General features: G+C 77.3%; 39 protein-coding genes, 4 tRNA genes and 1 other RNA gene (1 of these 44 only partly in view). 26 read left to right on the top strand and 18 right to left on the bottom strand.

Annotated features, from left to right (window positions below; translation table 11 throughout):
- The first annotated feature begins 233 nt into the window (after window positions 1-233).
- From AB8M62_RS11770 to AB8M62_RS11740, 7 genes are all read left to right on the top strand, one after another.
- On the top strand, window positions 234-2,915 hold the full coding sequence (locus AB8M62_RS11770; RefSeq protein WP_369069667.1) for a SpoIIE family protein phosphatase: 2,682 nt from the start codon (window positions 234-236) through the stop codon (window positions 2,913-2,915).
- Window positions 2,916-3,384: 469 nt separating this feature from the next.
- Window positions 3,385-3,963, top strand: coding sequence for a hypothetical protein (locus AB8M62_RS11765; RefSeq protein ID WP_369052651.1), 579 nt, complete (start codon window positions 3,385-3,387; stop codon window positions 3,961-3,963).
- A 238-nt stretch (window positions 3,964-4,201) separates the two neighbouring features.
- Window positions 4,202-4,429 (top strand): Txe/YoeB family addiction module toxin, encoded by a 228-nt coding sequence (locus tag AB8M62_RS11760; RefSeq protein WP_369069673.1) that lies wholly within the window; start codon window positions 4,202-4,204, stop codon window positions 4,427-4,429.
- Window positions 4,430-4,498: 69 nt separating this feature from the next.
- On the top strand, window positions 4,499-5,269 hold the full coding sequence (locus tag AB8M62_RS11755; protein ID WP_369069666.1) for a YqjF family protein: 771 nt from the start codon (window positions 4,499-4,501) through the stop codon (window positions 5,267-5,269).
- A 236-nt stretch (window positions 5,270-5,505) separates the two neighbouring features.
- Window positions 5,506-6,954: a hemolysin family protein gene (locus tag AB8M62_RS11750; RefSeq protein ID WP_369069665.1), complete on the top strand. Its 1,449-nt coding sequence runs from the start codon at window positions 5,506-5,508 to the stop codon at window positions 6,952-6,954.
- On the top strand, window positions 6,951-8,036 hold the full coding sequence (locus AB8M62_RS11745; protein WP_369052644.1) for a hemolysin family protein: 1,086 nt from the start codon (window positions 6,951-6,953) through the stop codon (window positions 8,034-8,036). Before AB8M62_RS11750 ends, AB8M62_RS11745 begins: the two co-directional genes overlap by 4 nt.
- A 73-nt stretch (window positions 8,037-8,109) precedes the next feature.
- On the top strand, window positions 8,110-9,918 hold the full coding sequence (locus AB8M62_RS11740) for a prolyl oligopeptidase family serine peptidase (RefSeq protein ID WP_369069664.1): 1,809 nt from the start codon (window positions 8,110-8,112) through the stop codon (window positions 9,916-9,918).
- On the opposite strand, the gene AB8M62_RS11735 is transcribed toward AB8M62_RS11740, so the two are convergent.
- From AB8M62_RS11735 to ffs, 11 genes are all read right to left on the bottom strand, one after another.
- On the bottom strand, window positions 9,915-10,412 hold the full coding sequence (locus tag AB8M62_RS11735; RefSeq protein WP_369069663.1) for a GNAT family N-acetyltransferase: 498 nt from the start codon (window positions 10,410-10,412) through the stop codon (window positions 9,915-9,917). The two genes, AB8M62_RS11740 and AB8M62_RS11735, sit on opposite strands and share 4 nt — an antisense overlap.
- Window positions 10,409-11,674: an MFS transporter gene (locus AB8M62_RS11730; protein WP_373694924.1), complete on the bottom strand. Its 1,266-nt coding sequence runs from the start codon at window positions 11,672-11,674 to the stop codon at window positions 10,409-10,411. Before AB8M62_RS11730 ends, AB8M62_RS11735 begins: the two co-directional genes overlap by 4 nt.
- A gap of 173 nt (window positions 11,675-11,847) precedes the next feature.
- A complete protein-coding gene (locus tag AB8M62_RS11725) occupies window positions 11,848-13,404 on the bottom strand; it encodes an alanine/glycine:cation symporter family protein (RefSeq protein WP_369069661.1) in 1,557 nt (518 codons plus the stop codon).
- Between the two features lie 135 nt (window positions 13,405-13,539).
- Window positions 13,540-15,174, bottom strand: coding sequence for an ABC-F family ATP-binding cassette domain-containing protein (locus tag AB8M62_RS11720; protein WP_369069660.1), 1,635 nt, complete (start codon window positions 15,172-15,174; stop codon window positions 13,540-13,542).
- 129 nt (window positions 15,175-15,303) lie between these two features.
- Window positions 15,304-16,656 carry a GntP family permease gene (locus AB8M62_RS11715; RefSeq protein WP_369069672.1) on the bottom strand — a complete coding sequence of 451 codons (1,353 nt, stop codon included), beginning with the start codon at window positions 16,654-16,656 and terminating at the stop codon, window positions 15,304-15,306.
- Between the two features lie 234 nt (window positions 16,657-16,890).
- Complete coding sequence (locus AB8M62_RS11710) at window positions 16,891-17,970, bottom strand: aspartate-semialdehyde dehydrogenase (protein WP_369069659.1); 1,080 nt, start codon at window positions 17,968-17,970, stop codon at window positions 16,891-16,893.
- Window positions 17,967-19,259: an aspartate kinase gene (locus AB8M62_RS11705; protein WP_369069658.1), complete on the bottom strand. Its 1,293-nt coding sequence runs from the start codon at window positions 19,257-19,259 to the stop codon at window positions 17,967-17,969. Before AB8M62_RS11705 ends, AB8M62_RS11710 begins: the two co-directional genes overlap by 4 nt.
- A 70-nt stretch (window positions 19,260-19,329) precedes the next feature.
- A complete protein-coding gene (locus AB8M62_RS11700; protein ID WP_369052635.1) occupies window positions 19,330-19,935 on the bottom strand; it encodes a DUF5063 domain-containing protein in 606 nt (201 codons plus the stop codon).
- Window positions 19,928-20,527 carry a recombination mediator RecR gene (gene recR / locus AB8M62_RS11695; protein WP_369052633.1) on the bottom strand — a complete coding sequence of 200 codons (600 nt, stop codon included), beginning with the start codon at window positions 20,525-20,527 and terminating at the stop codon, window positions 19,928-19,930. The genes AB8M62_RS11700 and recR overlap by 8 nt, the downstream gene beginning before the upstream one ends.
- Before the next feature lie 29 nt (window positions 20,528-20,556).
- A complete protein-coding gene (locus AB8M62_RS11690) occupies window positions 20,557-22,956 on the bottom strand; it encodes a DNA polymerase III subunit gamma and tau (RefSeq protein ID WP_369069657.1) in 2,400 nt (799 codons plus the stop codon).
- 64 nt (window positions 22,957-23,020) lie between these two features.
- An RNA gene (gene ffs / locus AB8M62_RS11685) (signal recognition particle sRNA small type) lies at window positions 23,021-23,117 on the bottom strand.
- Between the two features lie 130 nt (window positions 23,118-23,247).
- Between ffs and AB8M62_RS11680 the strand changes: the two genes are divergently transcribed.
- The 3 genes from AB8M62_RS11680 to AB8M62_RS11670 all read left to right on the top strand — a co-directional run bounded on the left by AB8M62_RS11680 (window position 23,248) and on the right by AB8M62_RS11670 (window position 24,421).
- Window positions 23,248-23,332, top strand: a tRNA-Ser gene (locus tag AB8M62_RS11680).
- Between the two features lie 105 nt (window positions 23,333-23,437).
- Entirely contained in the window at window positions 23,438-23,737 is a 300-nt protein-coding gene (locus tag AB8M62_RS11675) for a type II toxin-antitoxin system VapB family antitoxin (protein ID WP_369052630.1), read from the top strand.
- A gap of 15 nt (window positions 23,738-23,752) precedes the next feature.
- On the top strand, window positions 23,753-24,421 hold the full coding sequence (locus tag AB8M62_RS11670; protein WP_369052629.1) for a LytR C-terminal domain-containing protein: 669 nt from the start codon (window positions 23,753-23,755) through the stop codon (window positions 24,419-24,421).
- A gap of 69 nt (window positions 24,422-24,490) precedes the next feature.
- On the opposite strand, the gene AB8M62_RS11665 is transcribed toward AB8M62_RS11670, so the two are convergent.
- From AB8M62_RS11665 to AB8M62_RS11655, 3 genes are all read right to left on the bottom strand, one after another.
- Window positions 24,491-24,577, bottom strand: a tRNA-Ser gene (locus tag AB8M62_RS11665).
- A 66-nt stretch (window positions 24,578-24,643) separates the two neighbouring features.
- Window positions 24,644-25,078, bottom strand: coding sequence for a deaminase (locus tag AB8M62_RS11660; protein WP_498072121.1), 435 nt, complete (start codon window positions 25,076-25,078; stop codon window positions 24,644-24,646).
- A 35-nt stretch (window positions 25,079-25,113) separates the two neighbouring features.
- The gene (locus AB8M62_RS11655; protein ID WP_369069656.1) at window positions 25,114-25,713 is read right to left on the bottom strand and encodes a tRNA adenosine deaminase-associated protein; all 600 of its coding nucleotides are present in this window, start codon (window positions 25,711-25,713) and stop codon (window positions 25,114-25,116) included.
- A gap of 98 nt (window positions 25,714-25,811) precedes the next feature.
- Here AB8M62_RS11655 and upp point away from each other — a divergent pair, with 98 nt between their 5' ends.
- The 3 genes from upp to AB8M62_RS11640 all read left to right on the top strand — a co-directional run bounded on the left by upp (window position 25,812) and on the right by AB8M62_RS11640 (window position 27,522).
- On the top strand, window positions 25,812-26,447 hold the full coding sequence (upp, locus tag AB8M62_RS11650; protein WP_369052627.1) for a uracil phosphoribosyltransferase: 636 nt from the start codon (window positions 25,812-25,814) through the stop codon (window positions 26,445-26,447).
- A gap of 156 nt (window positions 26,448-26,603) precedes the next feature.
- Window positions 26,604-26,768 (top strand): hypothetical protein, encoded by a 165-nt coding sequence (locus AB8M62_RS11645; RefSeq protein WP_369052625.1) that lies wholly within the window; start codon window positions 26,604-26,606, stop codon window positions 26,766-26,768.
- A 28-nt stretch (window positions 26,769-26,796) separates the two neighbouring features.
- A complete protein-coding gene (locus AB8M62_RS11640; RefSeq protein WP_369069655.1) occupies window positions 26,797-27,522 on the top strand; it encodes a PH domain-containing protein in 726 nt (241 codons plus the stop codon).
- An 89-nt stretch (window positions 27,523-27,611) separates the two neighbouring features.
- Here the strand turns inward: AB8M62_RS11640 and AB8M62_RS11635 are convergent, their stop codons facing one another.
- The 3 genes from AB8M62_RS11635 to AB8M62_RS11625 form a co-directional block, all read right to left on the bottom strand.
- Window positions 27,612-28,253, bottom strand: a complete 642-nt coding sequence (locus tag AB8M62_RS11635) for an Lsr2 family DNA-binding protein (protein ID WP_369052623.1) — start codon at window positions 28,251-28,253, stop codon at window positions 27,612-27,614.
- A gap of 838 nt (window positions 28,254-29,091) precedes the next feature.
- A tRNA-Arg gene (locus AB8M62_RS11630) sits at window positions 29,092-29,164 on the bottom strand.
- A gap of 166 nt (window positions 29,165-29,330) precedes the next feature.
- A tRNA-Ser gene (locus AB8M62_RS11625) sits at window positions 29,331-29,421 on the bottom strand.
- Between the two features lie 207 nt (window positions 29,422-29,628).
- Between AB8M62_RS11625 and AB8M62_RS11620 the strand changes: the two genes are divergently transcribed.
- The 8 genes from AB8M62_RS11620 (at window position 29,629) to AB8M62_RS11585 (ending at window position 37,319) form a co-directional block, all read left to right on the top strand.
- Complete coding sequence (locus AB8M62_RS11620) at window positions 29,629-31,623, top strand: penicillin-binding transpeptidase domain-containing protein (RefSeq protein ID WP_369069654.1); 1,995 nt, start codon at window positions 29,629-29,631, stop codon at window positions 31,621-31,623.
- A 459-nt stretch (window positions 31,624-32,082) separates the two neighbouring features.
- Window positions 32,083-33,228, top strand: a complete 1,146-nt coding sequence (gene ssd, locus AB8M62_RS11615; protein ID WP_369069653.1) for a septum site-determining protein Ssd — start codon at window positions 32,083-32,085, stop codon at window positions 33,226-33,228.
- Entirely contained in the window at window positions 33,225-34,478 is a 1,254-nt protein-coding gene (locus tag AB8M62_RS11610) for a TadA family conjugal transfer-associated ATPase (RefSeq protein ID WP_369069652.1), read from the top strand. Before ssd ends, AB8M62_RS11610 begins: the two co-directional genes overlap by 4 nt.
- The gene (locus AB8M62_RS11605; protein ID WP_369069651.1) at window positions 34,475-35,179 is read left to right on the top strand and encodes a hypothetical protein; all 705 of its coding nucleotides are present in this window, start codon (window positions 34,475-34,477) and stop codon (window positions 35,177-35,179) included. The genes AB8M62_RS11610 and AB8M62_RS11605 overlap by 4 nt, the downstream gene beginning before the upstream one ends.
- Window positions 35,176-35,904, top strand: coding sequence for a type II secretion system F family protein (locus AB8M62_RS11600; protein WP_369069650.1), 729 nt, complete (start codon window positions 35,176-35,178; stop codon window positions 35,902-35,904). Before AB8M62_RS11605 ends, AB8M62_RS11600 begins: the two co-directional genes overlap by 4 nt.
- 155 nt (window positions 35,905-36,059) lie before the next feature.
- A complete protein-coding gene (locus AB8M62_RS11595; protein ID WP_369069649.1) occupies window positions 36,060-36,344 on the top strand; it encodes a DUF4244 domain-containing protein in 285 nt (94 codons plus the stop codon).
- Entirely contained in the window at window positions 36,341-36,859 is a 519-nt protein-coding gene (locus AB8M62_RS11590; RefSeq protein WP_369069648.1) for a TadE family type IV pilus minor pilin, read from the top strand. The genes AB8M62_RS11595 and AB8M62_RS11590 overlap by 4 nt, the downstream gene beginning before the upstream one ends.
- Window positions 36,860-36,866: 7 nt before the next feature.
- Entirely contained in the window at window positions 36,867-37,319 is a 453-nt protein-coding gene (locus tag AB8M62_RS11585; RefSeq protein ID WP_369069647.1) for an Rv3654c family TadE-like protein, read from the top strand.
- On the opposite strand, the gene sftH is transcribed toward AB8M62_RS11585, so the two are convergent.
- On the bottom strand, window positions 37,301-39,847 hold the full coding sequence (gene sftH / locus AB8M62_RS11580; protein ID WP_373694920.1) for a DEAD/DEAH box helicase: 2,547 nt from the start codon (window positions 39,845-39,847) through the stop codon (window positions 37,301-37,303). The genes AB8M62_RS11585 and sftH overlap by 19 nt on opposite strands.
- Window positions 39,848-39,988: 141 nt before the next feature.
- Here sftH and AB8M62_RS11575 point away from each other — a divergent pair, with 141 nt between their 5' ends.
- The 5 genes from AB8M62_RS11575 to topA form a co-directional block, all read left to right on the top strand.
- On the top strand, window positions 39,989-40,357 hold the full coding sequence (locus tag AB8M62_RS11575; protein WP_369052610.1) for an STAS domain-containing protein: 369 nt from the start codon (window positions 39,989-39,991) through the stop codon (window positions 40,355-40,357).
- Between the two features lie 4 nt (window positions 40,358-40,361).
- Window positions 40,362-40,820, top strand: coding sequence for an ATP-binding protein (locus tag AB8M62_RS11570; RefSeq protein WP_369052609.1), 459 nt, complete (start codon window positions 40,362-40,364; stop codon window positions 40,818-40,820).
- Window positions 40,821-40,931: 111 nt separating this feature from the next.
- Window positions 40,932-43,370 carry a sodium-translocating pyrophosphatase gene (locus tag AB8M62_RS11565; RefSeq protein WP_369052608.1) on the top strand — a complete coding sequence of 813 codons (2,439 nt, stop codon included), beginning with the start codon at window positions 40,932-40,934 and terminating at the stop codon, window positions 43,368-43,370.
- 71 nt (window positions 43,371-43,441) lie between these two features.
- Entirely contained in the window at window positions 43,442-44,962 is a 1,521-nt protein-coding gene (locus AB8M62_RS11560; RefSeq protein ID WP_369052607.1) for a DUF7059 domain-containing protein, read from the top strand.
- A 147-nt stretch (window positions 44,963-45,109) separates the two neighbouring features.
- Window positions 45,110-45,505: the beginning of a type I DNA topoisomerase gene (gene topA / locus AB8M62_RS11555; protein ID WP_369052605.1), read on the top strand. Its footprint extends 2,463 nt past the window's final position; only the first 396 of its 2,859 coding nucleotides appear in the window; it begins with the start codon at window positions 45,110-45,112; the stop codon falls past the right edge of the window.

Below are 45,505 nucleotides of genomic sequence, written 5' to 3'. Positions count from 1 at the left end.
GCTCCGGGGTGTGGCGCAGCTTGGTAGCGCGATTGGTTGGGGAGGAAGAGGCCGCAGTTAAAAATCTTGTCACCCCTACCAGCAGGACCACGACCAGGGCCCGGCACCGCGCGCGGGGCCGGGCCCTCGTCGTGCCCGGGGTGCCGCGACCGCCGCACCCCCGCGGTCGCGGCGGTGCCCCCCGGGTGCCGCCGCGTCGCACGTCGGTGCCGGGCAGCGCGGAGGGGCGGGCAGTGGTGGGATCGACGGGTTCGCCGCCGGAGCGCGCCGCGGCCGGGCGGATCGACGACCCGGCCCGGGTGCGGGCCGCGCGCCGCCTCGCGGCCGCCCCGCCGAACCCCGCGCTGCAGCGCCTGGCCGCGCTGGCCGCGCGGCTGCTGGTCGTCCCCGCCGCCCAGGTGTCCCTGCTGACCGACGTGCAGACCGTCAGCGCCGTCGCCGGCCAGGACCCCGCGCTGGTCGGCTCCACCGGCCCGCTGCCGGAGTCGCTGTGCACGGTCGCGGCCGCCGGCGCCGGGGCCCTCGTCGTCGAGGACGCCGCCGCCGACGAGCGCGTCGCGTCCCTGCCGCCGGTCCGCAGCGGCGCGGTCGGCGCCTACCTGGGCGTCCCGCTGGTCGCCGACGACGGCCACGTCGTCGGCGCGCTGTGCGTGTTCGACCCCGCCCCGCGGGCCTGGCGCGACACGGACGTCGAGGTGCTCACCGAGCTGGCCGCCGCGGCCGTCGCCGAGCTGGAGCTGTCCGCGCTGTCGCTGCGCTACGAGAGCGACCGGCTGCGCTGGCAGCTGGCCGTGGCCGCCGGCGGGGTCGGCAGCTTCGACTGGGACCTGCGCACCGGGGACCTGGTGTGGGACGCGCAGATGCTGGCTCTGTTCGGCCTCGACGAGGAGAGCTTCGACGGCCGCATCGAGACCTTCGTGGCCGGTCTGCACCCCGACGACCGGGACCGGGTGGACCGGGCCCTGCGCGAGGCCGTGGACACCTGCGGCGCCTACCAGGCGGAGTACCGCGTCGTCCTGCCCGGCGGCGGCACGCGGTGGGTCGAGGCGCGCGGGGAGGCGCTGGCGGGCGCCGACGGGCGGGCCGCGCGCGTCATCGGCGCGGCGTACGACACGACCGCCGGGCACGAGGGCGAGGCGCGGGTCGCGCGCGTCCTGGAGTCCATGTCGGCGGCCTTCTACGCCCTGGACCGCGAGTGGCGGTTCACCTACGTCAACGCCGAGGCCGAGCGGCTGCTGCAGCGCGGGCGCGAGGAGCTGCTGGGCGGGGTGCTGTGGGAGCTGTTCCCCGGCGCGGCGGCTTCGGAGTTCGAGCGCGAGTACCGGCGCGCGGTCGCCACCGGCGAGCCGGTGACCTTCGAGGCGCACTACGCCGAGCCGCTGGACGGCTGGTTCGAGGTGCGGGCCTGGCCCGCCCCCGACGGGCTGTCGGTGTACTTCCTGGACGTCACCGCCCGCCGCGCCGCGCAGGAGCAGGCCGAGCGCGAGCGCGCCGCGACCGCGCAGGCGCTGCGGGCCGCCGAGGGCTCGCGGCTGCTGGCCGAGGAGGCGCGGCGCACCGCCGAGCGCACCGCCGGCCGCCTGGCGCTGCTGGCCCGGGTCAGCGACGACCTGAGCGCGACCCTGGAGGTCGAGGAGGCCGCCGCCCGGCTGGCCGCGCACCTGGTGCCCGCGCTGGGCGACTGGTGCCTGGTGACCCTCGTGCAGGACAGCGGCGCCCTGCGCGACATCGCCAGCCGGCACGGCGACGAGGCGCGGGTGCCGCTGCTGCACCGCTACGCCGCGCGCCGGCTGGCGGCGCTGGACCCGGTGACCTCGCCGGTGGCGCGCGCGGTCGCCGGCCGCCGCACCGTCGTGGTCCCCGAGCCGGCGGCCGAGGCGTTCGCCGCCGTCCTGCACGACCCGGTGGCCCGCGACCTCGTGCGCGAGCTGGCCCCCGGCACGGCGGTCGTCGTCCCGATGCGGGCGCGGGGGCAGACGATCGGCGTGCTGACGCTGTGCCGGGACGCGGGCCGGCCGCCGCTGGCCGGCGAGGACCTGCTGACGGTCGAGGACGTCGCCGAGCGCGCGGGCCTGGCGCTGGACAACGCCCGCCTGTACGGGCGCCAGCAGCGCATGGCCGAGGCGATGCAGCGCAGCCTGCTGACGGCGCCGGTGCAGCCGGACCACCTGCAGGTGGTGGTCCGCTACCGGGCCGCGGCGCGCGCCGCGCAGGTCGGCGGGGACTGGTACGACGCGTTCCTGCAGCCCGACGGCGCCACCGTCCTGGTCATCGGCGACGTCATGGGCCACGACGTGGACGCCGCCGCCGCGATGAGCCAGGTGCGCTCGCTGCTGCGCGGCATCGCCCACTCCGGCGGCGGCGCCCCCGCCGAGGTCCTGGCCGCGCTGGACGCCACGATGGTGGGGCTGGGCGTGGACACCACCGCGACGGCCGTGGTGGCGCGCCTGGAGCAGACCGGCGACGAGCGCGAGCGCGGGGTCAGCCGGATGCGCTGGTCCAGCGCCGGGCACCCGCCGCCGGTGCTGCTGGCCCCCGACGGCACGGTGAGGACCCTGGCCGCCGAGCGGCACGACCTGCTGCTGGGCATCGCGCCCGACCTGCCCCGCACCGGCGCGGAGACGACCGTCGAGCGCGGCTCGACCGTCCTGCTGTACACCGACGGCCTCGTGGAGCGGCGCGGGCAGGACCTCGACACCGGGCTGGTGGCGCTGCGCGCGGCGGTGGCGGACCTGGCGGGGGAGGACCTGGACGTCCTGTGCGACGGGGTGCTCGACCGCCTGCTGCCCGAGCGTCCCGAGGACGACGTCGCGCTGGTCGCCGTGCGCCTGCACCCGCAGGACCGGCCCCGGCCGCCGGTCGCGGGCCCGAACCGGGTGCCGCCCGCCAGGCCCCTGGAGCCCGGTGGCGCGTGAGGACGCTGGTGCTCGGGAGGGGAATCGTGCCTCTTCCGCACCGCGGTCGACGGAGGACCACCGGCCATCACCGCCAGCGAGGCCTGAGCGCGGCTCCTCGCGCTCGTCAAGCAAGTCGAGGACGACCGAGCCGCCGTGGTAAGCCCAGTCCTCGCTCGGGGTGCTCGAGGGTGCGACTGTGGCGTCCCCGTCAATCACACCGCCGTCGAGCCGTGGCACCGCCCGCCCTCAGGGCCAGCGGTGGAGGGTCCGCGCCACCTCCCGCCCACAGCGAGCCGGCCTCGTCATTGCTGCCGCGCTCGTGCCGGGTGCTGGGGAAGACGGGGGTCGGCAAGAGCATGGCCGGCCACGTGGTCGTCCGAACCGCGAGACGGCTCGTGCGCACGTCGAGGCTTCCAGTCTGAAGAGCGGGGAAGTACCCTGCAGCTCTTGCAGGAGGTGGTTCGCGCTCTCGGCGGAGGCGGTGCCAGTGTTCTACGCCCTGCTCTTCGTACCCTTTGGCTTGGCTTTGCTGCTCGTCCTCGTGGCCCTTATCGGAGCTGCTAAGAAGATTGAGGACGACTCGAGCAGGAGCGGTGGACTCTCAGGCAACCAAAAGTTCAGCTGGAAGCTCAACGAGAAGTGGGGTGCGAATCTCACTGTGTTCGGAGCTCTGGCGGCAGCGGTCCTAGCCGCCTCCCTCCTGCCCGCTGGCGAGGACAGCGAGTACCTCTCGGGGCAGCCGAACAGCACCTACGCCGTCGTGGCTGCGCTCTTCGCGTTCCTCATCCTCTCGTCGCCACTGGCCTTCCAGGTGGTCAGTGCTTCGGATCGGATCGCCAAGAAGTGGCGTTGGCAGATCGTGCTGTTCGCTGCGTCGTCGATCGCACTGCTCTGGGGCGTCCTCGGTCAGATCTTCGTCATCGCCTTGGTCGTCGCTGAGCTGTACCAGCGGGGACTTCCTTGGCCGCTCGCCCTCCTGTTGGGTGGCGCGCTCCTGACCTCGGCGATTGCGGTGCTGATGTTTGCGCACATCGCCTTGAGCGAACAGTTCCGGGCGGAAGGCTAAAGATCGACCAGCGCGAGCTCCGCTGAGAGCTGGAGATTCGGGATCGGTTCGGCGCCTGCGGCCTCAGATCTCATCCGCGTCGAGGCTGGGCCTGTGCGACTGGAGAGCGCATCACCTCAGTACTGGCGAGATCCCCGCTGGAAGCTGTGGTCAAGAAGCGGGCACCATCAGTGTCATCGCGCGAAACCAGGTGATCGCACCTTCGCTGATCTTCAACCACGCCCGCAGAGGTACGGCGATCGCTATCACCTCTTCAGATCGGGACGAGCGCCGCAGTCGGTCGGTGGACCGGAAGACGCTGCAGGAGATCAACCGCATGATCGAGGAGCCGTGGCGCGACGCCGGCCAGGGCATCGGCAAGCCGGGGCGGCTCTCGGGTGACCTCTCCGGGCTGTGGTCGCGGCGGATTACCGTCGAGCACCGCCTCGTGCATGAGGTCGTCGACGGGGCCGTGGTAGTCCACTAGGCGCGCCACCACTGCTGAGCGAGTCCTCTTCGCGGGCGGGACCACGTCCGGCGGCTTAGCCTCGACGCCGTGCTCGAGACCCCCGGGCCCGCGCCCGTGCCCCGCCTGCCCCCGCGCGCGGCGGACCCGCTGCGCGGGCCGGTGATGATGCACCAGCACTGGGACGAGCTGGCGTTCCTGCACTGGGCGGTGGACCCGGCGCTCGCGGCGCCGTTCGTGCCGCCGGGGACGGAACCGGACGTCCTGGACGGCGTCACCTACGTGGGGCTCATCCCGTTCACGCTGCGCGGGGCGGGGATCGGCCGGCTGCCCGCGGTGCCGTGGCTGGGCACGTTCCTGGAGACCAACGTGCGCCTGTACTCGCGGGACGCGGCCGGCCGGCGGGGGGTCGTCTTCCGCAGCCTGGACGCCGACCGCCTGGCCGTCGTCCTCGGCGCCCGCACCGCGTTCGGGCTGCCGTACCGGTTCGCGCGGATGCACCGCGCCCGCCGCGGCGACGAGGTCGGCTGGGCCACCACCCGCCCGGTGCGCAGCCGCGTGGTGGTGCGGGCGCGCCCCGAGCTCGTCGACGACGACGGCCCCGACGACGTCGCCACGTTCGTCACCGCCCGGTACGGGCTGCACACCGTGCGCGCGGGCCGCACGTGGTGGATCGCCAACGAGCACGAGGAGTGGCCGCTGCGCCGCGCCGACGTCCTCGACCTGGACGATGAGCTGCTGGCCGCCGCCGGCTTCCCCGGCCTGGCCTCGCGCCCGCCGGACCACGTGGCCTTCTCCGACCGCGTCACCACCCGCTTCGCGCTGCCCCGCCCGCTGCCCCGGGCCCGCGACGCGGGCTGAGGGACCCCCGTCCGGGGGTTGGGCGCGGAACACGGCAGCGGTTACCGTCGTTCCCACAGCCGCGGGGACCGCCCGCGACCGACACCTGGAAGGACCGCCGCCGCCGTGCGCGACGACAGCCCCGACGACCTCCCGTCAAGTACGTCGACGAGCTCCGGCTCGTCAGCCACTCCCGAGGACCCGCCGTCAAGTAGCCGGCGCTCCCGCTCCCGACGCACCGGGGGAGGGGGCGCGCCGTGACCGAAGTCCTGTACCTGGCCGCGGCCCTCCTGCTGGTCGTCGCCTGCGGCCTGTTCGTCGCCGCCGAGTTCGCCTTCCTCACCGTCGACCGCGCCAGCGTGGAGCGCGCCGCCGCCGACGGCCGCCGCGGCGCGGACGGCACCCGGCGGGCCCTGAAGACCCTCTCGACGCAGCTGTCGGGCGCCCAGCTGGGCATCACCGTCACCAACCTGGCCATCGGGTTCCTCGCCGAGCCGGCGATCGGGCGCCTCGTGCGCCCGCCGCTGGAGTCCGCGGGCCTGCCCGGCGCGCTGGCCGCCACGGCCTCGTACGCGGTGGCGTTCGCCCTGTCCACCGGCCTGACCATGGTCTTCGGCGAGCTGGTGCCCAAGAACCTCGCCATCGCCCGGCCGCTGGAGACCAGCGCCGCCGTGCAGGGGTTCATGCGCGGCTTCACCGCCGCCACCCGCCCGCTGCTGGTGCTCCTCAACGGCAGCGCCAACGCGGTCCTGCGCCGCGTGTTCGGCGTCGAGCCGCAGGAGGAGCTGGCCTCGGCCCGCTCCGCCGACGAGCTGACCTCGCTGGTCGCGCGCTCGGCCGAGCAGGGCACCCTGGAGCGGGAGACCGCCGTCCTCGTGCAGCGCTCGCTGGCCTTCGGCACCCGCCGCGCCGACGACGCGATGACGCCGCGCACGCGGGTCACCACGCTGTCGGCGGACGAGTCCCTGCTGGACCTGCTGGCCGCCGTCCACGCCACGGGCCGCTCGCGCTTCCCCGTCGTGGACGCCGGACCCGACGACGTCGTGGGCGTCGTCCACGCCCGGCAGGTCCTGGACGCCGACCCCGCCGAGCGCGGCACCACGACGCTGGGCGCGGTCGCCGCCCGCCCGCTGCTGGTCCCCGAGACGATGGAGCTGGACGCCCTGCTGGACGCGCTGAAGGGGACGCCGCTGCAGATGGCGGTCGTCGTCGACGAGTTCGGCGGGTTCGCCGGCGTCGTCACGTTCGAGGACCTCGTCGAGGAGATCGTCGGTGAGGTCGTCGACGAGCACGACGCGGAGCGCCCCCCGGCGCACCGCCTCGCCGACGGCGGGTGGCTCGTGTCGGGCCTGCTGCGCCCGGACGAGGCCAGCCGCCACCTGGGCGTGCCGCTGCCCGAGGACGACGACTACGAGACGATCGCCGGCTTGCTCGGCCTGCACCTGGGGCGCCTGCCCGTCACGGGCGACGTCGTGGAGGTGCCCGTGACGGTCCGCTCCGCGTTCGGCGACGAGGACGCCGGCCCGCGCGCGCGGGCCGTGCGGATGGAGGTGGAGGCCCTGGACGGCCTGCGCGTGGACCAGGTCCGCGTCGACGTCCTGCACGAGGACGGGCCCGCGGGCCCGTCCGGTGAGCTCGACGTCCGCGACGACGCCCCCGGGGCCGCCGTCCGCGTCGGCGCCCACGGCCACGGGGGGCGGCGGTGAGCGACTCCGTCGCGATCGTCGTCGCCGTCGTCCTGCTCGCCGGCAACGCGTTCTTCGTGGGCGCGGAGTTCTCCCTCGTCTCCGCCCGCCGCAGCGCGGTGGAGGCCCGGGCCGCGGAGGGCCGGCGCAGCGCGCGCACGACCCTGCGCGCCATGGAGGAGGTCTCGCTGATGATGGCGTGCGCCCAGCTGGGCATCACGCTGTGCTCGCTGGGCCTGGGCGCGATCGGCGAGCCGGCCGTGGCCCACCAGCTGGAACCGGTGTTCGCGGCGGCCGGCCTGCCGGAGGCCGCCGTCCACCCGGTCTCCTTCGCCATCGCCCTGCTGCTCGTGGTGTTCCTGCACGTCGTGCTCGGCGAGATGGTCCCCAAGAACATCGCGCTGGCCGGCCCGGACCGCGTCGCCCTCGTCCTGACCCCGGCGCTCGTGGTGTGCGCGAAGGTCCTGCACCCGGTGATCTGGTCGATGAACCAGGTCGCCAACCTCGTCCTGCGCGCCGTCGGCGTGCAGCCCAAGGACGAGGTGACCAGCGCCTTCACCCGCGACGAGGTCTCCGGGCTGGTGGCCGAGTCGCGTCGGGAGGGGCTGCTCGCCGACGGCGAGGAGGCCCTCGCCCTGGGCGCGCTGACGTTCGCCGACCGCACGGCCGCCGCCGTGGAGCTGCCGATCGCCACCGTGGCGACGGTGCCGGAGGACGTCCGCGTCGCCGACGTGGAGGACGTCGCCCGGCGCACCGGGTTCTCCCGGTTCCCGGTGCGCGCGGCGGACGGGTCGCTGACGGGGTACGTGCACGTCAAGGACGTCCTGACCGCCGACGACGCGGTGCGCGCCGCGCACGTGCCCTCGCGCTACCTGCGGCCGCTGGCCACGGTGCGCCCCGGCGACCCGCTGCGCACGGTGCTGCGGCGCATGCAGGGCACCGGCGCCCACCTGGCCCGCGTGGTCGGCGAGGACGGCGCGCTGCGCGGCATCGTGGCGCTGGAGGACGTCCTGGAGGAGCTGGTGGGCGAGGTCCGCTCGGGCACCGCCGGGTTCGCGGCCGCCCCCGGCAGCCGCGACCTCGTCGGGCGCTCGCGGGCCTGACCGGGCTCGACGCGAGCCGCCGGCCCCCGGGGGAGCTCCCGGGGGCCCGCGGGCGTCCTGGCACGATGCCGCGGTGACGACCGAGCAGACCCTGCCCGCCTGGGAGGCCCGCTTCCGCGCCGGCCGCGTCGGCCTGCCCGACTGGGCCGAGGAGGCGCCGCAGCGCTGCGCCGTGGTGGCCAGCGCGGCGGGCGTCCTGGAGGTGCACTCCTGGGAGGTGGGCGGCGAGCTGGTGCAGCTGACCGACCGCCCCGAGGGCACCTCCAGCGCGACGGTCGACCCGCGCGGGGAGCACGTCTGGTGGTTCGACGACACCGCCGGCGACGAGCACGGCGTGTGGCGGCGCCAGCCGTTCGGCGCGTCCCCCGGCGAGGGCGTCGAGGACCCGCTGGGGCTGCCCGCCGCCTACTCGGCGGGGCTGGCGCTGGGCCGCGGCGGCCTCGTCGTCGTCGGCCTCACCGACGAGGCGTGGGGCACCCGCGTGGAGGTCGTCGAGGACGCCGGCGGCACCCCGCGCGCGCGGCGGCTGTACGAGCACCGCGAGGACGCCTGGGTGGGCGACCTGTCGCCCGACGAGCGGTGGGTGGCCCTGTCGCACTCCGAGCGCGGGGACTCGCGCCACCCCGACCTGCGCGTCCTCGCCGTCGCCGACGGCGCCGTGGTCGACGAGCTGTCCGACGGCCCCGGCAGGGGCGTGCACCCGCTGGCGTTCGCGCCCGTGCCCGGCGACCCGCGGCTGCTGGTCGAGCACGAGCGCGCCGGCCGCGCCGAGCTGCTGGTGCGCGACGTGCTCACCGGCGAGGAGACGCCCGTGGTCCTCGGCGTGCCCGGCGACGTGGCGGGCGCGGAGTGGACGCGCGACGCCCGCGCCCTGCTCGTGCAGGTCGACCACGAGGCCCGCACGCTGCTGCACCGGGTCGACCTGGCCACCGGCGACGTCGAGCGCGTCGGCCCGGACGCCGGGACCGTCGGCTCGGTGACGGCCCGCCCCGACGGCGACGTGTGGACGACGTGGTCCTCGGCGGCCGAGCCGCCGGCGGTGCGCACGCTGTCCGGCGAGGTGCTGCTGCGCGCGCCCGGCCCGGCCGCCCCGCCGTCGGTGCCCGTGGAGGACGTGTGGGCCGACGGTCCCGGCGGGCGGGTGCACGCGCTGCTGCGCCGCCCGGCGGGCGCGGACGGCCCGCTGCCCACGGTCGTGGAGGTCCACGGCGGGCCCACCGCCCACGACACCGACGCCTTCCGGGCGTGGGCGTCGGCGTTCGTGGACCACGGGTACGCCGTCGTGCAGGTCAACTACCGCGGTTCCACCGGGTACGGGTCGGCGTGGCGGGACGCGCTGGAGGAGCGCGTCGGGCACACCGAGCTGGCCGACGTGGCGGCCGTGGCCGACCACCTCGTCGCCACCGGCGTCGCCGACCCGGACCGCCTGGTGCTGGCGGGCGCCTCCTGGGGCGGCTACCTGACGCTGCTGGGGCTGGGCGTGCAGCCGCAGCGCTGGGCCCTGGGCCTGGCCGGGGTGCCGGTCGCCGACTACGTGGCCGCCTACGAGGACGAGATGGAGGGGTTGAAGGCGTTCGACCGCTCCCTGTTCGGCGGGTCCCCCGAGCAGGTGCCGGACAAGTACGCGGACTCCTCGCCGATCACCCACGTCGACGCCGTGCGCGCCCCCGTCCTCGTCCTGGCGGGGGAGAACGACCCGCGCTGCCCGCTGCGCCAGATCGAGAACTACCTGGCGCGGCTGGCCGCGCGCGGCGCCCCGCACGAGGTGTACCGCTACGACGCCGGGCACGGCTCCCTCGTCGACGACGAGCGGGTGCGGCAGGTCAGCGCCGAGCTGGACTTCACCCGCCGCCACCTGCCGGCGGCCCTGGAGCCCGCCTAGAGGTCGCGGGCGTAGCAGACGCTGAGGGGGCTGTCGGCCCACGGCCCGAAGTTCGGCGTGCGCTCGTAGCCGAGCCGCTCGTACAGGGCCACCGCCTCCGGCTGGCGGGTGCCCGTCTCCAGCCGCACGCGCCGGGCGCCGCCGGCGCGGGCGGCGTCCTCGAGGGCGGCGACGAGGGCGCGCGCGACCCCGCGGCCGCGGTGGGCCTCGCGCACGTACACGCGCTTCATCTCCACCAGCTCGCCCGCGGGCTCCTCGTCGACGGGCACGAGCGCGATGCACCCGGCGGGCTCGCCGCCGACGAGGGCGACGAGGTAGCGCGCCGACGGCTTCAGCCCGGCGCCCTCGACCTCCTCGAGGGCGTCGGTGTCCTCCGGGTAGCGGCGGGCCAGCTCGGCGACCGCCTCGGCCAGCAGCGCGTCCAGGTCGGCGTCGCCGACGCGGCGCGCGACCACCTCCAGCTCCTGCTGCCCGCTCCTGGCGGGGCCGCTCACGCGCCGGCCCCCTCGACCACGCGGCGGCGGCGCTGGGCGGGCACGGGCGCGACCGCCGGGTCGACCGGGGCGCGGCCGGTGCGGTCCCAGCGCGTGGCCCACGCCAGCACCGCCAGCCCGGCCGCGGCCAGCGCGGCGGCCACCAGCGCGGGCGCCGCGTAGCCGAACCCGGCGCCGATGACGACGCCGCCGAGGAACGCGCCCAGGGCGTTGCCGGTGTTGAACGCCGCCTGGATCGCGGCCGAGGCCATGCTCGCCCCGCCGCCCGCGGCGACGATCGCGCGCGTCTGGATGGCCGAGCTCATCGAGAAGCCGGTGAAGGCGAACGCGAAGACGCCGGCCGCCGCGGCCGCCGGGTGCTGCGCCAGGGCGAACAGCAGCACGAACACGACGCTGCTGGCCGACAGCCCGAGCGCGAGGGTGCGCGGCACCGACCAGTCCGCCAGCCGCCCGCCCAGCAGGTTGCCCGCGGTGGCGCCCAGGCCGAAGAGGACGAGCACCCACGCCACCGACCCGGCGGCGAAGCCGGCGACGTCGGTGAGCAGGGGCGCGACGTAGCTGAGGACGGTGAAGGTGCTGCCGAAGCCGACGACGGTGACCAGCAGCGTCAGCCACACCTGGGTGCGGCGGAACGCGGCGAGCTCGGCGCGCAGGCCGCCGCTGCGCACCTGCACGGGCGGCACGAGCGCCAGCAGCGCGGCGATCGTGGCCAGCCCGACGACGCCGACGAGGGCGAAGGTGGTGCGCCAGCCGAGCTGCTGGCCGACCCACGTGCCGGCGGGGACGCCGACGACGTTGGCGACCGTGAGCCCGGTGAACACCAGCGCCAGGGCGCGGCCCTGCCGGCCGGCGGGCGCGAGGGCCCGGGCCACGACGGCGGCGGCGCCGAAGAACGCGCCGTGCGCGAGGCCGCTGGCGAAGCGGGCGCCCAGCAGGGCGCCGAAGCCGGGGGCCAGGGCCGTGGCGACGTGCGCGACGACGAACAGGACCATCAGCGCGACCAGCAGCTGCTTGCGCGGCACGGCGTGCGTGAGCGCCGTGATGGTGGGGGCGCCGACGACGACGCCGAGCGCGTAGGCGGTGACGGTCCAGCCGGCCGCGGGCACCGAGACGGCGAAGGCGGCCGCCACGTCGGGCAGCAGCCCCATGGCGACGAACTCGGTGGTGCCGATGCCGAAGGCGCCCAGGGCCAGCGCCAGGACGGCGGGCGGGGTGCGGGTGGTGGCGGGCGTGCTGGTGGGCCTGGGGGCGTGCGCGGGGATGGCGGGGCTCGCTTCCGGGTCGTGCGGGTGGGGGTGTCCGGCAGCGCTCCGTCGCCTGTCGACCCCCCGATCATCGCGCGCCGCGGCCCCGCCCGTCACCACGGGTCCGGCCCGCGACGCGCGACGGCCCCGGCGCGTCGGTGCGCCGGGGCCGTCGGGACGGAGGGGTGGGGTCAGGCGACGGGCTCGCGGGCCTCCTCGGCCAGCTTGCCGCTGCGGCGGTCGCGCAGGTACTCCTGCAGCTCCTTCTTCACCACCGGCGCCAGGATGTACAGGCCGATGATGTTGACGAGGGCGCAGACGAAGAGCATCGCGTCGGCGAGGTTGAGGACCTGCCCGAAGGTCAGCACGGTGCCGATCACGGTGAACACGCAGTAGATGACCCGGAAGGCCAGCACGCTGGCGCGGCTGCGGCCGAAGAAGTGGCACCACGCCTTCTCGGAGTAGTAGCTCCACGTGATGAGGGTCGAGAAGGCGAACAGCACGACGGCGATCGCGAGCACGATCGGGAACCAGGAGATGACGTCGGCGAAGGCGTCGGAGGTCAGGACCACGCCGTCCGCGGAGTTGCTGCCGGTCGCGGCGACCTCGGCGCGGGCGTCCAGCCAGCTCTGCGGGCGGGCGATGACGATGGTCAGCGCCGTCATGGTGCAGATGATGACGGTGTCGATGAAGGGCTCGAGGAGGGCGACGAAGCCCTCGGACACGGGGCGGCGGGTCTTGACCGCGGAGTGGGCGATGGCGGCGGAGCCGACGCCGGCCTCGTTGGAGAAGGCCGCGCGCTGGAAGCCGATGATGAGGGCGCCGAGCACGCCGCCGGCCACGCCCTCGGGCTGGAAGGCGCCGACGACGATCTCCTCGATCGCGCCGGGGATCTGGCCGGCGTTGCCGAGGATGACGATGAGGCAGGCGACGATGTAGATGATCGCCATGGCGGGCACCAGCTTGGACGTCACGCGCCCGATGGAGGAGATGCCGCCGAGGATGACCAGGCCGACGAGCACGGCCAGGACGATGCCGAAGACGAAGGCGGCGGTCGCGCTGCCCAGCGGGCCCTCGGCGCCGCCGGTGACGTTGCGGACCTGGGCGAAGGTCTGGTTGGCCTGGAACATGTTGCCGCCGGCCACGCCGAAGAAGAAGATCGCGACGGCGAAGACGGCGGTGAGCACGGTGCCGATGGCGGAGATCTTGATACGGCCGAAGGCGACCTTGAGGTAGCGGAACGGCCCGCCGGTGACGGTGCCGTCCTCGTGGACCTCGCGGTACTTCACGCCGAGGGTGCACTCGGCGAACTTGGTGCACATGCCGAGCAGGCCGGCGCAGATCATCCAGAAGGTGGCGCCGGGCCCGCCGAGGGTGACGGCGACGGCCACACCGGCGATGTTGCCGAGCCCGACGGTGCCGGACACCGCGCTGGTCAGCGCCTGGAAGTGCGTCACCTCACCCGGGTCGGAGTCCCGGCTGAACTTGCCGCGCACGGTCTCCAGCGCGAGCTTGAAGCCGCGCAGCTGGATGAAGCCGAAGTAGACCGTGAAGATGAGGCCCGCCAGGACGAGCCAGCCGACGATGAGCGGGAACGAGGCCCCGCCGATGCTGACGCTGAAGAAGATCACCGACGAGAGGGCCGAGGTGATCGGCTCGAAGACGCGGTCGATGGCGGACTCGATGCTCGGGAGGGTCCCGCTCCCGGTCGTCGACGCCGCCATGGCGCTGAGGGCTGCGTGTGGCATCCGCGCAGAGAAGCGCTTCCGGGGCGGGGAGTCAACCGCTACCGCACACCTCGGTGCGTGTCGCAACCCAGATGTCACACGCCGACGGGGCGGCGCACCACCGCCCGGGTCCGTCACCACCCGCGCGCAGGTCCCTCACAGCTCGCGCACGGCGCCCGCCTCGACGACCAGCCGGCGGGTCACCGCGACGGCCTCCAGCAGCCGCCGGTCGTGGCTGACGAGCAGCAGCGTGCCCGGGTAGGAGGCCAGCGCCTCCTCCAGCTGCTCGATGGCCGGCAGGTCCAGGTGGTTGGTCGGCTCGTCCAGCACGAGCAGGTTCACCCCCCGCGCCTGCAGCAGCGCCAGCGCGGCGCGCGTGCGCTCGCCCGGCGACAGGCTCGACGAGGGCCGGCCCACGTGCGCGGCGCCCAGGCCGAACTTCGCCAGCAGGGTCCGCACGTCCGCGTCCGGCCACGTCGGCACGGCCGCGCCGAACGCCCGTGCCAGCGGATCCTCGCCCACGAACAGCCCGCGGGCCTGGTCGACCTCGCCGACCTCGACGCCCGAGCCCAGCGAGGCGGCGCCCGCGTCGGGTGCCAGGCGTCCCAGCAGCAGCTGCAGCAGCGTCGTCTTGCCCGCGCCGTTGGGTCCGGTGAGCGCCACCCGGTCCCCGGCGTCGAGCTGCAGGTCCACCGGCCCCAGCGTGAACGCGCCGCGGCGCGCCACAGCCCCCCGCAGCACCGCCACCACCGAGCCGGAGCGCGGCGCGGCGGCGATCGACATCTGCAGCCGCCACTCCTTGCGGGGCTCCTCCACGACCTCCAGGCGCTCGATCATCCGGTCGGTCTGGCGGGCCTTGGCGGCCTGCTTCTCGCTGCCCTCGCGCATCTTCGCCCGGATGTTCTTGTCGGGCTCGCCCTTGCGGACGGCGTTGCGCACGCCCTTGGCCATCCAGTTCCGCTGGGTGCGGGCACGCGCCTCGAGCCCCGCGCGGGTGTCGGCGTACTCCTCGTACTCCTCGCGGGCGTGGCGGCGCTGCACCTCGCGCTCGGCGAGGAAGGCCTCGTAGCCGCCGCCGACGACGCGGACCAGCTGCTGCGCGAGGTCCAGCTCGACGACCCGGTCCACGGTGCGGGCCAGGAACTCGCGGTCGTGGCTGACGACGACGGCGGGGGAGCGCAGCTGGCCGACGAACCGCTCCAGCCGGGCCAGGCCGTCGAGGTCGAGGTCGTTGGTGGGCTCGTCGAGCAGGAAGACGTCGTAGCGCGACAGCAGCAGCGCCGCCAGCCCCGCTCGGGCGGCCTGCCCGCCGGACAGGCTCGTCATCGCCACGTCCGCGTCGACGGCCAGGCCCACGTCGGCGAGGACCTCCTCGCGCCGCTCGTCCAGGTCGGCGCCGCCCAGGGCCAGCCAGCGGTCCAGGGCGTCGGCGTAGCGGTCGTCGGCGCCGGGGACGCCGCCGGCGAGGTCCTGGGCGGCGGCGTCCATCGCGTCCTGCGCTGCGCTCACGCCGGTGCGCCGGCCGAGGAAGGCGGCGACGCTCTCCCCGGCGCGGCGCTCGGGCTCCTGCGGCAGGTACCCGACGGTCGCCGCGGGCGGCGACAGGCTCACCGTCCCCGACCCGGGGGTGCCCAGCCCGGCCAGCAGCCGCAGCAGGGTCGACTTGCCGGCGCCGTTGGCGCCGACGAGCCCGACGACGTCGCCGGGGGCGACGACCAGGTCCAGACCGGAGAACAGGACGCGGTCGCCGTGCCCGGCGCTGAGGTCCTTGACGACGAGGGTGGCGCTCACCGTCCGATCCTGCCCGGTCCGGGGGCCGCGTCCCCACCGGGTTCCCACCGGCTCCCCGCGATCCTCCCCGGACGCCGCAGCGCCCGGCCCCCGGGCGGGACCGGGCGCTGCGGGCGGGCGCTGCGGGTGTCAGGAGACGACGAGGTACAGCAGCCAGACGAGGCCGAAGGCCATGAAGCCGATCGCGGTGGCGATGACGCTCCACGTCTTCAGCGTGGTCGCGGTGTCCAGGCCGAGGAAGCGGCCCACCAGCCAGAAGCCGGAGTCGTTGACGTGGCTGAAGGTGATGGCGCCGGCGACGACGGCGATGGTGATGCAGGCCAGCTGCAGCGCCGACAGGTCCGGGGTCTCGGCCAGGGCGGGGGCCAGCAGGCCCGCGGCCGTGGTGCCGGCGACCGTCGCCGAGCCCTGCGCGACGCGCAGCGCGATGGCGATGATGAACCCGGCCAGGATCAGCGGCAGGCCGGCGTCGTTGAGGATGTCGGCCAGCGCGCCGCCGATGCCCGTCTCGGTGAGGACGCGGCCGAACATCCCGCCCGCGCCGGTGATGAGGATGATCGAGCAGACGGGGGCCAGGGCGTCGTCGACGACGTCCTCCAGGCGGCTGCCGACGCGGCCGCGGTTGGGCCGCACGACGAGCAGCAGCATGGCCAGCACGCTGGTGATGAGCAGGGCGACCGGCGTGGCGCCGATGATCTGCAGCACCACGATGAGCGGGTTCTCCTCGTCCGCGCCGTAGTTCTGCACGGCCGTGTTGGAGGCCGTCCCGCAGAAGATGAGGACGAGCGGCAGGAGCAGGACGAGCAGGATGACGCCGAAGGAGGGGCGGGGCTGGTCCACGTCGCCGCCGGGCTTGCCCAGCAGGTCCGGCACGTCGACGTAGCCGGCGCGGCGGGCCAGGACGAGGGCGAGGCGGTAGCCGGCCAGGTACCAGGTCGGCAGGCCGACGAGCAGGCCGATCAGGACGACGAGACCGACGTCGGCGCCCAGCAGGGCCGAGGCCGCGACGGGACCCGGGTGCGGCGGCACGAGCGCGTGCATCATGAGGAACGCGCCGGCCGCGGGCAGCGCGTACAGCAGCAGGCCGCCGCCCAGGCGCCGCGCCACCGTGTAGACGATCGGCAGCATGACGACGAAACCGGCGTCGAGGAAGATCGGGAACCCGTAGAACAGCGAGGCCACCGACAGGGCGAGCGGCGCCCGCTTCTCCCCGAACCGGTCGATGAGGGTGTCCGCGAGCACCTTCGCGCCGCCGGAGATCTCCACGATGCGGCCCAGGACGGCGCCGAACCCGACGAGCAGGGCGACCGTGGCCAGGGTGCCGCCGAAACCGCCGGTCAGCGTGCTCACGAGGTCGGCGGCGGGGATGCCGGCGACGACGGCGGTCAGGAGGCTGACGATGACGAGCGAGTAGAAGGCGTGCAGCTTGACCTTGATGATGAGGACGAGCAGCACGGCGATCGCCGCGAGCGCGGTGATCATGAGGAAGGTGGTGGAGCGCGTCGTGGTCGTCGCCTCGGTGGAGGCGGCCAGGGCGACCAGCGACGCGGCGTGTGACGTCGTCAGCACGAGGGGTCCTTCGTCGTCGAGGGATGGGTCGCGCCCGACTGTACTCACAACTTTCTATACAAAACGACGCCCGGCGGCCGCGGCGCCGCCCCGGACGCGCGACGGCCCGCCCCCCGGTGGTGGGGAGCGGGCCGTCGCGCGGGCGGTTCAGGCGGTGAGCTCGGCGGCCACCAGTTCCGCGATCTGCGCGGTGTTCAGCGCCGCGCCCTTGCGCAGGTTGTCGCCGCACACGAACAGGTCGAGCGTGTTCGGGAAGTCCAGCGCCTGCCGGATGCGGCCCACGACCGTCGGGTCGCCGCCCACCGTGCGCGCCGGCGAGGGGAACACGCCGTTCGCCAGGTCGTCCTGCACGTCCACGCTCGGCGCGGCCTCCAGCGCGGCGCGCGCCTCGGTGACGCTGACGTCGGAGGCGAACGTCGCGTGCACCGCCAGGGAGTGCGTCGTCAGCACCGGCACCCGCACGCAGGTGGCGGACACCTTCAGGTCGGGGATCCCGAGGATCTTGCGGGACTCGTTGCGGACCTTCAGCTCCTCGCTGGTCCAGCCGTCGTCCTTCAGCGACCCGGCGACCGGGATGACGTTGAGGACGAGGTTCTCCTGGAACGGGGAGTCCTCGCCGAGCTTGGCGGTCACCGCGGCGGCGGTGTCCCCGGAGCGCTGGCCCAGCGCGCGCTGGCCCGCGACGACCTCGAGCTCGTCGTACAGCCGGTCCACGCCGGGCTGCCCGGCGCCCGAGGCGGCCTGGTAGCTGGCGACGACGAGCTCGGTGAGCTGCCACTTGTCGTGCAGGGCGCCGAGGGCGTCCATCATCGTCAGGGTCGTGCAGTTCGGGTTGGCGATGATGCCCTTGGGGCGGTTCCGCGCCGCCGCGCCGTTCACCTCGGGCACGACCAGCGGGACGTCCGGGTCCATCCGGAACGCGCCGGAGTTGTCCACGGCGACCGCGCCGCGCTCGGCGGCCACGGGCGCCCACCGCGCCGACACCTCGTCCGGCACGTCGAACATCGCCACGTCGACGCCGTCGAAGACCTCCGGCGACAGCGCCCGCACGACGACGTCCTCGCCGCGCACGCGCAGGACCTTGCCCGCCGACCGCGGCGAGGCCACGAGGCGGATCTCGCCCCACACGTCGGGGCGCTCCGACAGGATCCCCAGCATCACCGAGCCGACGGCGCCGGTGGCGCCGACGACGGCCAGGGTGGGCTTGCGGGTGGTCGTCTCGCTCATCGTCCCGTCCCTCCGTAGACCACGGCCTCCGCCTCGGCGTCCAGCGCGAACGCGGTGTGCACCGCGCGCACCGCGTCGTCGAGCTGGTCGGCGCGCGTCACGACGGAGATGCGGATCTCCGACGTGCTGATCATCTCCATGTTGATGCGCTGCGCGCCCAGGGCGTCGAAGAACTTCGCCGACACCCCCGGGTGCGAGCGCATCCCGACGCCGATCAGCGACACCTTGCCGATCTGGTCGTCGTACTCCAGCCGCTCGAAGCCGATCGAGGACTTCACCTTCTCCAGCGCCGCGGTGGCGCTCTGGCCCTCCGCCTTCGGGAGCGTGAAGGAGATGTCGGTGCGGCCGCTGGCGCCGATCTGGTTGTTCTGCACGATCATGTCGATGTTGATCTCGGCCGCGGCCACCGCGGTGAAGATGGCGGCCGCGGTGCCGGGGGTGTCCGGCACGCCCACGACGGTGATCTTCGCCTCGCTGCGGTCGTGCGCGACACCGGAGATGATCGGCTGTTCCACGGGTTCCTCCGAGGCGGTCTGGCTGAGGGCGGCGGGCACGGGGGCGTCGGTCACCCACGTCCCCTCGTGCGGGCTGAAGGAGCTGCGCACGTGGATCGGCAGGTCGTAGTTCCGGGCGTACTCCACGCAGCGCAGCATGAGGATCTTGGCGCCGCAGGCCGCCATCTCCAGCATCTCCTCGCTGGAGATGCGGCTGATCTTGCGGGCCGCCGGGACGATCCGCGGGTCGGCGGTGAACACGCCGTCGACGTCGGAGTAGATCTCGCAGACGTCGGCGCCCAGCGCGGCGGCCAGCGCCACCGCCGTCGTGTCCGAGCCGCCGCGGCCCAGCGTGGTGATGTCCTTGGTGTCCTGGCTGACGCCCTGGAAGCCGGCGACGATCGCGATGGCGCCCTCGTCGAGCGCGGAGCGGATGCGGCCGGGCGTCACGTCGATGATGCGGGCCTTGCCGTGGGCGGAGTCGGTGATGACCCCGGCCTGCGAGCCGGTGAACGAGCGCGCCTCCAGGCCCAGGTTGGAGATCGCCATCGCCAGCACGGCCATCGAGATGCGCTCGCCGGAGGTGAGCAGCATGTCCAGCTCGCGCGCCGGCGGCATCGGGGAGACCTGCTCGGCCAGGTCGATCAGCTCGTCGGTGGTGTCGCCCATCGCCGAGACGACGACGACGACCTCGTGCCCGGCGCGCTTGGTGTCCGCGATGCGCCGCGCGACGCGCTTGACGCCGTCCGCGTCCGCGACGGAGGAGCCGCCGTACTTCTGCACCACGAGAGCCACGACGGGCGATCCTACCGATCGCGCACGACCGGTCCGCGCGCGCCGTCGGCGGCCCCGGGCCCGCCCGCGCTCAGGGGTGCAGGGCGTCGAACTCCGCGTCGGAGGCCGTCTCGGCGTCCACGTCCAGGCGCAGGTGGCCCAGCAGCGACTGCAGCACGCGCAGCGCGGCCGTCGCCCGCAGCCCCCACGTCGACAGGTAGGAGAACTGCCACCACCACAGCGCCTCGGTGACGTCGCCGCGCTCGTGGTGGCGCAGCCCGTGCACGAGGTCGGCGGCCACCGAGGCCAGGTCGTCCGACAGCGCCCCGCGCACCAGCTTGGCGTTGGTCAGCGGGTCCACGACGTCGGCGTAGTCGTCCACGCCGTCGAGGACGTTGGCCAGGCCGGTGCGCAGCGGGTCGACGTCGGGGTCGGGCCCGGCGTCCGGCTCGAAGCGCCGCGCGGGCACCACGTCGGCCACCGCGCCCAGCCGCGCGCCCGTCACGAGCGCCTGGCTGACGGCCAGCAGCAGCACCGACAGCGCCGTCTCGTCCATCCGGCCCGCGGCGACCTCGGTGACGGCGTCGAGGTAGGCGCGCGCCTCGGCCGCCGTGGCGGCGGCCAGCTCCGCCCACTCCCCGGCGCCGGCCGGTGCCCCCGGCTCGCCCGGCGACCCGGCTCCCACGTGGTCAGGCATCCAGCGACCTCCGTCCCGCGAACGCCCGTCCGAGCGTCACCTCGTCGGCGTACTCCAGGTCGCCCCCCACGGGCAACCCCGAGGCGAGCCGCGTGACCTTCAGCCCCATCGGCCGCAGCAGCCGCGCCAGGTAGGTGGCGGTCGCCTCGCCCTCCAGGTTGGGGTCGGTGGCGATGATCGTCTCGGTCACCTCGCCGGAGGACAGCCGGCCCAGCAGCTCGCGCACCCGCAGGTCGTCCGGGCCCACGCCCTCCATCGGGCTGATCGCGCCGCCGAGCACGTGGTAGCGGCCGCGGAACTCGCGGGTGCGCTCGATGGCGACGACGTCCTTGGACTCCTCCACGACGCAGATGACGCTGGCGTCGCGGCGCGGGTCGCGGCAGACCCGGCACAGCTGCTCCTGGGCGACGTTGCCGCACACCTCGCAGAAGCGGACCTTGCTCTTGACCTCGACGAGGACCTCGGCGAGGCGGCGGACGTCGCCCGGCTCGGCCGCCAGCAGGTGGAACGCGATGCGCTGCGCGCTCTTGGGGCCGACGCCCGGCAGCTTGCCGAGCTCGTCGATGAGGTCCTGGACGACGCCTTCGTACACGCGGTGAGCCTACGTGCCGGGTACGACGCTCAGCGGCCGTCGTCGGTGGCGATGACCGTGCCGCCGAGGATCTGCTCGACGACGGCCGCGCCGACCAGCCGCGAGTCGTCGGCGTCCTCGTCGTCGCGGCTGGGGGTGTCCTCGACGCCGGGGGCCCCGGCGGTCCCCGGCGCCGCGGCGGCCGGGGACGGCGTCCGCTCGGGCGCCGGCCGGGCGGGCCGGGCCCGCGGGCCCGCGGGAGCCCGGTCCTGCGGGCCCGCCGGAGCCGCCGCCGGGGCGGCAGCGGCCGACGGGGCCGCGGGGCGGTCGGGCTGCGGGGCCGGCGACCGGCGCGGAGCGGACAGCAGCTCCTCGCCGGGGTCCTCGATCGGCTCCTCCGGCGGCACCCAGCCGTCGTCGGCCTGCGGCGGGGCCGACGGTGCCGGTGCGGACGCCGGGCGGGAGCTCCCCGGAGCGCCGGGCCCGCCGGGGCCGCCCGGGCGGGCGGGCGGGCGCTCGGCCGGCGCGGGCCCCGAGGACGCCGGAGCGGCGGGACCGGCGGGAGGCGCCGCGGGGCGCGACCACTCCTGCGAGGAGGGGCGCCGGGACCGCGCCGGCCGGCCGCCGCGCGCCCCCGCACCGCCCCGCCCCGCGGCCCCGCCGGCGCCGTCCAGGCCCGGCGCGGTGGCCTGCACGCTCGCCTCGATGCCGGTGACGTCCAGCAGCGCCTCGGCGACGAACCCGGGGTGGCTGCCGCGGGTGAACGCCGACGCCAGGCCGGCGGTCGTGAAGTGCAGCGTCAGCACGCCGCCGCGGCAGTCCGCCACGGTGGCGTTCTCGCTGACCAGCGACCACGTCGTGCGCTTGAGGGCGAACAGCGCGCCGAGCACGTCCGTCCACAGGCGGCGCACCGTCTCGCCCTCGCCGGTCCCCGGGACCGCCGGGGCGGGAGCGGTGGGAGCGGTGGGAGCGGTGGGAGCGGTGCCGGCGGGGGGTGCGGCGTCGGGCGCCGGGGCGGGCTCGACCGGTGCGCCCGGGGTGCGCGCCACGGGCCAGCCGCCCCGCTCGGCGGCGGCCGGCTCGGCGGGAGCGTCCTGCGCCGCGGCAGCGGCCGGTGCCGCCGCGGGGGCGGGCGCTCCGTCCGCCGGTGCGGGACGGGCGGCGGCGGGCGCGTCAGCCGCGGGCGCCGCGGCGGGGGGCTCCGCGGCGGCGGGGGGCTCCGCGGCGCGCGCGGGCAGCGGCGCCGCCGGGGCGGGCGCCGCCGCGACGGACGGGGCGCCGGGCAGCGGCAGGCCGGTGCTCAGCCGCCGCTCGATGCGCTCCACGCGCGGGGCCAGCCCGCCGTCCGGGTCGGCGCCCGGCAGCAGCAGCCGCGCGCACAGCAGCTCCAGCTGCAGCCGCGGCGACGTCGCGCCCGTCATCTGCTCCAGGCCCGCGGCGACGACGTCGGCCGCGCGGGAGGTCCCGGCCCGTCCCAGGTGCGCGGCCTGCGCGCGCAGCCGGTCCAGCTGGTCCTCGGGCAGCCCCAGCGCGTGCCCGGCCTCCTCGCCCACGGCGGCGACGACGACGAGGTCGCGCAGCCGCTGCAGCAGGTCGTCGGCGAAGCGGCGCGGCTCCTGGCCGGAGTCCACGACGCGCTCGACGACGCGGAAGACCGTCGCCGCGTCCCCGGCCGCGAGGGCCTCCACGACGTCGTCCAGCAGCGCGGCGTGCGTGTACCCCAGCAGGGCCACCGCCAGGTCGTAGGTGACGCCCTCGTCCCCGGCGCCGGCGATCAGCTGGTCCAGCACGGACAGGGAGTCGCGGACCGACCCGCCGCCCGCGCGGACCACCAGCGGCAGGACGCCCTTGCCGACCCGCACGCCCTCGCGGCCGGCCAGGTCGGTCAGGTAGGTGGTCAGCGTGGCCGGCGGCACCAGCCGGAAGGGGTAGTGGTGGGTGCGCGAGCGGATCGTCGTCAGGACCTTGTCCGGCTCGGTCGTGGCGAAGACGAACTTCACGTGCGGCGGCGGCTCCTCCACCGTCTTCAGCAGCGCGTTGAAGCCCTGCGGGGAGACCATGTGCGCCTCGTCGACGATGAAGACCTTGAAGCGGTCGCGCGCGGGGGCGAAGGTCGCCCGCTCGCGCAGGTCGCGGGCGTCGTCCACGCCGCCGTGGCTGGCCGCGTCGATCTCGACGACGTCGACGCTGCCGGGGCCGCCGCGGGCCAGGCTCGTGCACGACTCGCACACCCCGCAGGGCGTCGGGGTCGGGCCCTGGGCGCAGTTCAGGCAGCGGGCCAGGATGCGCGCGCTGGTGGTCTTGCCGCAGCCGCGCGGGCCGGAGAACAGGTAGGCGTGCGTGACGCGGCCCTTGGCCAGCGCCTGGGACAGCGGCGCGGTGACGTGCTCCTGCCCGATGACCTCCGCGAAGCTCTGGGGCCGGTAGCGGCGGTACAGGGCGGTCGTCACGGCACCGAGGCTAACCGCCGGACCCGACACGACCCAGACCCCCGCGGGCGGGGGAGGGGTGGACGCGAGGGACCCCCCGTGCACCCACCAGAGCCCACCTACCCTTGCTGCCTTCCGGCCCTGGGGGGGTTCAGCGGGGTGACGCCGCACGAGGGGTCTGAGCAGCACTCTACGTGCCGTGCCCGCGCCCTCCAAACGCGCCCGCGGCGTGACTGCGAACGCGACCGCGGCCCGGCTCCGGACGCGCCCGCGTCGTCGGCACTCCCGGCGGGGCGCTACGCTGGGAGCCCTGGAGGATTCGCCTAGTGGCCTATGGCGCACGCTTGGAAAGCGTGTTGGGTTAACGCCCTCGCGGGTTCAAATCCCGCATCCTCCGCGGCCGACGGCCCGTCCCGGTGCTCCTGGGGCGGGCCGTCGTCGTCCCGGCCCGCCCGTGCGTCCTCCCGCCCGCGGGGCCGCCCAGCGCCTAGACTCCCGCGACGTGATCTTCCAGGCCGTCGGCGAGGGGCGCCCCTACCCCGACCACGGGTTCAGCACCCCCGCCCAGTGGGCCGACGTCGCGCCGCGGCAGGTGCGCCTGTGCGAGCTGACGACGACCAAGCGGACCCTGGACCTCGAGGCGCTGCTCGCGGAGGACTCCACGTTCTACGGCGACCTGTTCGCGCACGTGGTCTCCTGGCGCGGACGGCTCTACCTCGAGGACGGGCTGCACCGCGCCGTGCGGGCGGCCCTGCACCAGCGACAGGTGCTGCACGCCCGCGTCCTCGTGCTGCCGGACTGAGCGGGAGGGGCGGACGTGGACGAGCGGCGGGAGGGCGGCGGCGCCCCGGGCGGCGCGCGCCAGGACGAGGACCGGGACGAGCGCGACGACCAGCTCGACGAGCAGCCGGGCGACCAGCCCGAGGACCAGCGCGACGACCTGGACGAGGTGGCCGTCGAGGAGGCGCTGTCGCGGCGCCGGCACCGCCGGCTCGTGCGCCAGCGCGTCGTCTTCGCCGTCGTCGTGGCGGCCGTCCTCGCCACGGGCGGGGTCGCCGCCCTCGTGGCCACCGACCGGATCCCCGCCGCGCTGCGCCCGACGCCGTCGGCGGCGCCCGCCGGCCCGGTGTGCGCGCCGGCCGACCCGGCGCTGGCCGCGCCCGCCGACGTCACCGTGGCCGTCCTCAACAGCACGGGGCGCCGCGGGCTGGCCGCCGGGGTCGCCGCCGAGCTGCGCGCGCGGGGGTTCGTCGTCAGCGACGTCGCCAACGCCGCCGAGCCCGCCGGCCCGGTCAGCGCCGTCGTGCGCCACCCCCCGCAGCTGCTGGAGCCGGCGCGCGCGGTGGCCGCGCGCGTCCCGGGCGCGCAGCTGGCCGAGGACGCCGAGGTGGGCGTCGTCGAGCTCGTCCTGGGCGACGCCTACGCCGAGCTGGCCCCGGAGGACGCCCTGCAGCCGCCGCCGGCGCCGCTGCCGCCCGGCTGCTGAGCCACCGCCGCGGGGACGGCGGGAACGACGAGGGTCCCCGGCGCGCGCCGGGGGCCCTCGTCCTTCGAGCGGTGGCGGTGGGATTTGAACCCACGGAGGAGTCGCCCCCTCACACGCTTTCGAGGCGTGCTCCTTAGGCCGCTCGGACACACCACCGCGGACAACCTTACACGGCGGCCGCCGGTCGCCGTGACCGCCGCGGGGCGCCCCCGCGTCCCGCGCTCACGACCGCCGGGCGGCGAAGAAGCCGTCCAGCAGTTCCCCGCACTCCTCCTCGCGGACCCCGCCGACCACCTCGACCACGTGGTTCAGGCGGCGGTCGCGGACCACGTCGCGCAGCGAGCCCGCCGCGCCGAACCGCGGGTCCCACGCGCCCAGCACCAGCCGCTCCACGCGCGCCAGCACCGTCGCCCCCGCGCACATGACGCACGGCTCCAGCGTCACCACGAGCGTGCAGCCGTCCAGCCGCCACCCGCCGCGCGAGCGCGCCGCCGCCCGCAGCGCGAGCACCTCCGCGTGCGCCGTGGGGTCGCCGGCCGCCTCCCGCTCGTTGCGGCCGGCGCCGAGGACCTCGCCGCCCGGGCCGACGACCACCGCGCCCACGGGCACGTCGCCCGTCGCCAGGCACGCGCGCGCCTCCTCCAGCGCCGCCCCCATCCAGCGCAGCCACTCCGGCCGCGGCGCCGGCCCGCTCAGCGCAGCGACTCCAGGACGTCGGCGAACCCGAGCAGCTCCCCGACCTCCGCGGTCGCCTCCGCCGGGTCCGCGCCGCTGGCCGACAACCGCAGCAGCACCGGTGCGGGGCAGCCGAGGTCCTCCAGCAGGTGGGGGTCGCCGGCCCACACGTCCTCCTCCGGCACGGCCGGGGCGGCCAGGTCGGCGACGTCCGGCTCGTCGCCGGCCCCGTCGTCCGCCCCCTCGTCCCCGCCGTCCCCGTCGTCGAGGTCCGCCGGCTCGTCCGGTTCCTCCGCGCCCGCGGGGCCAGGCCGGCGCAGGCCGGCGTCGGCGGCGGGCAGTTCCGCGAACAGCTCGGCGAACCGGCTGGAGCCCGCGGCCACGGCGTCGGAGACGAACACCCGCACGTCGTCCTCGCCGCGCCCGTCGCCGCCGGCGCGGACGAGGGCGAACCACTCGTCCTCGCGCTCGAGGACGGCGACGGCCTCGCCGCCGTCCTCGTCGGCCGCGCCGCGCAGCACGTCGCCCAGTTCCTCCGGGGAACCCGCCTGCACGTCCACGTCGACCGCGCGCCAGCCGCCGCCGTCGGGTACCAGGACCGCCGTGAAGTACGCCACGGGCTCATCGTGGCAGCCGCACCGCGCGGCGGGCCAGCGTCCGCGCGGCGCCCGCGGGCGGTGTCCCGGGCGCCGCGGCGGCAGTAGGTTCGTCGCCCATGCGCCTGTCCGTCATCGACCACCCCCTCGTCGCCCACAAACTCACCGCGCTGCGCGACCGCGGCACGGACTCCCCGACGTTCCGCCGCCTGGCCGACGAGCTCGTCACGCTGCTCGCCTACGAGGCCACCCGCGACGTGCGGGTCGAACCCCACCCGGTCACCACGCCGGTGTCGCCGACCGTCGGGGTGCGCCTGTCCACCCCCAAGCCGATCGTCGTGCCGATCCTGCGGGCCGGGCTGGGGATGCTCGACGGGATGGTCCGCCTGCTGCCGACCGCGGAGGTCGGGTTCCTGGGGATGATCCGCGACGAGGAGACGCTGCAGGCGACCACGTACGCGAACCGCCTGCCCGACGACCTGTCCGGCCGGCAGTGCTACGTGCTGGACCCGATGCTCGCCACGGGCGGAACGCTCGTCGCCTCCATCACCTACCTGCTCGAGCGCGGCGCGCGCGACGTCACCGCCATCTGCCTGCTCGCCGCCCCCGAGGGCCTGGAGGTCGTGCGCACCGCGTTCGACGACGTGGCGGCCGTCACCGTCGTCACCGCCGCCGTCGACGAGCGGCTGGACTCCTCCGGGTACATCGTCCCCGGCCTCGGCGACGCGGGGGACCGGCTGTACGGGGTCGTCTGAGAACCGCCCGCGACCCGTCCGGGAGCTCGCGGCCCGCTCGCCGGCGCCCGGCGGGGGAGATCGTCACCACCTCCCGCGTCGTGCAGGATGAGCCCCGCGCGGGCCTCCCGCGCGGTCCCCGGTCCGCACGCAGTCCGCACGCAGGAGGGAACGAGCATGAGGTGGCGCAGGGTGCTGTGGTGGGTCCTCGTGGTGTTCGCGCTGTACGCGGTGTACCGGGCGCCCGACCAGGCCGCCGACTTCGTGCGCAGCGTCGGCGAGGCCCTCGGGCAGGTCGTCAGCAGCATCGCCGGCTTCTTCGACGGCGTCCTCACCGGCTGAACCCCGCGTCGTCGAGGAGCTGGTCGCGGTGAGCTGGTGGCGACGGGCGTCCGCGGGCCGCGCGGGTGAGCTGATCCCCGGGCCGGACGGCGCGGACCTGCTGCGCGACCTGCCCGCCGAGCCGCCGCCCGACCCGGGCGTCGAGGACCGCGCCGACCGCGCCGCCCCGCCCCGGGGCGACCGCCGGCCCGCGCGTCGCGGTGCCGAGCCCGTCGGCGCGGACGTCGGGGACCTGCCGCGCTCGGTGCGCCGGTACGTCCTGCCGAGCGAGCGGCTCGTCGTGGCGGTCCGCCGGCACCCGGCCCGGCTGGCCGAACCGGTCGCCAGCGCCGCCGCCGGGTTCGCGCTCTGGCTGTGGCTGAACCTGGAGCTGCTGGACGGGACGCCGTACCTGCCCGAGCTGCTGCTGCTCGGCTGGGCGGCGCTGTTCGCGCGCGCGGTGTGGCACCTGCTGTCCTGGCGGGTCGACTGGTTCGTCGCCACCGACCGCCGCCTCCTGCTGACGTACGGGGTGCTCAACCGCCGCGTCGCGATGATGCCCGTCTCGAAGGTCACGGACATGAGCTACAACCAGTCGCTGCCGGGCCGCCTGCTCGGTTACGGCGAGTTCGTCATGGAGTCCGCCGGGCAGGACCAGGCCCTGCACGACGTGGACTGGCTGCCCGTGCCCGACCAGCTCTACCTCAGCATCGTCGCGGAGATCTTCGGGGTGGACGCGGTGCGCGAGGCGAAGGACAAGCTGCGGCGGCGCTGAACGAGCTGCGGCGCTGAACGAGCTGCGCCCGCGACGGCGAACGCCCTCCCCGGCCGGGCCGGGGAGGGCGTTCGCGGTCGCGGGGCGGTTCAGCCCTGGGCGGCGCGGTACTGCTCGATGATGCTGGTGGAGATCGGGCCGCGCGGGGCGACGGCGATGCCGGCGCCGGCGGCCCACTCGCGCACCGCGCGGGCGTCCACGGCACCGGTGGCCGCGGGGGCCGCCTTCTTCGCGGTGGACTTCTTGGCCGCCGACCGGGCCGTCTTCTTCGCCGGCGCGGCCGCCGGGGCGCTCGTCTCGGCGGCGGGGGTTTCCGCCGGCGCGGCGGGCTCCTCGACCGGGGCGGCCGTCTTCTTCGCCGCGGTCTTGGCGGTGCTCTTCTTCGCGGCCGTCTTCTTCGCCGGGGCGGCCTTCTGCGCGGGGGCGCTCTCCGGGGCCGGGGCGCTCTCCTGCGCCGGCGCGCTCTTCTTGGCCGGGGTGCTCTTCTTGGCGGTCGTCTTCTTCGCCGGGGCGGCGGCGGGCGCGGCCTGCGTGCTCGACAGCGCGGCCGGCAGGTCCTCCCAGCTGACCGAGGTCGCCGGGCGCGAGGTCGAGGGGTTCCAGGAGACGCCGTTCGCGTTCACCGTGAACGTGCCGACGCGGCGGCCGTTGCGCTTGACGGGGATCTCCAGGTCGACACCGCCGACGGGGAGTTCGGTGGCCACCTTCAGCGCGACGTCGTGACTAGCCATGATGAGCTCCGGGGGAGAGGTGACGGGTTGTTCGTTGTCGCCCATGAAACCACAGCGGAGCGCGGGTTCGCGCACCGGAACTGGGCATTCCCGGCATTTCCCGCCGTCCGGAGGAGCCGTTCTTCCCACCGCGCCGACCGGTGGTCGCGCACCGTTCCCGGACGCTGCGCACCCGCTGTTCCCGGACGCTGTTCCCGGGTGCTGTTCCGGGCGGTGGCCGGCCGGTTCGCGGGAAGCGCTCGCCGTTCCCGCCCGGCGCCCGCCGGTGCCGCGGAGCCGGAGTTCCGCCCCGGTGTTCCGCGCCGTCGTCCCCGGCCGGCGCCCGGTGGTCCGTTCCGCGCTCCGTCCCGGCGCGACCGGCCGCAACTCGACCGGCGGGTGGAAACCGCCGCGCGGTGCGGGTGTCGCCGGCGAGGGACGCGGACGGGGTGCGGACGGAGTGCGGGCGGGGTGCGGCAGAGGTGCGGACGGGGTCGGTCCCCGGTGGCGGAACCGGCCGGGGTTCACCGGCGGTCCGGTGGGTCCCGCGGTGGCCGCGCCGGGCGGGTGCCGCGGTGGTCCGGCGGCGCCCGGAGGAGCCGGAGCGCCCGGGGAGGGGTGCGGCCGGGGTGCGGCCGGGCCGGGACCGCCCACCGGGTCGGCGTCGCCGGTCGGGCGCTCGCTGCGGGTGCGTGCGGCGGCGGGGCGCTCCGGGGCGCTCCGGGACGCGGCTCGGACGGCCGCGGGCGCGGGGCGGCGCCGGGTGGTGGGGGAGGGGTCGTCGCCGGCGGCCGGACCGCACGACCCCCGGAAGCACGACAGCCGCCCCCCGAGGACGGGGAGCGGCTGACCGGTGCGGTGCGCCCGAAGGGATTCGAACCCCTAACCTTCTGATCCGTAGTCAGATGCTCTATCCGTTGAGCTACGGGCGCGGACGCCGTGCAGCGCGCGGCGACGAGGAAGAGCATAGCGGGTGCGTGGCCCGCTGCCCAATCGACTGCGGCGCAACGGTCCTGACGCCGCCGCGGAGGGCCGGGAGGGGTCCCGGACGCGACGAGGCCCCGCCCCGCGGGTGCGGGACGGGGCCTCGGCCGAGCGCGGAGGTGGCGGGATTTGAACCCGCGAGGGGGTTGTAGCCCCCAACCCGCTTAGCAGGCGGGCGCCATAGACCGGACTAGGCGACACCTCCGTGGAGCACAGCTCCGTCACCGAGGCTAGCAGCCCCGCACCACCCCGGACGGCCACCCGGACGCCGCCCGGACGGCCGCGGCGGTCCACCCGCGCCGCCGCCCGGCACGAGGTCCCCCCAGGTCCCCCGAGGTCCTGCGCAGGTCCTCCCCCGACCGCGCACGTGCGTCCGCGGTGCCCGCGCCGGGCGGCGTGCCAGCATCGCCGCGTGGTCGACGGTGCGCCGGGGGGCGCGGGACGAGGACGGCGCGGGGGGACGGGGCGCGGCCCCGGTCGCCGCGCCGTGGTGGTGGTCGGCGGGGCGGCCGTCGTCGCGGGCGGGGGCGCCGCCGCGTGGGCGCTGAGCCGCGGCGGGGACGACGGCACCGGTGCGCGCGCCGCCGCCGACGCGCTGGCCCGCGCGTGGCAGGAGGGCCGGTTGTCGGACGCCCCGCTCCAGGGCGCCCCCGCCGACCCCGACGCCGAGCTGGCGCGCCTGAGCGGCGGTCTGCCCGCCCCCGCCGTCACCGTGGCGGGGGTCGACACCGAGCGGGCCGCCGACGGCACCGCCGACGCCCGCCTCGAGGTCTCCTACGACCTCGCCGCCCTCGGCGCCCCCGACGGGTCCGTGTTCACCCACCCCACGACCGCGCGCCTGACCCGCCTGCCCGACGCGGCGGACGGTGACGCGACGGGCGGCTGGCGCGTCGTGTGGGAGCCCGCGCTCGTCCACCCCGACCTCGCCGGGGACGCCGTCCTCGCGCTCGAGCGCGCCCTGCCGCCCCGCGCGGACGTCCTCGCCCGCGACGGCAGCCCCGTCGTCACCGCCACCGACGTCGTCGTCGTGGGTGTGCAGCCCTCGCGCACCCCCGACGCCGGCGCCACCGCCGACCGGCTCGGCCAGCTCCTGGACGTCGACGCCGCCGCCCTGGCCGCCCGCGTGCGCGAGGCCGCCCCCGACGCCTTCGTCACCGTCCTCACCCTGCGGCGCACCGACTACGACGCCCAGCGCGAGGACCTGCAGGCCGTCCCCGGCGCCGTCTTCCGCGAGTCCACGCTGCCGCTGGCACCCACCCGCGCCTTCGCCCGCGCCCTGCTCGGCGGGGTGGGCGAGGTCACCGCCGAGGTCGTCGAGGCCTCCGGCGGGCGCTACCTGCCCGGCGACGTCGGGGGGCGCTCGGGCCTGCAGGCCCGCTACGACGAGCGGCTCGCCGGACGCGCGGGCGTCGCCGTGCGGGTCACCGGCGGCGACCTGGCCGCGTCCCGGGAGCTGTTCGCCGTCCCCGCGCAGCCGGGGGAGCCCGTGCGCACCGGTCTGGAACCGGGCCTGCAGCGGGCCGCGGACGAGGCGCTGGCCGGCGTGGGGTCCGAGTGCGCCCTCGTGGCCGTGGACACCCGCACCGGCGACGTCGTGGCCGTCGCCAACGGCCCGGCCGACGGCGGCGACCGCGCCCTGACCGGCCGCTACCCGCCCGGGTCGACGTTCAAGGTCGTCACCACGCTGGCGCTGCTCGCCCAGGGGCTCGACCCGGCCGAGACGGTGTCCTGCCCGGCGACGTTCACGGTCGACGGCCGCTCCTTCCGCAACTTCGAGGGCGAGGTGCTGGGCGACGTGCCGTTCCGCACCGACTTCGCGCTCTCGTGCAACACGGCCTTCGCCTCCCTCAGCGGCCGCCTCGGCGAGGGCGAGCTGCGCGACGTCGCCGCCCAGCTGGGCGTCGGCGCGGAGTGGGCGACCGGCGTGGACGCCTTCGCCGGGGACGTGCCCGTCACGGAGTCCGCCGTCGACCAGGCCGCCGCGAGCTTCGGGCAGGGCCGCACCCTCGTCAGCCCGCTGGCCGTCGCGGTGATGGCCGCGGGCGTCGCGGCGGGAGGGCCGCGGCTGCCGCGGGTGGTCCTCGACCCCGCGCCGGAGGCCCCGGCGGGCCCGGCCGCGCCCGCGCCCGACCCCGCCGCGCTGGCCGTCCTGGCCGACCTCATGCGGGACGTGGTGACCGGCGGCACGGCCACCGTCCTGGCGGGGGTGCCGGGGGAGCCCGTGCACGCCAAGACCGGCACCGCCGAGCACGGCAGCGGGGACCCGCCGCCCACCCACGCGTGGACGACGGGCTGGCAGGGCCCGCTCGCCTTCGCCGTCTTCGTCGCCGACGGCGCCAGCGGCGGGTCCGTCGCCGCGCCCGTGGCGGCGGACTTCCTGCGGCGCAGCGCCTCCGTCGCCCTCTGACGCGCCGCGGCGGCGTGCCGCGAGCGTGCCGGGAGCCGGTCGGGACCCGGTCGCGAGCGGGGCGGGACCCGGTCGCCGCGACCGCGCGGCCCCGCCGGTCCCGCCGCCGGTCGCGCCGCGCGCGACGACACGTCCGCGCGGTTCCCGCGGGGAATTGCCACGGAGGCCGGGTTGGGGTGAAGATGCTGCAGTACGCCCTGTGGGCTACAGACGGGCCCGGCTCATCCCCCCCGAGCCGGACCGTGGACGGCCCCCGCTCCCCCCCAGCGGGGGCCGTCGTCTTTCCCGGCCGTGACCGCCCCGGCCACCTCCCCCGGCTGGCGCCGACGACCCGCCGCGCCGCGACCGCCGTGTCCACAGGACCGCCCGCCCGCCGTCGTCCACACCCCCGCCGGCCGGCGCCCGCGCCCCGCGCCCGGCGGCGCCCACGGTGTCCCTCCCCGTCCCCGGAGGTGACCCGTGACCCCTGCCCGACACCCGCGCCCCGGCGGCCCCCCGCCCGCGCGCGAGGCCGTCCTGCTCACCCGCGACGAGGCCCTGGCGGCCGCCGTCACCCGGCTGGCCGGCGCCGCCGGGTGCCCGGTCCGGCGCGTCCCGGATAGCCCGGGCGGCCCGGACGTCCCGGGCGGCCCCGGCGTCCCCGCGGCCCTGGTGCTCGCCGGTGCCGACGCCGGCGCCGCGCAGGTCGCAGCCGCCCGCGCCGGCGGCGCGGACGTCGTCGTCGTGGGCACCGCGCCGGCGGCCGCCTCGTGGTGGCGGGCCGTCACCGAGCTGGGCGCCGACCACGCGGCCCTGCTGCCCGAGGCCGAGGACTGGCTGCTGGACCGGCTGGCCGAGGCCGCCGCCGGCCGCGGGGCGCCCGGGCGCGTCGTGGGGGTGGTCGGCGGCACCGGGGGCGCCGGCGCCAGCGTCGTGGCCGCCGCGCTGGCGCTGGCCGCGGCCGGGCGCGGCCACGGCACCCTCCTGCTGGACGCCGACCCGGTCTCGGGCGGCCTGGACCTCCTGCTCGGCGCCGACGAGCTGCCGGGGCTGCGCTGGGGCGACCTGGCCGGGGTCAGCGGGCGGCTGCGCCCCGACGTCCTCCTGGGCGCCGTCGAGGTGACCGCGGACCTGCACCTGCTGGCCGCCGACCGCCACCGGCCCGCCGCGCCCCTGGACGCCGCGCTGCCGTCGGTGCTCGACGCCGCCCGCCGCGGCTTCGACCTGACGGTGCTCGACCTGCCCCGCGCGGCGCCGCTGGCCGCGGAGGCCGCGGCCGGCTGCGAGGAGCTGCTCGTCGTCGTCCCCGGCACCGCCCGCGGCGCCGCGGCGGCGTGCGCCGTCGTCGACGCGCTCGCGCCCGGTGCCGGCACGTCCGTCGCGCTCGTCGGCCGCGCGGCGCCCGCGGGCGCCGCCGGCCTGGACGCCGACACCCTCGCCGAGGTCGTCGGCGCTCCCGTGAGCGCCTGGCTGCGCACCGAGCGCGACCTCGACGTCTCGGTCGAGCGCGGGGAGGGCCTGCCCCGCGGGCGCCGCAGCCCGCTGGCCGCCTTCGCCGACCGGTGGGCCCGCGGCCTCGCGCCCGACGGCGTCCCGTCCCGGCGCGCCGTCCCGGTGTCCCGGTGAGCGCGGGCACCGCCGCGGTCGCGCTCGACCCCGGCGTGGTCGCCCGCGTCCGCGACCGGCTCCTCGCCGGACCCGCCGTGCCCACCGGGCTCACCGGCGACCGGGGCCTGACCGAGCGGGTGGCCGCCGCCGCGCGCGCCGAGGGGCTCGTCCTGGGCGCGCCCGGCCTGCTGCGGCTCGTCGACGCCGTGCGCGCCGAGCTCACCGGCTGCGGCCGCCTGCAGCCGCTCGTGGAGGCTCCCGGCACCACCGACGTCCTCGTCAACGGCGGCGGCCGCGTGTGGGTCGACGACGGCGGCGGGCTGCGCGCGGCCGCGACGGCGCTGAGCGGGGAGGAGGAGGTGCGCGAGCTGGCCGTGCGCCTGGCCGCCACCGCCGGCCGGCGCCTGGACGACGCGAGCCCGTGGGTGGACGCGCGCCTGCCCGACGGCACCCGCCTGCACGCGGTGCTGCCGCCGCTGACTCCCGAGGGCACCCACCTGAGCCTGCGCGTGCCCGCCCGGCGGCGGTGGTCGCTGGCCCAGCTGGAGGCCGCGGGCAGCGTGCCGGCGGCCTGGGGCCCGCTCCTGCGCGCCGTCGTCGCGGGCCGGCTGTCGTACCTCGTCAGCGGCGGCACCGGCACCGGCAAGACGACGCTGCTGCAGGCGCTGCTCGGCGAGGTGGGCGCGCGGGAGCGGCTCGTCCTCGTCGAGGACGCCGGCGAGCTGCGGCCCGAGCACCCCCACGTGGTGCGCCTGGAGGCCCGCCACGGCAACGTCGAGGGCCGCGGCGCCGTCGGGCTGGACGTCCTGGTGCGCCAGGCCCTGCGGATGCGCCCCGACCGGCTCGTCGTCGGCGAGTGCCGCGGCGCGGAGGTCCTGGAGCTGCTGGCGGCGCTGAACACCGGCCACGCGGGCAGCGCCGGCACCCTGCACGCCAACTCCGCCGCCGACGTCGTGGCGCGCGTGCACGCCCTCGCCGCCTCGGCCGGTGCCGCGGCCGCGGCCGTCGACGCCCAGCTGCTGGCCGGCGTCGACGTGGTCCTGCACACCGGCCGGGCGGGCGGTGCCCGCGCGCTGCTGGAGGTCGCCGTCCTGGAGGGCGTCGGCACCGGTCCGGCGCGGGGTGCCCGCGCCGTGCCCGCCCTCACGCGCTGCCCGGACGGGGACGGGGCGGACGCCTGGCGGACCGGTCCCGGCTGGCCGCAGCTGATCGCCCGGCTGCCCGCCGCGGTCACCGGCCCGCTGGCCGACGGGCGGAGGCGGGCGTGAGCGGCGCGGTCCCGGCGGCGCTGGGCGTCGCCCTCCTCCTCGCAGCGGCCGCGGGTGCCGCCGGAGCGGCCGGAGCCGCCGGAGGACGGTCGCGCGCCCGTCCGCCGCGCTCGGTCCGCGGGGCCCCGTGGCCGTCGCGGGTGGCGCGGGACGGTCTGGCCCGCCGGGCCGGGCGGCTCCCGCGGGGCCGTGGTGCGGCCGGGCACGACGGTGACCTGCGCGCCGGTGCCCGGCTCGCCGAGCGCGCGGCCGCGCTCCTGGCCGCCGGCGCGGCACCCGCCGAGGCCTGGGCGCACGCCGCGGCCGGGCCGGCCGGGCAGAGCGGTGGCCGGGCCGCCGCGGGGGCACCGGGCGGACCCCCGGCGCACGCACCGCACGCCGTGCGCGCGGCGTGGCTGCTCGCCCAGCGCTGCGGCGCCGCACCGGCGGCGGTCCTCGAGGTGTGCGCCGCCGGCCTGCACGACGAGGCCGACGCCCGCGCCGCGGTGCGGGTGGCGCTGTCCGGGGCCGCCGTCAGCACTCGCACCGTCTCGCTGCTGCCCCTGCTGGGCCTGGCGCTGGCGGCCGCGCTGGGCGCGCCGCCCTGGCAGGTCCTGCTCGGCTCGCCCGCCGGCCTGGTCTGCGCCGCCGCGGGCGGCGCCCTGCTGTGGGCCGGCCGGGCGTGGAGCGCCCGGCTCGTCCGCTCGGCGCGCGCCTGGTGACCGGTGTTGCGGTGGCCGCCCTCGTCGGCGCTCCGGAGCCGGGACCGGCGGGGATCCCGGCGGCGCTGGCCGTGGCCGCGCTGCTCCTGGCCGCCGTCCTCGCGGGTCGCGCGGGGACGTCCGGCGGGCGCCTCCGGGAGGGTCGGCGGGACGCGCGGGACGGACCACGCCGCCGCACCGGGCCCACCGGGCCCACCGGGCCCACCGGGCGCACCGGGTCCACCGGGTCGACCGGGCCCGACCCGCTGGCTCCGGCGGGTCCCGCGGACGGCGAGCGCGCCGACGTCCCCCTGCTGCTGGAGCTCGTCGCCACGGCCCTGGACGCCGGCCTGCCGCCCGCGACGGCCGTCGGGGAGGCCCTCGCGGCGCTGCGCGAGGCGACCGGCGAGCCCCTGGAACCCGCGCTGGACGGGGTGTGCGCGCGCGCCGCCGGGGGCGCCGACCCGGTCGCCGCGTGGACGCTGCTGCCCGCCCACCTGGCCGAGCTGGCCGAACCCCTCGTGCTCGCCGCCCGGACCGGGGCGCCGCCGGCGCGCCTGCTGCGCTCGGCGGCCGTGCGGCTGCGGCGCGAGCGGCGCCGCGCGGCCGAGGAGCGCGCCGCCCGGCTCGGTGCCCTGCTGGTGCTGCCGCTGGGCCTGTGCACCCTGCCGGCGTTCCTCGCCCTCGGCGTCGTCCCCGTCGTCCTGTCCACCGCCGGCCCGCTGCTGCGCGGGGTGCTGCCGTGAACCCACCGCACCACCCCTCGCGCCACCCCGGGGACCACAGGGCGCCGCGGGCCCGGCCGTCCACAGCCCGCCCCCGCGGCCCGCCCGCCCCGGTCCCGACGCGGACACCGTGAGCCGTCCCGCCGGCACCGCCCGGCCCCGTCCCAGGAGGAGACATGACCCGCACCGACCCCACCACCACGACCACCCCGCCGCCGTCCGCGACGACGCCCGCGACGTCCGCCGCCACGTCCGCCGCCACGTCCGCCGCGACGTCCGCCGCGACGACCACCCCGACCGGCGCCGACGAGCCCCGCGACGCGGGCATGGCCACGGCCGAGTACGCGATGGCCACGCTCGCGGCCGTCGGCTTCGCCGGCCTGCTCGTCGCCCTGCTGCGCAGCGACGAGGTGCGCGGACTGCTCCTCGGCGTCGTGCGCCAGGCCCTGACCCTGGCGTGAGCGCACCGCGTCCCGCCCCGGGCGGCCCTCCCGCCGACCACCGGGGCCACCGGGGCCACCAGGGCCACCGGGGCCACCGGGGCCACCGGGGCCACCGGGGCCACCGGGGCCACCGGGGCCACCGGGGCCACCGGGGCCACCGGGGCCACCGTCCGGGGCGGGGCGCCGCCGACCGCGGGTCGGCCACCGTCGAGCTGGCCGCGGCGCTGCCGGCGGTGCTCGTGCTGCTGGTGGTGGTCCTGACCGCCGCCCGGCTCGTCGTGGTGCAGCTCGACTGCGTCGACGCGGCGCGCACGGGCGCGCGCGCCGCGGCCCGCGGCGAGGCCGAGGACGCCGTCCGCGCCAGCGCCGCCGCCCTGGCGCCGCCCGGGGCGCGCGTGGCGGTGCGGCGCACCGCCGGCCTCGTCGTGGTGGACGTGAGCAGCCCGCAGAGCCTCGCCGGCCCGCTCGGCGGCCGCGTCCTGGCCCGCGCCTCGGCCACCGCGGCGCTGGAGCAGCCGGTGGGGGCGGGGTGAGGCGCCCGTGCTGAGGGCCCCGGCACCTGCGCGCGGCACCGGCGGCCCGGACCGCGGCAGCGGGACGGTCCTCGTCCTGGCCCTGGGCTGCGTCGCCCTGACGGCGCTGCTGCTCGTGCTCGCCCTGGGCGGTGCCGTCGTGGCCCGGCACCGCGCCGCGTCCGCCGCCGACCTGGCGGCGCTCGCGGCCGCCGACGTCCTCCTGGGCCGCGCGGGCGGCGAGCCCTGCGAGCGGGCGGCCCGGGTGGTCACCGCGCACGGCGCCGCGGCACCGGACGCCGCGGCGCCGGTGCTGGTGGCGTGCGCCCCCGCGGCCGACGGGTCGGTGCTCGTGCGCGTCGCGGTGCCGGTGAGCGGCCCGCTGGGCGCCCTCGGGCCCGCCCGCGCCGCCGCGCGGGCCGGCGCCGCCGACCCGACCGCTCACCCGCCCGCCGGCAGCGCTCAAGGGACCGGCCGGTGACCCGTCCCGTCCGCGCCGCTGCCCGCGCCGCTGCCCTCGCCGCTGCCCTCGCCGCTGCCCGTGTCACCCGGGCCACCGGGCGGCAGGGCCGCCAGCAGCACGTCGAGGACGGCCACGGCACCGGCCTTGTCGAGGGGCTCGTTGCCGTTGCCGCACTTGGGCGACTGCACGCAGGCCGGGCAGCCGTCCTCGCAGCGGCACGAGCGCACCGCGTCGCGGGTGGCGGCCAGCCACCCGCGCAGCCGGTCGGCGCCGCGGTCGGCGAAACCGGCGCCGCCCGGGACGCTGTCGTGCACGAAGACGGTGGGCCGGCCGGTGTGCGGGTGCGCCGCGGTGGACAGCCCGCCGAGGTCACCGCGGTCGCACGTCGCCAGCAGCGGCAGCAGCCCGATCGAGGCGTGCTCGGCCGCGTGCAGGGCACCCGGCAGCCTGGCCGCCGCCCCGCCGGGGCCCTCCGCCCCCAGCGCCCCCAGCGCGACCTCCTCGTCGAGGGTCCACCACACCGCCCGCGTCCGCAGCCGCCGCACCGGCAGGTCCAGCGGCTCCTCGCCGAGCACCTGCCCCGTCCCGGCGCGCCGGCGCAGGAAGCCGGTGACCTGCGACGTCACCTCCACCACGCCCCGCGAGACCGTCACCGGCCCGTGCTCGGCGCGGGAGTCCTCGGCCAGCACCCGCACGTCGTGCGAGGTGCGCGCGTGCGTCGTCCAGCCCGGCTCCTCGCGGTGCACCAGCGCCAGCGACTCCTCCAGGTCCAGCTCGTCGACCACCCAGGTCTCCCCGCGGTGCACGTGCACCGCCCCCCGGTGCACCTGCGCGTCCGCCGACCCGGCCTCCACCGTGCCCAGCACCCGCCCCGTCCCGGCCTCCAGCACCCGCACGGTGCCGCCCGCGCCGCGCAGGTCCGTCAGGTCGCTGGCCCGGTCCCGGCGCGTCCAGTACCAGCCGGTGCTGCGCCGGCGCAGCAGGCGCCGCTGCACGAGCAGCTCCACCACGCCGGCCGCCGCGGGCCCGAAGGCGGGCAGGTCCTCCTCGGTCAGCGGCAGCTCCTGCGCCGCCGCGCACAGGTGCGGGGCCAGGACGTAGGGGTTGTCCGGGTCCAGGACGGTGGCCTCCACCCCCGCCCCCAGCAGCGCCTCCGGGTGGTGCACGAGGAAGGTGTCCAGCGGGTCGTCGCGCGCCACGAACACCCCCAGCGCGGGTGTCCCGCGGCGCCCGGCCCGGCCCAGCTGCTGCCAGAAGGACGCCCGGGTGCCCGGCCAGCCGGCCACCAGCACGGCGTCCAGCCCGGCCACGTCCACGCCCAGCTCCAGCGCACGCGTCGCGGCCATGCCCCGCACCCGGCCGGTGCGCAGGTCCTGCTCCAGCGCCCGCCGCTCCTCCGGCAGGTACCCGCCGCGGTAGGCGACGACCTGCTCCGGCAGGTCCGGGCCCACCTCCGCCAGGCGCCGGCGCGCGCCCGCCGCCACGGACTCGGCGCCCGTGCGGCTGCGCACGAAGGCCAGCGTCCGCACCCCGTCCTCGACGAGGTCGGCGAGCAGGTCGGCCGTCTCCGCCGTCGCGCTGCGCCGCTGCGCGGCCGGCGCGCGCCCCGGCGCGCCGGAGGGGTCCCCCAGCGGGTCGCCCCGGTCGTCCGGGACCGGCTGGACCATCGGCGGCTCCCACAGCGCCACGGTCAGCTCGGGCCGCTGCGAGGTGTCCGCGGTGACCGCCACGACGTCCACCCCCGTCAGCCGGCGGGCCGTGGTGGCGGGGTCGGCGACCGTCGCGGAGGCCAGCACGAACACCGGGTCGGCGCCGTAGCGGCGCGCCAGGCGCCGCAGCCGGCGCAGGACGGCCGCCGCGTGCGAGCCGAACACCCCGCGGTAGCCGTGCAGCTCGTCGACGACCACGTAGCGCAGCCGGCGCAGGAAGGACGCCCAGTGCTCGTGCCCGGGCAGGACCGAGCGGTGCAGCATGTCGACGTTCGTCAGCACCAGGCCGGCGTGCTCGCGCACCCAGCGGCGCACCTCCGGCGGGGTGTCGCCGTCGTAGGTGGCCGCCACCACCCCGGGCACGTCCAGCGCCCGCAGCCGCGACTCCTGGTCGGCGGCCAGCGCCTTCGTCGGCGACAGGTACAGCGCGGTGCACACCCGCCCGCCCCAGCGGGCCGGACCCCGCTGCGCGCCGGCTCCCTCCCCGCGGTCCCCACCGCCGTCGCCGCCGCGCAGCGCGGTCAGCACGGGCAGCTGGAAGGCCAGCGACTTGCCCGAGGCGGTCCCCGCGGCCAGCACGGTCGAGCGGCCCGCGCGCACGTGCTCGGCGGCCTCGACCTGGTGGCGCCAGGGCAGCCCGCCGGTGCTGCGCTCCAGCGCCGCCACGACCTCCGGGTCCGCCCAGCCCGGCCACGGCACGCGCTCGCCGGCGCGCGCCGGCAGCACCTCCACGTGCCGCAGCCGGCCCGTGGCCGCCCCCCGCCCCAGCAGCGCCCGGGCGGGTCCGGCCGCGGCGCCCGGGCCCGCGGGGTCCGGGGTGCCGGTGCGCGCGCTCACGCGGGGAGTCTGCCCCCGCCGCGGTCCGCGCCGGGCCGCGGCTGCGCTCCACGACGCGCCCCTCACGCAGCGCGATGGTTGAATGCCAGGGGCGCGCCGATCGGCGCGCCGGAGAACGGCCAGCAGCGAGGAGGGGTCTGCGTGGACCTGTCGGTGACCAGCCGCGAGGAGAGCGGCCGGACCGTCGTCGAGGTGTCCGGTGAGATCGACGTCTACACGGCACCGACCCTGCGCGAGCGGCTCAACGAACTCGTGGGCGCCGGGCACCACCACCTCGTGGTGGACATGGAGGGCGTGGAGTTCCTCGACTCCACCGGGCTCGGTGTGCTCGTCGGCGGTCTCAAGCGGGTCCGCTCGCACGACGGCTCCCTGCACCTGGTGTGCCAGCGCGAGAAGATCCTCAAGGTCTTCCGCATCACGGGCCTGACGAAGGTCTTCCCCATCCACGACACCGTCGCCGACGCGATCGCGGCCTCGGCGTCCGTGGACGGGGCCGGCGCCACCTCCTGAGGACGTGCCGACCGTCGCCCTGCGGTTCTCGCCGCTGGCCGAGCACGTGCGCACGGCGCGACTGGTGGCCGTCTCGGTCGCCCGCCGCGCCGGCTTCGGCGAGGGCCAGCTGGACGAGATCCGCATCGCCATCGGTGAGGCGTGCGCCCGCGCCGTCGGGCGCAGCCCCGCCGACGGCCTCGTCGACATGCGCCTGTGCGACGACGACCGCCGCCTCGAGGTGACGGTCCTGGAACGCCGCCACGACGGCGCGCCGCTGCCGCCGGAGACCGAGCCGGAGGACCCGCTGGCCCTGGCCCTGCTGGAGGGCATGGCCGACCTGGTCGCCGTCCCGGGGACCACGGACGACCCGCGGGAGGCCGGCGGCGAGGGGGGCGTGCTGCTGTCGTGGCAGCTGCCCCCGGAGGAGCCCGCCGACGTGCCGGGCGCACCGCTGGCCCGCGCCTCGCGGTACGCGCGGTGACGGGGCCGCGCGCCGCGTAGCAGTCGGCGGCGGGCGGCCCTAGTCTGGTCCGACCTCGGTGATCATGGCGTCCTGACGGCGCCGGCACCGCCCCGCGTCGAGGAGGACCGGATGCCTCTCGCCACCCTGAGCGCTCTCCCCGCCGTCGCACCGGCCCCGGCCGGCGCGACCGACCTCACCGGCACGGGCCAGGTGGTGGTCGCGGGGGTCGCCGTCGTCGCCCTCGCCTCGCTGGCCGCCGCGGTGGTCTTCCGCCGGCAGGTCCTCGCCCACGGCGAGGGCACCGAGGGGATGCGCACCATCGCCGCCGCCGTGCAGGAGGGCGCCTCGGCGTACCTGCGGCGGCAGTTCCGCACCCTGGTGTGGTTCGCGGCGGCCGTCGTGGTGCTGCTGCTGGCGCTGCCCGCGGAGGGCTGGGACCTGCGGGCCGCCCGCAGCGCCGCGTTCCTCGTCGGCGCCGTGTTCTCCGCCGCGATCGGCTACCTGGGCATGTCCCTGGCGGTGCGCGCCAACCTGCGCGTCGCCGCCGCCGCGCGCGAGGGGGCGGGCGGGCGCGAGACGGGCATGCGCATCGCCTTCCGCACCGGCGGCGTGGTCGGCATGACGACCGTCGGCCTGGGCCTGCTGGGCGCCGCGGTCACCGTGCTGGTGTTCCGCTCGGACGCGCCCACCGTGCTGGAGGGCTTCGGCTTCGGCGCCGCGCTGCTGGCGATGTTCATGCGCGTGGGCGGCGGCATCTTCACCAAGGCCGCCGACGTCGGCGCCGACCTCGTCGGCAAGATCGAGCAGGGCATCCCGGAGGACGACCCGCGCAACCCGGCGACCATCGCCGACAACGTCGGCGACAACGTCGGCGACTGCGCCGGCATGGCCGCCGACCTGTTCGAGAGCTACGCCGTCACCATCGTCGCCGGTGTCATCCTCGGGCAGATCGCCTTCGGCGAGGCCGGTCTGGTCCTGCCGCTGCTGGTGCCGGCGATCGGCGCGGTCACCGCGGCGCTGGGCGTGGTGCTGGTGCGCGCCCGGCCCGGGGTCTCGGGCCTGACGTCCATCCAGAACGGCTTCTACGTCTCGGCGGTCATCGCCCTCGTCGGCACGGCCGTGGCCTGCTTCCTCTACCTGCCCGGCACGTTCGCCGAACTGCCCGGCGCCGCCGACGACGTCCGCATCCTCGACGGCGACCCGCGGCTGGTGGCGCTGGCGGCGGTGTTCCTCGGCGTCCTGCTGGCCGTGCTCATCCTGTGGATCACCGGCCACTTCACCGGCACCGAGGCCACCCCGACCCGCGACGTGGCGGACTCCGCGCGCACGGGCGCGGCCACGGTCGTCCTCTCCGGCATCGGCCTGGGCCTGGAGTCGGCGGTCTACACGACGCTCGTGCTGGCCGGTGCCGTGTTCGCGGTGTTCCTGCTGGCCGGCGGGGTGCTCACGCTGGCGATGTTCCTCATCGCGCTGGCCGGCTGCGGCCTGCTGACCACGGTCGGCGTCATCGTCGCGATGGACACCTTCGGCCCCGTCAGCGACAACGCGCAGGGCATCGCGGAGATGAGCGGCGACGTCGACGGCGACGGCGCGGCGGTCCTCACCGAGCTGGACGCCGTCGGCAACACCACGAAGGCCGTCACCAAGGGCATCGCGATCGCCACGGCCGTGCTGGCGGCCACCGCGCTGTTCGGCTCCTACCAGGAGGCGGTGCTCTCCCGGATCCAGGAGGTGCAGGCCACCCTGCAGGAGGCGCCGTCGGCGTACCTGAGCCGCACCATCGGCGACGTCAGCATCACGACGCCGACGACGCTGGTCGGGGTGCTGCTGGGCGCGGCCGTGGTGTTCCTGTTCTCCGGCCTGGCCGTGAACGCGGTGGGCCGCTCGGCCGGCGCGGTGGTCGTGGAGGTCCGCCGGCAGTTCGCCGAGCGCCCGGGGATCATGACGGGCGAGGAGGAGCCGGACCACGGCCGCGTCGTGGACCTGTGCACGCGCGACGCGCTGCGCGAGCTGGCGACCCCGGGCCTGCTGGCGGCGTTCGCGCCCATCGCGGTGGGCTTCGGCCTGGGCGTCGGCCCGCTGGCCGGGTTCCTGGGCGGCGCGATCGCCGCCGGTGTCCTCATGGCCGTGTTCCTGGCCAACTCCGGCGGCGCGTGGGACAACGCGAAGAAGCTCGTCGAGGACGGCCTGCACGGCGGCAAGGGCTCCGAGGCGCACGCGGCGACGGTCATCGGCGACACCGTCGGCGACCCGTTCAAGGACACCGCGGGCCCGGCGATCAACCCGCTGCTGAAGGTGATGAACCTCGTCGCGCTGCTCGTGGCGCCCGCCGTGGTGACGCTGAGCATCGGCCCGGACGCGAACAACTGGCTGCGCTACGGCATCGCCGCCGCGGCCACGGCCGTCATCGTCGTCGCGGTGGTGATCAGCCGCAGCCGCCGCGTGGACATGTCGGCGCCCACCACCGGGCCGGGGCGCGCGGTCGCCGGCGAGGAGGACGCGCTGAGGGACGGCGCGGTGGACCTGACGGGCCGCGAGCGCCGCGCCCGCCGCGCCGACCGCGACTGACGACCCCGCCGACCCGGCCGACCCGGCACCCGCCCCCGGGCGGGTGCCGGGCGCCTTGGCAGGATCGCGGGGTGGATCCCAGGGAACTGCTGGCCCGGCTGCGCGAGGACCTCGCCGAGGCCGGCTACACCGTCGACGGCGTGCAGGAGCTGGTCGGCGACGTCGCCTCCCGCGCGCTGGACCGCGAGCAGGCGCTGCCGGCGCTGCGGGCCGCCGAGCGCGCGGGCGGGGCGGCGTCGGTGCTGCTGCGCTGCTGCACGCTCGGCCGGGAGGTGACGCGGGCCGAGGTGGACGCGGCGCTGCCGCGCACCGGCACCGACGGCGCGGCCGCCCTCGGCCTGGTGGCCGCGGCGGGCGCCGCCCCGGGCGACGCGGTGCGCCCGCTGGTGGACCTGCGCCCGTACCGCGTGGACGACGACGCCGCCGCCCCGGCGGACTGGTGGCTGGTCTCGGACCTGGGCGAGCTGGCCACCGGCAGCGCGCTGGCCCCCGACCACGTCCTCGGCGTCGGCGGGGCGTCCCTGACGCTGGCGCGGGCCACGGTCCGCACGCCCGTGGGCTCGGTGCTGGACGTGGGCACCGGCTGCGGGGTGCAGGCCCTCCACGCGGCCCGGCACGCGCGCCGCGTCGTGGCCACGGACACCTCCGAGCGCGCGCTGGACCTCGCGGCCGTCAACGCCGCCCTCAACGGCGTCGCGCTGGACCTGCGGCAGGGCTCCCTGCTGGAGCCGGTCGCCGACGGCGAGCTGTTCGACCTCGTGGTCTCGAACCCGCCGTTCGTCATCACCCCGCGCCGGGAGGGCGTGCCGCAGTACGAGTACCGCGACGGCGGGATGCCCGGCGACAGCCTGGTGCGCCGGCTGTTCCAGCAGGTCGGCGGTGTCCTGGCGCCCGGCGGGGTGGCGCAGCTGCTGGGCAACTGGGAGTACCACGGCGAGGACGACTGGGCGCAGCGCCTGGAGGGCTGGCTGGAGGGCACGGGCCTGGACGCGTGGGTCGTGCAGCGCGAGGTCGCCGACCCGGCCCTGTACGCCGAGACGTGGATCCGCGACGGCGGCCAGAAGCCCGGTGCGGCGTTCGACGAGCTGTACGCGGCGTGGCTGGACGACTTCGAGGCCCGCGGCGTCACGGGCGTCGGCTTCGGCGTGGTGACGCTGCGCCGGCCGGTGGACGGGCCGCCGACGCTGCGCCGCTTCGAGGAGGTCCTGTCGGGGGTGGACGACCCGCTGGGCGGGGTGTTCGCCGCGGGGCTGGCCGCCCACGACCGGCTGGCCGGGATGGACGACGAGGCGCTGGCGGGCACGGCGCTGCGGGTGGCGCCGGACGTCAGCGACGAGCGTTACCACGCTCCGGGGGAGCCGGACCCGCGCGTGGTGCTGCTGCGCCAGGGCGGTGGGCTGCGCCGCGTCGTGCAGGCCGACGGGGACCTCGCGGGCCTGGTCGGGGCGTGCGACGGGGAGCTGACGGTGGGGCAGGTCGCGGCCGGTCTGGCGGTGCTGCTGGAGGAGGACGCCGCCGCGCTGCGGGCCCGTCTGCTGCCGCGGGTGCGGGACCTGGTGCGCGACGGGCTGCTGCTCCTGCCGGGGGCCTGAGGGACCCCGCGGGCACCCCCGGGCGCCGCGGGGCGTTCGCCCGCTGCCGGGACGGCGTGCGAGGCTGGCGGGCGGACGACGTGGACGAGACGGCCGGCGGTGCGCCGGGCGGGGGGTGCGCCGCAGGCGCGGGGAGGACGGCAGTCGGTGGCGGGGAAGTCCCAGACGAGCGCGGGCACGAGCGACGGCCTGCGCCGGCTCGTGATCGTGGAGTCGGCCAGCAAGATCGCCAAGATCGCCGACTACCTGGGTCCCGGGTACCGCGTGGAGGCCAGCGCCGGCCACATCCGCGACCTGCCCCAGCCCTCGCAGCTGCCCGAGGACGTCAAGAAGGGCCCCTACGGCAAGTTCGCCGTGGACGTGGAGAACGGGTTCGACCCCTACTACGTCGTCGACGCGGACAAGCGCAAGACGGTCGCCGAGCTCAAGCGCGCGCTCAAGGAGGTCGACGAGCTCGTCCTGGCCACCGACCGCGACCGCGAGGGCGAGGCCATCGCCTGGCACCTGGTGCAGGCGCTGCAGCCGCGCGTGCCGTACCGCCGG

Origin of the sequence: Kineococcus terrestris (genome assembly GCF_041020755.1) — a bacterium.
Taxonomy (GTDB): domain Bacteria; phylum Actinomycetota; class Actinomycetes; order Actinomycetales; family Kineococcaceae; genus Kineococcus; species Kineococcus terrestris.
Note: the sequence above shows the minus strand (reverse complement) of the source record. Positions and strands in the feature narration are given on the sequence as shown.

Bases quoted from the DNA above. Each gene is read 5' to 3' on its own strand.
- AB8M62_RS11725 (WP_369069661.1), bottom strand. From the start codon at position 13,404: ATGCCACACGCAGCCCTCAGCGCCATGGCGGCGTCGACGACCGGGAGC.
- AB8M62_RS11715 (WP_369069672.1), bottom strand. From the start codon at position 16,656: ATGATCACCGCGCTCGCGGCGATCGCCGTGCTGCTCGTCCTCATCATC.
- AB8M62_RS11710 (WP_369069659.1), bottom strand. From the start codon at position 17,970: ATGAGCGAGACGACCACCCGCAAGCCCACCCTGGCCGTCGTCGGCGCC.
- AB8M62_RS11700 (WP_369052635.1), bottom strand. From the start codon at position 19,935: ATGCCTGACCACGTGGGAGCCGGGTCGCCGGGCGAGCCGGGGGCACCG.
- AB8M62_RS11660 (WP_498072121.1), bottom strand. From the start codon at position 25,078: ATGGGGGCGGCGCTGGAGGAGGCGCGCGCGTGCCTGGCGACGGGCGAC.
- upp (WP_369052627.1), top strand. From the start codon at position 25,812: ATGCGCCTGTCCGTCATCGACCACCCCCTCGTCGCCCACAAACTCACC.
- AB8M62_RS11645 (WP_369052625.1), top strand. From the start codon at position 26,604: ATGAGGTGGCGCAGGGTGCTGTGGTGGGTCCTCGTGGTGTTCGCGCTG.
- AB8M62_RS11635 (WP_369052623.1), bottom strand. From the start codon at position 28,253: ATGGCTAGTCACGACGTCGCGCTGAAGGTGGCCACCGAACTCCCCGTC.
- AB8M62_RS11595 (WP_369069649.1), top strand. From the start codon at position 36,060: ATGACCCGCACCGACCCCACCACCACGACCACCCCGCCGCCGTCCGCG.
- AB8M62_RS11565 (WP_369052608.1), top strand. From the start codon at position 40,932: ATGCCTCTCGCCACCCTGAGCGCTCTCCCCGCCGTCGCACCGGCCCCG.